A 55024-nucleotide genomic window follows, 5' to 3' on the forward strand; every position below is an offset into this window, starting at 1 on the left:
GCGTCTCCGCGGCGAGATCCACTACTCGGGCCGCGAGGTCGCCCTCTCGGTGGCGATCGCCGTGGTCGCCGCGACGGTCGCGCTCTGGCTGACGCTCGTCGTCAAGACCCCGGTCGTCATCTTCATCTCGGCGCTGGTGATGGGCGTCGCGGTCAACGGCATGCACTTCACCGGCATGGCCGCGATGTCCGTGCTGCCCGAGCAGTCGTTCGGCTCGGTGGCCGGCGCGACCGCGAGCGGCCTGCTCGTCCCGATCGGCGCGGCAGTGGTCTTCGCCGTGCTCGGCATGGTGTACGCGCTGGCCGCCGCGCCGAGCGAGGAGGACCGGGAGGCCGCCGCGTACCTGGCGTCCCGGCTCGAGTCGCGTCCCGGGCCCGCCGCCGGCACCCCGCCCGGCCAGCTCTGGGGCCAGCAGCCACCGGCGCGGCAGGGGCAGCCCGGCCAGGCCGCCGGTCGCTCCACGCTTGGCGGCGGCAACTGGACCTACCGCGACCGCGACCGCGCACAGTAGACACTGCGAAAAAAGCCCGTTCCGGTACGCCTGGAGCGGGCTTTTCGCTATTTCGGCTGGATCAGCCAGTCCCAGGCCTTGCGGAGCGCCGTCGCCCGGTTCTCGGCCAGGCCGGCCGGCGCGTCGGCGCTCGGCTCGGCCAGCCGGGCGGCCGGTTCGCTGACGATCACGCCGCGCTCGAAGAGCCCGTCGACCTGGTCACCGCCGGCGAAGCGGTGGCCGGCGGCGGTCTTGAGCAGCAGCCCGTGGAAGACGTCCTGGCGCTCGTCCGCGAGGACGTGCTCGACCGTGCCGACGCTGTCGCCGGATCGGTCGTAGACCGGGATGCCCTCCTTCAGGACCAGGTAGGACACCGGGGCGCCGAGGTCTTCACCGTTCTCGCTCATGCCGAGCCTTTTACCCGGAAACCGATCGTTCCAGCATCCGTTTCCAACATCATCTTTTCGGCTGAGTCGCTCTAAACGTTTTGTACATAAAAAGACCTTATGCCCGAAACGCCGATCGGATCGCCGCGCTATGTCCGGAATTCCCTTAGTGTCCGCTTGTCGCCGGATCCCCACGGCGGACAACAGAGGCACTGGAGGAACTCATGCAGAAGACTCGGCGATTCGGGGCGATGATTGCCCTGTCCACCGCTGCTGCCGGCATGGCGGCGGTGTCCGCGGCGGCGCCGGCGGCCGCGGCCGGCCGTGGTCCCGAGCCGGTTTCCCCCTGGCTCCAGGCGGTACGGGCGAACGCCGCCAGCTGGGTCCTCGTCCACTGGCGGACCGACCGGACGATCTGTGACGCGCGCATCCGGGTCCGTGGTGAGCGGGTCCGGGTCGAGTACCCCGGCTCGTGGCGGTTCACCACGTTCTCCCGGGGCGACATGCTGCGTCCCGGCCGGTCCGACTACATCCAGCTCCGGGTCACCCCGATCGCGCGGCGCAACAGCGTCGCGACGCTGGTGGCCACGATCTCGTACGACGAGTGCGGACGTAAGGCCCGCACCCAGACGCGCACCTCGGTTCTCTCGATGCCGGTGGTGATGCGCGGCAACGTGCCGGGTGGCATCGGCGGTCCGGGCGCCCCCGGACACGGCCACCCGGACGGGCCCGGCCACGACGGCCCCGGCGCTCCGGGGCACGACGGTCCGGGCCACGGCCACAGCGGTGGCCAGGGCGGCCCCGGCGGCCAGGGCCAGAACGGCCAGGGCCAGGGCCAGAACGGCCAGGGCCAGGGCCAGGGCCAGAACGGCCAGGGCGGCCCGAACGGCCAGTACGGCCAGGGCGGTCCGGGTCAGGGCGGCCAAGGCCAGGGCCAGGGCGGTCCCGGCCAGAACGGTCAGGGCCAGGGTCAGTACGGCCAGGGCCAGGGCCAGGGCCAGGGCGGTCAGGGCGGCCAGAACGGCCACGGCGGTGGTCAAGGCGGTAACGGGCACAGTGGCGGCGGCCACTGATCCCGGGACCGGGAAATGAGCGACGCGCGGCCGGGAGTCATTCCCGGTCGCGCGTTGTCATCCCCGCGCAGCCGCCCGCCTCAGCGATTCGCCATGATCAGACCGGCCGGGTCGGTGCAGGTCAGCTCGACCGCCCGGGCGATCACGTCCGGGTCGTAACTGGTGGCGTGGAACGTCGCCTCCAGATGCAGGACGCCCGTCATCTCGCTGCTCGTCACGGTGATCGTCCGTGGCCCGCTGACCGTCGGCACGCTCAGGTTGATCCGGCTGGCCGGAACCACCGCCCAGGGCAGATCACTCAGCAGGTCGTGCCGGCCCCGATCGCTGAACGCCAGGCCGGGCGGGGACTCGACCGGCGCGCCGGTCAGCACGGCCCGGCCGGCCCGCAGCATCTTGCGGGTCAGCGGCCGGCCGGAGGCCAGCTCGTCGGCGAGCGTCCGGTGGATCGCGACCGGGTCGGTGAGCGCGTCCGGCGGCAGGTGCGCGGGACCCAGGTCGAGCAGGAACGTGCCACCGTGCGTGTCGGGTTCGACACCGAGTTCGATCAGGGCGGCGGTGAACGCGGCGAACGTGATCGCGGCGGTGCTGACGCCCGGCGCGTACCGGTCCCGCCAGGCGGCCATCTCGTCCAGCACGCGGGCGGACCGCGCCGAACGCATGGTCAGACTGGGATGCCAGGCCGTCGACGGGCCGGCCGCCGGTCGTCCGCTCTCCGGCGACTGCGGCTGTTGCTGCTTGGGCAGCATCCAGCGCCCGGGGTGCCGGCCGACCTGTTTCCACCAGGCCTTCGGCAGCGCCGCCTGCTGCCGGGCCGGCGCGGTGGGAATGCCGGCGGCGCGCATCTCGTACGCGGCCAGGGCGAGCTCGCGCAGCAGCGGGTTCGTGGCCCCCGCGTACGCCGACGACACACGCACCGCGAGATAGCCCCCACCGGCCAGGATCCGTACCGGGTGCTGGCCGGGCGGTTCGAACTGCAGCTGCCGTGTCAGGGCCTCGAAGTTCACCGGGTCGTGCCCGAGATCGGTCACCGCGCCCTCGGCGAACCGGGCGAACTCCGGGCCGTCCAGGTGTTCCCACCTGTTCGCGGAGCGGCTGAGCCGGGAGACGATCGGGTGCGCCGGATGCGCGGCGTGCAGGCCGATCATCGCGTCGCGGATGCGGCCGGCGGTGACGCCGACGAGTGGGCCGACCGTGCGGACGTATTCGAGCGGTAGCGAGGCGCGCTCGCGCAGGGTCAAGCTCGTGGTGGACATGACGTGCTGCTTTCCCCCGGGAATCCGGTGGAGATCATAGCCAGCCGTACTTCTTCAGACTGCGATGTACGCCACCGCCGATCAGGACCATGGCGAGCATCGCGCCCCAGAAGCCGTATGGGGAGTCGAGACCCGGCATCACCTCGAAGTTCATGCCGAAGATGCCGGCGATCACGGTGGGCACTGCGGCGATCGCGGCCCACGCGGCGATCTTGCGCATGTCGTGGTTCTGATCGACCGAGACCTGCGCGAGGCGGGCCTGCAGGATCGAGTTGAGCAGCTCGTCGAAGCCGCCGACCCGGTCCGCCGCGCGGGCCAGCCGGCCACGCACGTCCACAAGGTACGGACGCAGAGCGGCCGGCACGTCGCGCAGCTCCAGCAGCCGGGTCATCGGCTCGCCGAGCGGCAGAACCGCCCGCTTGAACTCGACCATCTCCCGCTTCAACTGGTAGATGTGGGCGAACTCGGAGGAGCGGACAGTGGCGAACGTCTCCTCCTCGATCCGGTCCAGGTCGTGTTCCACATGTTCGGCCACGTCCAGGTAACTGTCGACCATCCGGCTGCCCACCGCGTACGCCACCGACCACGGGCCCTGCCGCAGCACCTCGGGGCGGGACTCCAGTTCACGGCGTACCAGGGCGAGCGGGCCGACCGGGCCCTGCCGCACGGTGATCGCGAACGCGGGTCCGACGAGGATCGTCACATCGCCGGTCTCCACCACCTCGGAGGTGGCCGTCAGCTCGTCGTGCTCGACGTATCGGGCGGTGCGGAGCACCAGCCGGGTCACGTCGCCGAGCACCTCGACGCCGGGCCGGTGACCGCCCGACACCGCCTGCTCGACGTGCAGCTCGTGCAGGCCGAAGACCTCGGCGACGGCGGTCATCGTGGACCGGCTCGGCTCGTGCAGCCCGAGCCAGACGAAGCTGCCGCGCCGGCCGGCCAGGCGAGCCGCCTCCGCGTACGGAATCTGTCGTGGGCCGGACCGGCGCGCCCCGCCGGCGTAGACCGCGCAGTCCACGACCGCGTCCGGATCGCCGTGCGGGACCTGCACGGCCGGCTTCGGGGTACGGACGATGTTCTCCAGCAGCCGGCCGAGCGCGCCTCTCATGGGGGAGAAGGTATCGCTCAATCCGAGCGCTGCATGGCCCGCACGCCGACGAGCAACCCCAGCGCCGCGACAAGCACCGCGGCGATCAGTCCCTCGGCCGTGTGGCGGCCCCAGATGTCGCCGGCGAACAGGGCGCGTTCGGCGTCCACCACGTACGTCATCGGGTTGGCCCGGGAGAGCGCCTGGAGCCAGCCCGGCCCGTTGTCGATCGGCAGCAGCACCCCGGCGAGCAGCAACAGCGGGAAGAGCAGCGTCTGCTGGACCGTCCAGAAGAGCCACTCCTTGTTCTTCGCGGCGAGCGCCAGCGTGTAGGAGAGCGCGCCGAGCCCGATGCAGAAGCCGGCCAGGATGCCGAGCCCGATGAGGGTGCCCGGCAGGTGCAGCTCGAAGCCGAACGGGATGCAGACGGCCACGATCAGGGCGGCCTGCGCGATCATCGGGACGATCTCCTTGAGCGCCCGGCCGATCAGCAGGGCGGGCCGGCGCAGCGGGGTGACCAGCATCCGCTCGTGCGAGCCGGTCTGCATCTCGAAGAGCAGGTTGGACCCGGTCATCGAGGAGCCGAAGAGGCAGGACATCACGATGATGCCGGGGACGAACCACTGCAGCGACTCCTCGCCCGGGAGCAGCGGCGCGAAGAGCGCGAGGAAGAAGAGCGGCTGAACCATCGAGAAGATCACCGAGAACGGGTCGCGGATGACCGGTCGCAGTTCGCGGCTGAAGACGACGCGGGTGTCGGTGACGAGCGATGACATGATCAGGCCTCCACGAGTTCGGGCTCGGTGTCCGCCGCGCCGCCTTCGCGCAGGCTGCGGCCGGTCAGGGTGAGGAAGACGTCGTCCAGGGTGGGGCGCTTCACCTCGATCGAGTCCGGGGCGAGGCCGGCGGAGCGCAGACTGTCGAGGATCCGCGGCGCCTCGCGCGGGCCGTCCTCGGCGACGAGCCGGACGCAGCCGTCAGCCACCGGCGCCCCCAGCGCCTTCGCCGCCTGCGCGGCATCCACGGGAGAACCGAAACCCAGGATCACCCGGTCACCCACGTGCTTCGCCTTGAGCTGCTGCGGGGTGTCGTCCGCGATGATCCGGCCGTGGTCGATCACGATCACCCGCTCGGCCATCGAGTCCGCCTCGTCGAGATAGTGCGTGGTCAGCACGATGGTGGTCCCGTGCTCGGCGCGTAGCCGCACGATGTGCTCCTGCAGGTTGGCCCGGTTCTGCGGGTCCAGCCCGGTCGACGGCTCGTCGAGGAAGAGCAGCTCCGGGGCGTGGATCAGGCCCATCGCGATGTCCAGGCGGCGACGCTGGCCGCCGGAGAGGGTGGAGACGGTGCGGTCGGCGACGTCGCTCAGCCCCAGCGAGTCGATCAGCTCGCCGGCCCGGGTCCGGGCAGCGCGCACCGGCATCCCGTACGCCCGGCCCTGGCTGATCAGCTCGTCGCGTCCGCGCTGGCTGTGCCCGGCGCCGTTGCCCTGTCCGATGTATCCGATCCGCAGACGCACGTCGCGCTGCCGGCGGACCACGTCGAAGCCGGCGACCTGCGCGCTGCCCGAGGTGGGCGGGATCAGCGTGGTGAGCATCCGCAGCGTGGTGGATTTGCCGGCGCCGTTCGGCCCGAGCAGGGCGACGAGCTCGCCGCGAGCCACCGTCAGATTGATGCCGTCGACCGCGCGGACGTCCTTGAACATCTTCGTCAGCTCTCGCGTCTCAATCATCATGGTGTCGACGCTAGAGTTCGAAGCGGCCAGTTTCTGACCGCAATGTGATGGAGTCTGAGGACATGGCGAACACGAGTGCCCGGATGCTGCGGCTCCTGTCGCTGCTGCAGACCCATCGTTACTGGCCCGGCTCGGAGCTGGCGGACCGCCTCGAGGTCAGCCCGCGGACCCTGCGCCGCGACGTCGACCGGCTGCGTGAGCTGGGCTATCCGGTTGACGCCAGCCGTGGCGTGGCAGGCGGTTACCAGTTGCAGGCCGGCGCGGCGATGCCGCCGCTGCTGCTCGACGACGAGGAGGCGGTCGCCATCGCGGTCGGGCTGCGTAGCGCCGCCGCCGGCGCGGTGGCCGGTTTCGAGGAGACTTCGGTACGAGCCCTCGCCAAGGTGATCCAGCTGCTCCCGCCCCGGCTACGCCGCCGTATCGACGCGCTCCAGGCGGTCACCGCGCCCGGCGTGCTCGGTGGCGGACCGGTGCTCGACGCGGTGACGCTGACGACGATCGCGATGGCGTGCCGGGGTGAGGAACGGCTGCGGTTCGACTACGCGCCGCGCGACGGCGAGGCGATGCGCCGGCACGTGGAGCCGCACCGGCTGGTCTCGCTCGGCCGCCGGTGGTACCTGGTGGCGTGGGACCTGGACCGCGGCGACTGGCGGAGTTTCCGGGTGGACCGGCTCAGCGGCCCGTCGCTCACCGGCGCGCGGTTCCGGCCGCGCGAGCTGCCGGGCGGCGATCCGGTGGTCTGGTTGCGCTCACGGCTGGCCACCATCCCGAGCCGTTACGAGGTGTCGGTGCTGATCGAGGCGCCGGAGGATACGGTCCGGTCCTTCATCGGCCACTGGGGCGCGGTGACGCCGGTGACCGCGTCGTCCTGCCGGCTCACCATGAGCGTGGACGACCTGGGCTGGCCGATCATGGTGCTCGGGGTGCTGTCGGCGCCGTTCGTCATCGAGTCACCGGCCGAGCTGCGCGATCGCGCCCGCCGGGCGGGGGAGACGCTGATCAGGAACACCACGGTGTCGTGATGGGACGGTTCGGCGCCCCCGTGGCGCCGAACCGCACGGTCAACGTATCGACGGGGTACGACATTTCTTCGTCACGGCCGTGCGCCGGCTCACAGGGATCTCCGCAGCAGCCACGACCAGACGTCCTCGGCGTCCGTGGAGCCGTAGGCCCGGCGCTTGCTCTGGATCGTGAAGCCGCGCGCCTCGTAGAAGGGCACCCCGAGGTCGTTGCCGACCACCGCGGCCACCCAGAGCTCGGTCGCGCCCAGCTCGCGGACCTGCTCGGTGACCCGGTTCAGGAGCAGGGTGCCTAGGCCGCGGCCGCGTTCCGACGGCTCCAGATACATCATGAAGAGCTCCGCCGCGCTCGCCGCGGTGAGACCGCCCGCGGCGACGCCGAGCACCCGGCCGCCCTCCTCGACGACCTGGTAACCGAGCCAGCCCGGTGAGTCCGGCGCGATCCGCCCGGCGATCCGGTCCGGCGGGTAGAACTCGGCGAGCATGCGACCGATGTAACCGGCCGGGAGAACGCCCTGGTAGGTGGCGTGGAACGCCTTGGTGCAGATGTCGTGGATCGCCGCGACGTCGGTGGCGTGCGCCGCCCGTACCTCAGCCATCCCGCGAGGATAGAGCCCGCTGCCGGATGTGGTCGTCGCACCACTCGGAGCCGACCAGGAACCGTTTCACCCCGATGATGTCGAATCCGTGCTTCGCGTAGAACTTCGCTGCTCGCACGTTCTGCTGGTTCACGCCGAGCCAGCAGGTCTCCGCGCCGGTCCGCGCCGCGGTGGCGAGCGTCGCGGTCATCAGCGCCTGCGCCGCGCCGCTGCCGTGGGCCTCGGCCAGCAGGTAGAACTTGCTCAGCTCGATGCTCGTCGCCTCGTCGACCACGGCTGCCACGTCCGGGTCGGTGATCCGGTCGCAGACCAGCATGGAGTAACCCACCGGCTGATCGTCCTCGGACACCAGCACGATGATCCGGTTCGGGTCGGACAGGTACCGGGTGAAGCTGTCGACCGAGAGGTGGGCCGCGACGAACGCGTCGATGTCCGCCTGCGCCATGCTCGGCGGGCAGGCCAGCCCGAACGTGCGGACGGCAAGGTCGTGGAGAAGCTGCTCATCGCCGAGAAGGCCATGACGCGTGGTGATCGTCATGGAGAAACAGTTTAGAGTCTTACGAGTGCGCCCTCTGACGAAGCGACTCGGCGATGTCATTCCTCACCCCGCCTCCGTGCGGCCGGCTCCGGCCGCATCGTTCACGATCACTGAGGGTACGGGTGTGACAGCCGTCCCCGAGGCCGCCGGCGTCGCCGCTCACCTGGCCGCGGAGCTCGCCCGGGTCACCGGCGGGACGATCCCGATCGGACCCGGCGGTGCGATCCGTCTCGAGCTCGACCCGTCGCTGCCCGCCGAGGGCTACACCTGCGAGATCACCGACGACGCGGTGACCCTGCGCGGTGGCACGCCGCAGGGCCTGTTCTGGGGCGTACAGACGCTGCTCCAGCTGGCGCCGGTCCTGCCCGGCGGGGTGATCGAGGATGCGCCGCGCTACGAGTACCGCGGCGCGATGCTCGACATCGCCCGGCACTTCTTCACCGCCGACGAGATCAAGGCGCACATCGACCTGCTCGTCCAGTTCAAGATCAACCATCTGCACCTGCATCTCACCGACGACCAGGGCTGGCGTCTGGAGATCCCGGGCTGGCCGAAGCTCACCGAGATCAGCGGGGGCGCGGGCACCGGGGTGGACGGCGCCGGGCCGGGCTTCCTCACGCTCGCCGAGTACACCGGGATCGTCGACTACGCGGCCGCCCGCTTCGTCACGATCGTGCCCGAGATCGACATGCCGGGACACGTGAACGCGGTGCACCACGCGTACCCGGAGCTGACCGCGGACGGGCAGCCGGTGCCGCAGCGCACCGACGCCGAGGTCGGATACAGCTCGCTGGTGGCCGGCAAGGAGGAGACGTACGCGTTCGTCGAGGACGTGATCCGGACGGTGGCCGACGTGACCCCCGGGCCGTACCTGCACATCGGCGGCGACGAGTGTCTCTCCACGCCGGCCGAGGACTACCGGGCGTTCCTGGGGCGGGTGCTGCCGTTGCCCGGCAAGTACGGCAAGCGGGCGATCGGCTGGCACGAGATCGCCGCGGTCGAGCTGCCGGAGACCGCTGTCGTGCAGTTCTGGCGGATCGAAGCCACCGACGACGACACGGCACGGGCCGCCGCGGACGGCCGGCGAGTCATCATGGCCCCGGCCGACCGGACGTATCTCGACATGAAGTACGACGCGGACACCCGGATCGGGCTGGACTGGGCCGGTCACGTCGACGTCCGCCGCTCGTACGAGTGGGACCCGGCCGACCGCCTGCCCGGTGTGCCCGAGTCGGCGCTGCTCGGTGTCGAGGCGCCGCTCTGGTCGGAGACCCTGCGCAGCGTCGCCGACGTGCAGTACCTGACGTTCCCCCGCCTCCCCGCGATCGCCGAGGTGGCCTGGTCACCCCGCAGCGTCCGGGACTGGGACTCGTTCCGCACCCGGCTGGCAGCCTTCGCCCCCCGCTGGGCAGCCGCCGGCGTCAGCTACCACCCGTCCGCGGAGATCCCCTGGCCCTGACCCGGCGGCCGGTCAGGGGACGACGAGCTTGATACGGCTGCGGGGAATCGCCGGGATTCGGGAGAGGTCGATCGTGGTGTCCTGCGGCGGCAAGTAGTAGTCGAGCCGGGCCAGGTGCTGGATCAGCGTTCCCAGCAGGGCGATCGTGATCTTCTCGCCGGGGCAGCGGTGGCCGGTGCGCGGGTCGCCGCCGCCCTGCGGGATCAGGTCGAAGTCGCCGATCTCGCGGCCCAGGAACCGTTCCGGGCGGAACGCGTACGGGTCCTCCCAGAGGTCCGGGTCGTGGTTCTGGCCGTAGACGTCGAGCAGCACCAGCGTCCCGCTCGGGATCGGCTCACCCTGGAAGTGGAGGTCACGGGCGGCACGCCCGCCGAGGAACGGCGCGAACGGGTAGAAGCGGCGCACCTCGTGCACGAACGCCGTCGTGAACTCGTCGTCGCCGGCGCGCAGCCGGGCGGCGTGCCGCGGCCAGCGGTCCAGAGCGTGGGCGGCGAACGCGACGAACCACGCCACCGCCGTCGACGGACGGATGACGTTGAGCAGTTCGACCGCTGCCGTGCGAGGATCCAGCAGGACACCGTCGTCGGTGTGGTGCGCGATCACCGAGATCGGCTCCGGCGTGGGAGCTTCCGCCCGTACCCTCGCAATTGTCTTGGAAAGAATGCGCTCCTGCCGCTCGCGTGCCGCCAAGGCCCGCGCGAAGCGCGGACCCACCGTCGCGAATCCGTCGACCATGGCGACGAGATCCCGGGCCAGGGCGGTCAGCTCACGCTCCTCTTCGGGTACGCCCACCCAGCGCGTCACCGCCTTCGCGATGATCCGGGCCGTCTCGTCGAAGAGCGAGATCTCCCGGCCGCCCCGCCATCCGGCCGCGGCCCCGTCGAACGCCTCACCGGCCAGCTTCGCCAGGGTGTCGATGCCGTCCTCACCGAGCAGCAGGCCGGAGAAGAGCGCCTTGCGGTGCCGGTGCGCCGACCCGTCCAGCGTGTGCACCGCGCCCGCGCCGAACAGCGTGTGCACGACCAGGCTCGGCAGTGCCGTGTGCCGTTCCAGGTTGCCGGCGCCGTAGAAGAACTGGGCGGCGGCGGGACCGCAGATGCCGACGGCGGGCTGTCCCATGACACGGGTCCGCACCGGCGCGCCGGAGGCACGGCGGCGCAGATCGGGCAGCCACGCGTACCCCTTGAGAGCGACGGCGAGAGTCTGATCGAGGTCGGCCATGGCGCACGTATAACCGGATGCGAGGACGTGAAACTAGGCTGGGACGGTTTCTCGGGGAGGACGACGGTTTGAGCAGGGGTGCACGATCAGCGGCGGCGCTTGCCGGATTCGTACTGGTGGCCGGGGCGCAGCTCGCCCTCGTGCTGCTGGCGCTCGGCGCGGTGCTGTGGCTGCTGCCGAGCACCGTGGCGCTGCGGGCCGGGGTGCCGCTGAGCATCGCCACGTTCGGCGCCGCCGGGTACGCGACCTGGCGCGCCCTGCACACCCGCAGGCGGCTGCCGGCCGGGGTGACGGTGACCCGGGACCGCGCGCCCCGGCTCTGGGACCTGGTCGACGCCGCGGCCGTGGCCGCCGGCGTGCCGTCCCCGGCCACCCTGGCCGTGGTCGCCGACGCGGGTGTCACGGTCGGCGAACGGACCCGTCTGCTCGGGCTCGTCGGCGGCCGCCGCGACCTGTACCTGGGACTTCCGCTGCTCCAGGCCTGGGGCCCGGATCGGTTGAGCGCCGCGGTCACCCACGAGCTGGCGCACTACTCGCCCCGGCTCAGCCGGTGGGCGCCGCTCGCCTACCGCGGGCGGGTCGCCGTCGGCCGGGTGGCGCCCCGGATCTCGCGCCGCAATCCGGCCGGGATCGCGCTGCGGGCCTGGGCCGGGCTGTACCGGCGGATCGACACGCCGTTCAGCCGTGAGCAGGAGCTGGCCGCCGACCGGATCGCGGCCGGGCACGCCGGTGCGGAGGCCGTCGCCGCCGTGCTGCGCGATCTGCCCGCGCTCGCCGGGATGCAGCGGTTGTTCCACGCGGAGTATCTGGGGCCGGGCTGGCAGGCCGGATATGTGCCGGATGACGTCTTCGGCGGGCTGCTGCGGGTGCTTGCCGCGCGGTCGGCGGAGATGGCGGTGCTGCGCGGGCAGGAGCCGGAGCCGGCCGGTCCGTGGGACACCCATCCGCCGCTGGCGGAGCGGCTCGCGTCGCTGGCGCCTCCGGAATCCTCGGACGCTGCGAAGGATTCCGATGCTCCTGGTGAGACCGTTGCTCCTGGCGAGACCGTTGCTCCTGGCGAGACCGACTCTCCTGATCAGACCGACTCTCCTGATGAGACCGTGGAGCGGGTTCCGGATCTGCCGCAGCTCGGCCGGGCGTTGCAGGACGTCGCCTATCCAGCCGGTGGGCGCACCATCGTGACCTGGGACGAGTGTCTCAGCATCGCTCGAACCGCGGAGATGGAACGGGAGGCCGAGGCCGCGCTCGCCACCATCTCCCGCGCGGTGGGCGCCGAGATCAGCGGCCCGGCGCAGGTGCTCGACCTGGCCGCCGACGGCCGGCTGCGCTCGGCGGCGGAGACGCTGTTCCCCGGCGCATCGCCCGGCGCCGCCACCGACCGGATTATCGACCTGCTCGGGCTGATGATGGCGCTCGCGGCCCTGCGCAGCGGCATCGTGCGGTGGCGGCACAGCTGGACCGGCGCGGCCGAGGTGGTCGGTGTCGACGGCGCCTACCTCAACCTCGCCGAGTTGGCGCAGGCCGCGGCCGAACCGGAGACCGTCCCGGCGGTGCGTGAGTACCTGGAGAAGATCGGTGTCGACCTCGCGGCGCCGGCCGGGGACGGCGGGCCGGCCCGTCCGGTCCTCGGCGGGCTGGTCAATCTGACCGTGGACGGCTCGCGTACCGACCTGCTGATCACGGATCTCGGGTTGTTGCTGGTGCCGGGCCTGCCCCGGGGACGCGGGCCGGAGTCGAAACGGCGGCTGGCCCGGATCGCCGCGGACGGGGTGCCGGTCACGGCGCGACCCGAACCAGCCTCCACGCCGGAGCCGGGCAGCCGGTTCCTGCCGTTCGCCGACGTGACGGGGGTGACGGCGCTGCCCGGGCGCCGGAAGGGCTGGACGATCGAGGTGCGTGACGGCGACGGGGTGACGCTGCGCCCCGCCCTGGACACGGACGAGCTGCTCGGCGGCTGGAAAGTCTGGGAGGAGACGGTGACGTTCCTCACCGGGACGCGGCCGGTGGTGCCCGCCGCGCGGCCCCCGGCGGAGGGAGTCGCTGAACCGGGAGCGGTCGATGCCCGTACCGGAGGCTAGGACAGTCTCATCCCTGACGGATGAGCAACCATTACGTCACTTTGGGTCACAATGACCTCGGAGGTTGTTCGCTTCGCCGGCACCTGAAATGGGTAGCACGACTGCCGGGGAGGCGCGACGATCGTCTCCATACCCGGGGGAGGGCGCCATGGCACGAGGTCCGTCGACGCTCTTCGGAGCCATCGTGGCGGTCGGGGTCGGACCGGCCCTCTGGCTCGGCGCTCAGCTCGGGACCGCCGACGTCGCCCCGAACGAGCGACCCTCGACCGTGGTGGGCGAGCAGGGACCGGAATCGGACATCGACTTCGGTGGTGTCGGCGCCGGTGAGACGCCGGACCAGGCCGACTGGATCCGGGTCTACCCCGATTCCGGCGACGACGGCGAGACCGCGCCGAGCCCGGCGGTGAAACGGACGTCGATGAGCCCGGCCGCGGTCGTCGTGACGCCCGGCTCTCCGTCGCCGTCACCGTCCTCGCCTGCCGTCGCGTCGTCACCGCCTCCGTCACCGCCGCCCAGTGACCCGGTGGTCCCGCCGAGCCCCAGCTTCGAGGGGGAGCCCTCGTCGGAGCCGTCCGCGGAGCCGAGCGACGAGGTCACCGAGGACCCGGAGCCGTCGGTGTCCGCGCCGCCGGAGGAGAACGAGGCGCCGGAGCCGTTGTACTCAGCGCACGAGTAAGGGGGAGCCGATCGGCTCCCCCTTTTCGGTTCTAGCGGGTCACAGGCCCAGCAGCCGGTCCAGGATGTCCCGGTAGGCGCGCAGCTCCACGCGCAGGGCCTCGGTGTCGTCGTGGCCCTTCGCCAGGGAGCCGCGCTGCTCGCGCAGTGCCGCGGTGAGCCGGTCCACCGCCTCGTCCACCAGTTGCGCCGCCTCGCCGGTGGCTGCCTTCGGGTCGTCCACGAACCGCAGCTGCACATCGCGCCAGCGGTCCTTGAGCGCCTGCACCTCGGCGGTGGGGAAGAACGGCGCCGGGCCGGCGGAGTGATCCGTCTCGGTCGTGGGGATGGGCGCGGTGACCACCTGCGGGTCCTCGAAGGTGCCCTTGTCGTCGACGGCCGCGTCGACCGGGTCGGTCCGCTCGGCCTCGTCCAGAACCTTCGGGTCCTCGAAGGTGCCGCGGTCCTCGATCACCGAGTCGGCGGCCGCGTCGCTGTCGTCGGTGTGCCGGCCGCGCGGCGGCTCGTCCAGGTCCAGCGGCAGGTCGACGTCGTCGTGGGTGTCCGCCGGGCGCTGCCCGATCGGCACGGTCCGGTCCTGGTCGCCGGTGTCGATCCGGTTCTGGGCGGTGGTGTCGATGGTGACGGTCCGGTCGGCCTCCGACTCCCGCGGCAGGCCGTCCGCCTGGTCCCGCAGCCGGTCGTCCGCGTGGTCGTGCGTGCGGGCGTCCGCTTCCTGCGCGCGGGTGCCCGCTTCCTGCGCGCGGGTGCCCGCTTCCTGCGCGCAGGTGCCCGCTTCCTCCAGGCGGCTGTCCAGCGGGACGGTCCGGTCGTCGGCGACGCCGGACGCGGCGTCGGTGGTGCGGTCGGTGGGCCGGTCGGCGTCAGGGTTTCCGGCGGGACGCGGCTCGGCCATCGCCGACGCGGCGACCGCACCACCCACAGTGGACGCCCCGAACGCGGTGGGCTGCGGTGCCGGCTCGGCGACCGGCCGGTCCGCGTCGGCAGGCCCGTGCTGCCACGGCGATCCGGCGCGCTGCTGCGGCACCACCGGTTCGGCCTGCTGCGTACGCTCGTCGTCCCGCGTACGGACGTCGTCGTGGTCCTCGGCGTTGTCCTTGGCCTCGTTGGAGAAGAAGCGCATCGTCGGGTGCTCCTCAGCGGCTGGTGGCGTCGGGGCGGGAACGCGCGACGCCGGGTTCGGTGGCGGTGTCCTCAGTGTCGTTCACGGTACGAGCAGGCGCATCGCCGGAGATCGCGGTGTGGTCGTCGGCGGCCGGGCGGGGCGCCGGGGTGCTCGCGTGTCCGACCGGGTCCTCGCCGAGCAGGTCGGCGAAGAGAGCGCGGTAGTGGACCAGGGCCTGACGCAGGTCCTCGGTCTCGGTCTCGCCGTTCCTGCTGCGCCGGCTGATCTCGTGTGCGGCGCGGTAGTGCTCCAGAGTGGCGGCGTGCTCGACGGAGAGGTTGGCGAGCCGCTCGTCGTAGTCGCCGGTCGGGTACCCGCGCTCGGCGATCAGGGCGGTGACCAGCTCGTCGGCGGTGGAGACGGCTTCCTTGGGGTTGTCGACGAACCGGATCTGGACCTCTTCCCAGGCGGTGGCGTACTTGGCACGCGACTCGCCGGACAGCGGACGCAGTTCGAGCTGGGCGTGCCGCTTGGTGCGTTCGTGCAGCTCACGCTCGGCCTCGGTGCGGTTTCCGGTATCGGCGACCACGCGGTCGTACTCGGGTCCGAAGGTCTGCTGGAGCTTGCGGCGCCGCATGGCACGGACACCCAGCACGATCGCGGCCAGCACGAGTAGGACGACGACGATCAGGACGATGGTGGCGGTGGCGGACATCAGGTTCCTCCTTCTTCCACGGGAGGTATGCCCAACTCGTACCGGCCGCCAATCCTCGTGTTCACCCACTGCGCGGTGCGGCGGACTGTCGTGCACCCGACGATCTCTCAAAAAAGATCGCACGCCGATCTGGCTGGACAAACAGGACGGATGCACCACATCCGGGAGATCGGGGAGCTAGCTGAGACGCACGTCATTACGTATTCTTCGCCGAGCGCATGACTCGGGCGTGGTGGCCGTCCCATTCTGATCGGTCGCCGGGCGGGCCGGCGTATAGATCGTTTCCTACCGAACCCCTCGGGCGGAGCCTGATGAGAAGCCGCAACTGGTCGATCCGTTCGAAGATCACCGCGATGGTCGCGGTGCCGCTCGCGGCACTGCTCGCCCTCTGGATCTTCGCGACGGTGGTCACCGCCGGTCCGGCGCTCAATCTGATCGAGGCCCGCGACGCCGTGCACAAGCTCGGCAACCCGGGACTGCAACTGATCGCTCAGCTGCAGCGCGAGCGGCACTTCTCGGCGATCTACGTCTCCGCCGCCAAACCGACAGCCACCGATCTGAACCGCGAGCGGGCCGCGACCGACGAGGCGGCCACCACCTTCCGCCGGGCCGTCGCCGAGGCCGACCTCACCGAGTCGGTGCGGACCCGCGTCGACGAGATGCTCGCCCTGCTCGACGAGCTGCCGGAGACCCGCGCGGGCATCGACGACCGGCTGATCAAGGACGTCCTGCCGGTGGTGCGGGACTTCAGCGCGGTGATCGACGCCGCGTTCGAGGTCTCCGCCACCGCGGCCATCTTCTTCCACGAGCGGGTCGACCGCGAGGTCCGCGGGCTGATCGACGCGCTCAAAGGGCTGGAGCACCTGAGCCGGGTCGACGCGATGCTGGCCGGCGCGAACGCCGCGGGTTACATCCACGCGATCAACCGCGGCATCCTGATCGAGGACATCGCCAACTCGCGTTACCTGCTCAAGTCCGGTGTGGAGGACATGCCGGAGAGCGCGCGCGGCGACTACTCGCGGGTGATCACCAGCCCGGCCTTCGTCGACCTCGACATCATGCAGAACTCGCTCATCGGCGACAGCTACGCGGGCGGGCCGCCGCCGGTCAGCGGCGAGAGCTGGCAGCCGACGTACGACCGGACGAACGCCGAGCTCAGCGACTTCGTGCTGCGGTCGGTCGACGAGGTGGCCGAGGACGCCGTCCCGCTGGCCGCGAGCGTTCTGCTCCGGCTCGGCATCGCCGGCCTGCTCGGCCTGGTCGCGTTCGTGCTATCGATCTTCGTGGCGGTCCGGTTCGGCCGATCGATCGTGGGGCGCCTGATCCGGCTGCGGCGCGAGGCCCTCGAGATGGCGTCCGAGCGCCTGCCCGCGGTGGTCCGGCGGCTGCAGCGCGGCGAGGCCGTCGACGTCGAGGTGGAGACACCCCCGCTGGAGTACGGCGGTGACGAGATCGGTCAGCTCGGTCACGCGTTCAACGCGGTGCAGCGTACGGCCGTGCAGTCCGCGGTCGACGAGGCGAACGTCCGGCGCGGCATCAACGAGGTTTTCCTCAACATCGCCCGGCGCAGCCAGACCCTGCTGCACCGGCAGCTCTCGCTGCTGGACAAGATGGAGCGCCGGGAGACCGAGCCGCAGGAGCTGGAGGACCTCTACCGGGTCGACCACCTCGCCACCCGGATGCGGCGGCACGCCGAGGACCTGGTCATCCTGGCCGGCGCGGCGCCCGGGCGCGGCTGGCGCAACCCGGTGCCGATCATCGACGTGGTCCGCGGCGCGATCAGTGAGGTGGAGGACTACAAGCGGATCGACATCCGCACGATCACCTCGTCGGCGGTGCTCGGCCGGGCGGTCGGTGACGTGATCCACCTGCTCGCCGAGCTGATCGAGAACGCGGCGTCGTACTCGCCGCCGCACGCGCGCGTCCAGGTGGTCGGTCAGGTGCTGCCGAACGGCTACGCCATCGAGATCGAGGACCGCGGCCTCGGGATGGCCCCGGAGGCGATCGAGGAGACCAACCGCCGGCTCGCCGAGCCGCCGGACTTCGACCCCACCGACAGCGCCCGGCTCGGCCTGTTCGTGGTTGCTCAGCTGGCGAACCGGCACCAGATCCGGGTCTCGCTGCGGGCCTCCGCGTACGGTGGCATCACCGCGATCGTGCTGCTCCCCGGTGACCTGGTGACGAGCGTCCCCGGGCCGGCGCTGCCGATCGGACCCGCCTCCGGCGGGCTCGACACGCCGCTCGTCGGCTCCGGCAGCGAGGACCCGCTGCGGCAGTCGCTGGCGTCGCTGCAGTGGCAGGGCACCGGTGAGCTGCGCGAGGTGACCGTGCCGGGCCGTCGCGGGGCGGCCGAGGAGACGCCTGCCGACGCCGTCACGGATCCGGGTGGCCCGGCACCGAGCCTGATCGCCGATGAACTGAGCGCCGAGGGCCTGGTGCAGCGGCGCCGGGTCCGCCGCAAGCCGAACCCGCCGATCGAGATGCCGGGTGAGAGCACGGGCGGGATCCGGGCCGTACCCAGAAATTCCGGTCCTTCCGCGCCGCCGCCGGAAACGCCCGTCGTGCCGGCGCAACGCCGGCCCTCCGCGGCGGAGACCACGGACGACGACGGCCTGCCGAAACGGGTACGCCAGGCGAGTCTCGCCCCGCAGCTGCGCCAGCCGGCCGTGGAGCAGGAGTCCACCGCCCCGGCGCGCAGCCCGGAGCAGGTTCGCACGCTGATGAGCGCCCTGCAACTCGGCACCAACCGCGGCCGCGTCGACGCCGCTCGCACAGAAACGGCCGCGGCGGAGACCGAGCGCGCGGACGATACGGTCAGTTTCCCGACCCTCGTGGACGTCACGGCGGCCCGGGACAACGCACCATCCGGGACCGACGCGGCGGACGGCGACCGCGCGTACGGCACCGGAGAGAACCTCAGGCTGGAGAAGGACGCATAGTGGCACAGACGAAGCAGAGCGCGAACCTCACCTGGCTCCTCGACGATCTCGTCGAACGGGTGCCAACCGCGCAGCAGGCCGTGGTGCTCTCGGCCGACGGGCTCATGCTCGGCGCCTCGGCGGCGATGAGCCGGGAGGACGCCGAACATCTCTCCGCCATGGCAGCCGGTTTCCAGAGCCTCGCCAAGGGCGCGAGCCGGCACTTCCAGGCGGGCCAGGTCCGGCAGACCGTGGTGGAGATGGAGGAGGCCTTCCTCTTCGTGACCGCTGCCGGTCAGGGCGCCTGTCTGGCCGTGCTGGCCTCCGCCGACGCCGACCTGGGCCTGATCGCCTACGAGATGGCGATGCTCGTCACCCGGGTGGGTCAGATCATGAGCGCGCCGGAGCGGTCGGTGCTCGCGCCGTCCGATGCCCTCTGAGCAGCCGCGTGTGACACACGACTGGCTGGACTCCGACGCGGGACCGGTGGTCCGGCCGTACGCGATGACCGGAGGCCGGGTCGCCCCCTCGGACGGCGACTTCGACCTGGTCGCGTTCGTGGTCGCCACCGTTCCCGATCTGCCGATCGGTCCACAGCTGCAACCCGAGCACCACGCCATCGTCGCGGCGGCGTGGGAGCCGATCTCGGTGGTGGAGCTGGCGTCCCAATTGGACCTCTCCATCGGCGTGGTCCGGGTCTTTCTCGGTGATCTACGCTCAGCGGGGCTCATCTCGCTGTACGAACCTCCGGCGGCCACACAGCCGCACGACGTCGACGTTCTCAAGGCGGTTGTCAATGGACTCCGTGCGCTCTGACCGCAACGGCGGCTCGTCGCGCATCCCGGTCGCGCTCAAGATCCTGATAGCCGGTGGTTTCGGCGCGGGCAAGACCACGATGGTGGGGTCGGTCAGCGAGATCCGGCCCCTGCAGACCGAAGAAGTGCTCACCGGGGCCGAGGGCGCCGACGACGTCTCGGGCGTGGAGGGCAAGACCACCACCACGGTGACCATGGACTTCGGCCGGATCACGATCACCGAGGACCTGCAGCTGTACCTCTTCGGCACGCCCGGGCAGGACCGTTTCTGGTTCCTCTGGGACGAGCTGTCGCAGGGTGCGCTGGGCGCCGTGGTGCTGGCCGACACCCGGCGGCTGGCCGACTGCTTCCCGTCGATCGACTACTTCGAGCAGCGGGGCACGCCGTTCGTGGTGGCGGTGAACTGTTTCGACACCCAGCAGCGCTTCGCGCCGGAAGCGGTGAGCCGGGCGCTCGACCTGGACCCGGGCGTCCCGGTCGTGCTCTTCGACGCCCGTGACCAGGTGGCCGCCCGCAACGTGCTGATCGAGCTGGTGGAGTACGTGGCGCGCCGCCAGCTGGCCGCCGCCGGAAGCCGCTGACCCCTGCCCTGGCCGGGCGGGACGGCGCGGATCAGACGGGGGTCCGCGGCGCCGGCCCGCTGCTGTCCCGGATCACCAGCTCGGTCGGCAGCATGATGTGCGGCACCGGACCGGCCGGGCCGCCCCGGGAACGCCGGATCGCCTCGGTCAGCGCGGCCGCGGCGGCCTGCCCCTTCGCCACCACGTCCTGGCGCACGGTGGTCAGCGCCGGTTGCATCCGCACGGCATCCGGCCCGTCGTCGAATCCGACGATCGACAGGTCCTCCGGGACTCGCAGGCGCAGGTCCTCGGCGGCCTGGCGGACGCCCACCGCAGTGGTGTCGGAGAAGCACAGGAACGCGGTCGGCCGGTCCTCCGCGGCGAGCAGGACGCGGGCGTCACGGCGTACGTCCTCGGTCTTCTCCAGAGGGTGACGGAGGAACGCGGGCTTGACCCCCGCGGGTTCCAGGACGTCGGACCAGCCGAGCCGCCGCTGGTGGGAGGCGTGACCCTCGATCAGCGTGGACGGGTCGGTGATGAAGCCGTGCCGGCCGTTCTCCCCGTTCATCGCGATGGCGAATCGCCGGTGACCGAGGTCGATGAGGTGCTGGGCGGCGGCCCGGGCGCCCGCGCGGTCGGCGATGTTGACGCTCGCCACGTCGTCCACCTGGTCCTGGTCGACGAAGACCATCGGCAGGTTGCGCCGCCGCAGCCAGGAGACGGCCGGCGAGGTGGGGTCGCAGGAGTAGACCACCGCGCCGTCGATCGCGACGTCGCGCGCGGGCACGACGTCTCCGGCGGCCGCGGACGTGAGCAGCGTGATCGCCAGCCCGGTCGGCGCGAGCTCCCCGGCGATGGCGGCCAGGAACCCACCGGCGACCAGGTCGGTGAAGGCGTAGCGCAGCGAGTCGGTGAGCAGGATGCCGACCGCGCCGGTGGTGCCCTTGGCGAGGGCGCGGGCGGTCGGGTCCGGACCGACGTATCCGAGGTCCTGCGCGGCGGCGAGGATCCGCTCACGCAGGGCGGGGGAGAGCTGGTCGGGGCGGGAGAACGCGTTGGACACCGTCATCCGGCTCACGCCGACCCGGTCGGCGATGGTCTGCAGCGTCACCCTGGGCATGTCCACACGGTATCCCCGGGAGCCGGGATCGCCTTTCATCGGAACCGGGATCGCCTTTCATCGGACGGTGACGGAAGACGATCCCGGTCCCGGACCGAGGAAAGCTCAGGCCGGGCGGTGGCCGGCGGGGGCCACCGCGCACGACGCACGGTAGAGGGCGTTGGCGAGCGAGGCGCGCAACCACGGCGTACGGGCCACGGGCTCGGCCTCCGCCACGACTGGCGCGTCCGGCCGGGCGCTCAGGACCTCACGGGTCACGTCCTGGACGCCACGGAGGTACGCGGCTGGTAGTTCCATGACTTGCCTCCTGTTTCGGTCTGTACCGGTACAGTAACCGTCGCTTCTGTACCGGTCAAGAAGGCGAGGCAAACGTGCGGAATCCGTCCGGTGTGGTGGGATCGAACCATGGTCTCCAGCGCGGAATACGTCTTCGTCGGCTGCTACACCGGTGACAAGGGGGGTGAGGGCGACGGCATCACGCTGCTCCGCCGCGATCCGGCCACCGGTGATCTCACCCGGCTCGGGCTGGCGGCGCGCACCCCGTCGCCGTCCTTCCTCGCGCAGCACCCGACGCTGCCGGTCCTCTACGCGGTGAACGAGCTGGACCAGGGCACGATCACCGCGTTCTCGGTCGCGCCGGACTGCTCGCTGATCCCGCTCGGGACGCAGAGCACCGGCGGGGCCGACCCCTGTCACCTCGCGGTGACGGGTGACGGGCGGCACCTGGTGGTGGCGAACTACGGCGGCGGATCGGTCGCGGTCTTCCCGCTGGACGCCGACGGCGTCCCGGCCGGGCGCAGCGACCTGCTCCAGCTCCAGGGTTCCGGCCCGAACGCGGAGCGTCAGTCCTCGCCGCACGCGCACCAGGTGGTCCCGGACCCGAACGGCGCCGACGTGCTCATCTCCGACCTCGGCTCGGACCGGGTGTGGCGCTCACGGCTGGACCCGGTGTCCGGGCGCCTTTCGCTGCCCGACCCCGCGGTCGAGGCGAAACCCGGCACCGGCCCGCGTCACCTGGTGCGCTCGACCGGCGGCACGGTGCTGCTCGCCGGCGAGCTGACCGGCGACGTGAGCTGGTACCGGCCGGCGGGCGGACCGACCCTCACGCCGGCCGGCACGGTCGCCGCCAGCCAGTCGTCAGGCGCGGTCCACCCGTCGGAGATCGCCATTCGCAACGATGGCAGGCACGTCTATGTGGCTAACCGGGGACCGGACACCGTTTCGGCTTTCTCCTGGGACGGCGAGTCGCTCACCCTGATCGCCGAGGTGCCCGCCGGCGGGGTGTGGCCGAGGCACATGGTTCTGCTCGGGGATCACCTCTACGTAGCCAATCAGCGTTCACACAACGTGACCGTTTTTCGCGTCGACCCGGACACCGGAATTCCCGGGTCGCAAGGGGAGCCGACCGGAGAGCCCAGCCCCACCTGTCTTCTGCGCTGGAATCCTCCGATGATCAGGCCATAGGCGAGATCGGTCAGGCGGGCACGTCTGTGATCTTCTGAGGCAAATCCGGCGTGCCTGCCGCAAAAGTCGATACTGATCGACACCGAGTCGTCACTCAGGGTGTTTCTTGGATAGGGAAACGCCAATCTGAGTAATTTTCGTCCGAACGTATATGGCATTCAGCTTCCGGGCTCGACACTATGGAGCGCGTGTCTGGCCGCCATCGTAGAAACTTCAACGCAAAGGGAGCGGGCGTCGTCGGAGGTGCGATGGCGATAGTCGTCGTAATTGCGGGGACGTGGCTCGGTTATCAGCAGTTAGCGGACTCCGGGTGTACCGGATCCGTGCGACTGTCCGTTGCCGCCGCTCCCGAAATCGCGCCCGCCGTCCAGCAGATCGCTCAGCAGTGGACGGCCGGCGGAGCCGAGGTCTCCGGGACGTGCGTCGCTGTCGACGTCGCCGACGAGAACCCCGCCGACATCGCCGGCGCGGTCTCCCGCGACCACGACGTCGCGCTCGCCGGCCTGGGTACCGCGCCGGAGTCGGTCGTGGTCCCCGACGTGTGGCTCCCGGACTCGTCGACCTGGCTGCTGCGCCTGCAGCAGGAGGCCCCCGGCTTCAAGCCGACGAAGATCGCCTCGGTCGCGCAGAGCCCCCTCGTCCTCGCGATGCCGGAGCCGGTGGCGAAGAACTTCGGCTGGCCGGACAAGAAGATGGCGTGGCGGGACCTGCTGGCCCAGTTCGGCACGGAGAGCACGCTCCAGGTCGGCATCGTCGACCCGACGCGTGACGCGGCCGGCCTGACCAGCCTCCTCGCGGTCGGCGCCAACGCCGGCACCACGCAGGAGGGCAAGCTCAAGAAGGTGCAGGTGCTGACCGCGCTCGCCGAGAACCGTTCCGCGCTGCGTGAGGAACTGCTCCAGCAGTTCCCGAAATCCACCGACGCGAACGATCTGGGCAACAGCCTGCAGGCCGCCCCGCTCTCCGAGGAGGACGTGGTGGCGTTCAACGCGCAGCGTCCCGCGGTCCAGCTCAGCGCCCTCTACATGGAACCGGCGCCGCAGCCCCTCGACTACCCGTACGCGGTGATGCCGCAGGTGGTGGACACCCAGAAGGCGGCCGCCGCCGACGCGCTGCTCGCCCAGCTGGCCGGCGCCGGCTTCAAGGAGAACCTGGCCACCGTCGGCCTGCGCGCTCCGGACGGCACCTACGGCTCGGGCTTCCAGGCCCCGGTCGGCGCCCCGGCCGCCTCACCCGCGGTGAAATCGTCGAGCGGCTCCGAGGGCGGTGGCAAGGCCGCGTCCGGCGTGAGCGGCAAGGAGCTGAGCCAGGCAGTCGGCTCCTGGGTGGCGACCACCCTGCCCGGCCGGGTGCTGGCCGTCTTCGACGTGTCCGGCTCGATGGACAAGGCCGTGCCGACTGCCGGTGGCGCAACCCGGGCCCAGGTGACCCAGGATGCGGCGCGCGGCGGTCTGGCCCTGTTCAACAACAAGTGGGCGGTCGGCGTCTGGCGCTTCTCCACGAAACTGGACGGCAACCTCCCCTACAAGGAGCTCGTCCCGATCACCCCGCTCACCTCGGGCCGCCAGCGGCTCCAGGAGTCGATCTCCGACCTGGACCCGGTTCCGGCGGGCAACACCGGCCTCTACGACACGGTTCTCGCGGCGTACAAGGAAGTCCAGAAAAACTGGAAGGCCGGCCGCAGCAACTCGGTCATCCTCTTCACCGACGGTGAGAACCTCAATGAGGACGGCCTGGAACGGGGCGAGTTCCTCGACCAGCTGAAGAAGGCCGTCGACCCGAAGAGGCCGGTCCGCCTCGTGCTGATCGGTATCGGTAACGAGGTCAACAAGGCTGAGCTCGACGAGATCTCCGCAACGGTGAAGGGCAGCGGCGTCTTCATCGCCCAGGACCCGGCCCGCATCAGCGACATCTTCCTCGAGGCGATCGGAACCCGAACCGGCGCCAACTGAGCCCCACGCATTCCGAGCGACCGCCGTCCAGCTGGGCGGCGGTCGTTCTTTTCCCCGAGGTACGGAGATAGCCGCCCCTGCCGGGCCGGCCCCGTCCCCGTGAGGACAACGCGACCTCCCTGCCGTCCCCAGGCCGTCCGGCGCCTTTCACTACCGGTGCAACGCAGGCCGGGGCGCCGCTCGCGGTCAGCGCAGGTCGGCCACGCCCGCCCGCGTGACCAAAGCCGCGCCGACACTGCGCACCAGCCGGGCCAGCCGGACAGCGCTGAAAGCCAGTCGGACCGGCTGGACCAGCCCTGAAAGCCAGCCGGACCGGCTGGACCAGCACGGAGCGCCAGCCGGACCAGCCGGCGCTCAGTGCTGTCTGAGCACCCGCCGACAGCGCTGGAAGCCAGCTCGGCGCGCCCGGCTGGTTGCCAGTGCTGTCAGCTGCCCGTTTTGTCCGCGCTGAGCGCCAGCCGGCACCGGCGTTTCCAAGATCTGCGAGTGCTGCTCTGCGAGTGCTGCTCTGCGAGTGCTGCTCTGCGAGTGCTGCTCTGCGATTGCTGCTCTGCGAGCGCGCTCATCGCCCTCAGCGCGGGAGCAAGGAAGCGCGGTCAGCGGCGTAGCCAGGCCGCCGGGTCGTCCCGGACCGCCCGGATCACCGTGTCGGCGGCTCCTCGCATCGCGGCGTCGGCGCCCAGTGCGGCCGGGCGCAGCGCCACCGGAGCGAGACCCGAGGTCAGCACCCGGCGGGTGAGCTCCTCCTCGATTCCGGCGCGCAGTTCGGTGAAGAGCGGCGCGTAGGCGCCCCCGAGCACGATCACCGGCACGTCCAGCAAATTGACCACGGCGGCCAGCGCGATGCCGAGGGCGGCCGCGGCCAGGGGCTCGTCGCCGGTCAGGGCTTCCTGGCCGGCGTACTGCTCCAGGCAGCCACGGGCGCCGCACCGGCACGGCCGGCCGTCGGGGTAGACCGTGACGTGCCCGATCTCGCCGCTCCAGCCTCGCACGCCCCGGTAGAGCTCGCCGTCGAGGACCAGCCCGGCGCCGATGCCGACCTCGCCGGAGACGTACAGGAACGTCGGGCGGCCGCCGCCGCTGAGGAATGCCGGGTCGACGAGTAGTTCGCCGAGCGCCGCCAGGTTCGCCTCGTTGTCCACGCCGATCGGCAGGTCGGCCAACTCGGGGACGGCGCGCAGCAGCGCCGGGGCGTCGACGTCCTGCCAGCCGAGGTTGGGCGCGACCCGGACGACTCCGTCGCCGGTGACCAGGCCGGGCACGGCGAGGGCGGCCCCGGCCACGGTCAGCCCTTCGGCCTCGGCGGCGAGCCGGGCCCGCGCGGCGAGGCGGCCGAGGGCCTCCAGCGAGCCGGCGGCGTCGGAGGCGCGCTGGTCGGCGTGCTCGACGAACCGCTGGCGGACGGCGCCGGTGAGGTCGACCACGCAGGCCGCCAGGTAGTCGACGTTGATCTCGCAGCCGAGCCCGGCCGGACCGGCGGCGCTGAGCGCGAGGCCGACGGCGGGACGGCCGGCACCGGTACGCGGTGGCGGGTCGAGTTCGGTGAGCAGCCCACCGGCGATCAGGTCGTCGACGAGCGCGGAGACGGTGGCCCGGGTGAGCCCGGTGACGGCGGCAACTCCCGCGCGGGAGAGCCGATCTGTGCTGTTTGCCACGGTATGCAGCACCAGCGCGAGATTATGGGCTCGCACGCTCGACTGTCGGACGGGGGCACTGGAACGAGAAGTCAGGCGAGCCGTCACGCCCTTGACAATGCCACATCCTGAGCAAATAATTCAACCACTAAACAAATCAACCGCGTTTCCCGGAGGTAACCGTGTCTGTCCAGGCCACACGCGAAGACAAGTTCTCCTTCGGTCTCTGGACCGTTGGATGGCAGGCTCGTGACGCGTTCGGTGACGCCACGCGTACGGCACTCGACCCGGTCGAGGCCGTGCACAAGCTCGCTGAGATCGGCGCCTACGGCATCACGTTCCACGACGACGACCTGGTGCCCTTCGGCTCGGACGCCCAGACCCGCGACGGCATCATCGCGGGCTTCAAGAAGGCGCTCGACGAGACCGGCCTGATCGTCCCGATGGTGACCACCAACCTCTTCACCCACCCGGTGTTCAAGGACGGCGGCTTCACCAGCAACGACCGTTCCGTGCGGCGCTACGCGATCCGCAAGGTGCTGCGCCAGATGGACCTCGGCGCCGAGCTGGGCGCGAAGACGCTCGTCCTCTGGGGCGGCCGCGAGGGCGCCGAGTACGACTCGGCCAAGGACGTCAGCGCCGCCCTCGACCGCTACCGCGAGGCGCTCAACCTGCTCGCGCAGTACTCCGAGGACCGCGGTTACGGCCTGCGCTTCGCCATCGAGCCGAAGCCGAACGAGCCCCGCGGCGACATCCTGCTCCCGACCGCCGGCCACGCCATCGCGTTCGTGCAGGAGCTGGAGCGTCCCGAGCTCTTCGGCATCAACCCGGAGACCGGGCACGAGCAGATGTCGAACCTCAACTTCACCCAGGGCATCGCCCAGGCGCTGTGGCACAAGAAGCTGTTCCACATCGACCTGAACGGTCAGCACGGCCCGAAGTTCGACCAGGACCTGGTCTTCGGCCACGGTGACCTGCTCAACGCGTTCTCGCTGGTCGACCTCCTGGAGAACGGCCCGGACGGCGCCCCGGCGTACGACGGACCCCGTCACTTCGACTACAAGCCGTCCCGTACCGAGGACTACGACGGCGTCTGGGAGTCGGCGAAGGCCAACATCCGGATGTACCTGCTGCTCAAGGAGCGGGCCAAGGCGTTCCGCGCCGACCCCGAGGTGCAGGAGGCGCTCGCCGCCAGCAAGGTCGCGGAGCTGAAGACCCCGACCCTGAACCCGGGCGAGGGATACGCCGAGCTGCTCGCCGACCGCAGCGCGTTCGAGGACTACGACGCCGACGCCGTGGGCGCCAAGGGCTTCGGCTTCGTCAAGCTGAACCAGCTCGCGATCGAGCACCTGCTCGGAGCCCGCTGACCATGGCGTTGGTAGCCGGGATCGACAGCTCGACCCAGTCCTGCAAGGTCGTGATCCGCGACGCCGAGACAGGCGCGCTGGTCCGGCAGGGCCGGGCGAGCCATCCGGACGGCACCGAGGTGCATCCGGACGCCTGGTGGTCGGCGCTGCAGTCCGCGATCGAGGAGGCGGGCGGTCTCGACGACGTCGCCGCCGCCTCGGTCGCCGGGCAGCAGCACGGCATGGTCGCACTGGACGAGAACGGTGAGGTGGTCCGCCCGGCGCTGCTGTGGAACGACACACGCAGCGCCGGCGCGGCCGCTGACCTGATCGCCGAGCTGGGCGGCGGCGAGAAGTGGGCGGAAGCGGTCGGCATCGTGCCGGTCGCCAGCTTCACCCTCACCAAGCTGCGCTGGCTGGCCCGCAATGAGCCGGCAAACGCCGCGAAGGTCGCCGCGGTCTGCCTGCCGCACGATTGGCTGACCTGGAAGCTGTCCGGGTCCACCGACATCGCGGACATCAAGACCGACCGCAGCGACGCCAGCGGCACGCTCTACTGGTCCGCCAAGACCAACGAGTACCGGCGAGACCTGCTGGAGCTCGGCTTCGGGCGGGACCTGGTCCTGCCCGAAGTGCTGGGTCCGACCGGGATCGCCGGTCATCTGCCGAACGGCGCCCCTCTGGGACCCGGCGCCGGTGACAACGCGGCGGCCGCCCTCGGCACCGGCGCGCTGCCCGGCGACGTGATCGTGTCGATCGGCACGTCCGGCACGGTCTTCGTCTCCTCGGACGTCGCGCCGGTCGACGGACGCGGCACGGTGGCCGGCTTCGCCGACACCACCGGGCGGTTCCTGCCGATCGTGGTGACGCTCAACGCGGCCCGGGTGCTCGACGCGGCGGCCAAGCTGCTCGGCGTGGACCACGACGAGCTGTCCCGGCTCGCGCTCTCCGCCCCGGCGGGCGCCGACGGGATGGTCCTGGTGCCGTACCTGGAGGGGGAGCGGACCCCGAACCGGCCGGACGCCACCGGCGCGATCCACGGGCTCACGCTCAAGACCTCGGATCCGGCGCACCTGGCCCGGGCCGCCGTCGAGGGGATGCTCTGCGCCCTCGCCGACGGTCTGGACGCGCTCGTCGCGCACGGCGCCGAGGCGAACCGGATCGTGCTTGTCGGTGGCGGCGCGCGCAGTGAGGCGGTCCGCCGCATCGCGCCCGCGCTGTTCGGCAAGCCGGTGCTGGTCCCGCCGCCGGGTGAGTACGTCGCCGACGGCGCGGCCCGCCAGGCCGCCTGGGTCGCTCGCGGCGGGGACACCCCGCCGGCGTGGTCGGCGGCCAGCCCCGAGGTGTACGAGGACGACCCCGTCCCGTTGATCCGCGAGCAGTACGCGGCAGCTCAGAACGCCGTGATCGACCGTACCCGCTGAAGGTTTTCGGCCGGCTCTTCTCCGGCGAGGAAAAGAGCCGGCCGAAAACTTGTTGTCCCCTCGCCACCCGCGGCATCTACATGTCATCCCCGCATGTAGGAAGGACCCGCAGTGGCAGAGAGAAGATCTCGAAAGCGGACCGCGATCGCCCTCGCGGCCGCACTGCTCGTGCCCGCCGGCCTGATCGGCTGGGCCGTGCTGCCCTCGAACGCCGCGGCCACCCCCGCCGCCGGTGTCACGTACCAGTTGGTGGTGAAGAAGAGCGGCAAGTGCATCGATGTGCCGGCCGCGTCGAAGGACAACGGCGCCCTGCTTCAGCAGTGGGGTTGTACGGCGAACTCGGCGTGGCAGCAGTTCAAGCTGGTCGCGTCGGGAAGCAACTTCCTGATCCAGAACGTGAACAGTGGTAAGTGTGTCGATGTGCCGTCGGGGTCGAAGACCTCGGGTGCGCGGTTGCAGCAGTGGGGTTGTGTCGGTTCGCAGACCAACCAGCAGTTCAGGCTGACGGCGTCGGGCACGGACACGTTCCAGATCATCAACGTGAACAGCGGCCTGTGCGTCTCCGATCAGGGGGCGTCGACGGCCAACGGCGCGTCGATCATCCAGGAGACGTGCACGGCGAACTCGAACAAGCAGTGGGCGTTCACCCCGGTCAGCGGTTCGAGCACCGGAAGCTTCACGGTCGCCGCCGACGGCTCGGGTAGGTACAAGACGGTGCAGGCCGCGATCGACGCCGTCGCCGCGAACAACACCGCCCGGCAGACGATCACCATCAAGCCCGGCACGTACCGGGAGATCGTCACGATCCCGTCGAACAAGCCGTTCATCACGCTCAAGGGGGGCGGTGACTCGTCGGACGACGTGGTGATCGTCAACAACCGCAGCAACGCCGGTGGTTACGGCACGTCGGGCAGCGCCACGCTCTTCGCCAACGGCAAGGAGTTCAACGCCGCCAACCTGACGATCTCGAACGACTACGGCGAGGGCAGCCAGGCGGTCGCGGCCAACCTGAACGCCGACAAGCTGATCTTCGACAGCGTCCGGTTCCTCGGCGCCCAGGACACGCTGCTGGTCAACAGCGGCCGGTCCTACGTCAAGAACTCGTACGTCGAGGGCACCGTCGACTTCATCTTCGGCGGCGGAACCGCGGTGTTCAACAACGCCAAGATCTACCAGAAGCGCAGCACCGGTGGACCGATCACGGCGGCCCGCACCGACCCGGGCAACGCGTACGGCTTCCTGATCTACAAGTCGACGGTGACCGGCGCGACGAACAACACCACGCAGCTCGGCCGCCCGTGGGGTCCCGACGCGCAGGTGCTGTTCCGTGAGACCAGCCTCAGCGCCACGATCAAGACCGCGCAGCCGTGGATCGACATGTCGTCGAACTCGTGGAAGAACGCCCGGTTCTTCGAGTACGCGAACACCGGCTCGGGCGCGACGACGAACGGCAACCGCCCGCAGATGAGCGCGTCGACCGCTGCCAACTACACCCCGCAGAAGTACCTCGCGGGCTCGGACAACTGGAACCCGGTGGGTTGATCATGAAGATTTCCAAGAGGCGTGCCGCTCTGACGGCCGTGGTGCTCGCCGTCCCCGCCGCGCTCGTCGGCTGGGCCGTGCTGCCCTCCAACGCGGCGGCCGCGCCGGCCGCCGGCAGCACCTATCAGCTGGTGGTGAAGAAGAGCGGCAAGTGCATCGACGTGCCGGCCGCCTCGGCGGACAACGGGGCGCTGCTGCAGCAGTGGGGCTGCACCTCCGGCGCCGCGTGGCAGCAGTTCAAGCTGGTCGCGTCGGGAAGCAACTTCCTGATCCAGAACGTGAGCAGCGGCAAGTGCATCGACGTGCCGTCCGGTTCGAAGACCTCCGGTCAGCGGTTGCAGCAGTGGGGTTGTGTCGGTTCGCAGACCAACCAGCAGTGGAAGGTCACCGCGTCGGGCACCGACACGTTCCAGATCGTCAACGTGAACAGCGGCCTCTGCATCTCCGACCAGGGTGCGTCGACCGCGAACGGCGCGTCGATCATCCAGGAGACGTGCACGGCGAACTCGAACAAGCAGTGGGCGTTCACCCCGGTCACCGGCGCGACGACGTCGCCCACCGCGTCGTCGAGCGGCCGCACCTGGGCGTCCACTCCGGACGGCTTCGCGTCGACCGGCGGCGGCACCACGGGCGGCGCGGCCGGCACGACGGTCACCGTGAAGACCCTCGCCGACCTGACCAAGTACGTGACCGCCACCGAGCCGTACGTGATCAAGGTGGCCGGCGCCATCACGATCACCCCGAAGGGCACCGAGCTCAAGGTCAAGTCGAACAAGACGATCGTCGGTGTCGGCACCAAGGGTGAGATCGTCGGCGGCGGCTTCTTCCTGGGTACGGGCGTGAAGAACGTCATCATCCGGAACCTCACCATCCGCGACACCCAGATGACCGAGGACGACCCGGACGACAAGGACTTCGACTACGACGGCATCCAGATGGACACGGCCGACCACATCTGGATCGACCACAACAAGATCACGCGGATGAACGACGGCATGATCGACAGCCGCAAGGACACCACGTACCTCACCGTGTCCTGGAACGTGCTGGACACCGGAAACAAGGCGTTCGGCATCGGCTGGACCGAGAATGTGACATCGCGGATGACGATCCACCACAACTGGATCAAGAACACCAACCAGCGGAACCCCAGCGTCGACAACGTGGCGCTCGCCCACCTCTACAACAACTACCTGCAGAACGTCACCTCGTACGGCAACCTGTCGCGCGGCAGTACCAAGCTGGTTCTGGAGAACAGCTACTTCGACAAGGTCGCGAACCCGTGGAACGTCAACGACCTGACGAAGGGCCAGCTCAAGCAGAGCGGCAGCATCGTGAAGAACTCCACCGGCAAGCAGGTGACCAACGGGTCCGCCTTCGACCCGAAGAGCTACTACTCGTACACCTTGGACGCGGCAGCGGACGTCCCCGCGCTCCTCGCCAAGTACGCCGGCCCGCAGGCCAACATCGGCAACTGATCCGGGGACAGGGAAGGAGAGCGGCGCCGCCCGAGCCGGGGCGGCGCCGCTCTCGCCGTACCTGAATGCGAAGCCGTACCTATACCGAAAGATGGAGAGGGAACCCGACCGCGGGCAGATCCGGCGGAACCGGGTGGGCCGACAGAATCTCCGAGTCGGAAGATCAACCACCTTCGGAGGTACCCCACTCATGCGCCGCTGGATCAAAGCGCTCGCCGTCGCCGGAGCCTCGGCCACGGCGGTCGTCGCCACCATGTCGACCGCCCAGGCGGCCACGGCGCGCGACTACGAGGCCATCGGCGACTCGTACGCGTCCGGTCTCGGCTCCGGCAACGTCGTCGACAGCGCCTGCCTGCGCACCGACGCGTCGTACTCGCATTTCTGGTTGAACCGCAAGGGGCGCGCCTCCTTCGGCTCGGTCGCGAACCGGGCGTGCAGCGGCGCGACCACGGCCGCCGTGCGTACCAGGCAGCTCGGCGATCTGGACGCGAACACCGGATGGGTCACGATCAGCGCCGGCGGCAACGACGTCGGGTTCACCTCAGCCATCTCCACCTGTGTGATCTCCTCGGAGGCGGCCTGCACCACCGCGGTCCAGTCCGCGATCACCAAGGCGAACACGCAGCTCCCGGCCTCGTTCAGCCAGCTCTTCACGTCGGTGCGGGCAAAGGCGCCGAACGCCCGGGTGTACGTGCTCGGCTACCCGCGCCTGCTCGCCGCCGCCACCTCGACGGTGAACTGCGGCACGCTGACCCCGGCCAAGCGCGCCGTGATCAATCACGCGGCCGACGTCCTGGCCGACGTGACCCGCAACAGCACCACGGGCCGTACCGGCTTCACCTTCGTCGACAGCCGCGCCCGGTTCGCCGGCCACGAGGCGTGCACCGCGACTCCCTGGATGCAGGGCCTGCGGATGGACGAGCCGGCGAAGTCCTTCCACCCCAACGTCTCCGGCCACAAGCAGTACGCGGATCTGCTCTTCTCGGTGACCGGCTAACGGCGGCCGGACGGCGATCTCGCCGGGGAGTGCGCCGCCAGGAAGCCGTCGACCGCTGCTGACCAGGGGAATCGCTCCGCCTGGGCGCGGGCGGCGGCACGGCGTCCGGTCTCCGGCCGGGCGAGCAGCTCACGCACCGAGGCCGCGAAGCCGGTCGCGTCGCCCGGCCCGGCCACCCCGGCCGGGCCGACCACCTCGGGCAGCGCGCTCTCCGTGCGCACCACGACCGGCGTGCCACTGGCCAGGGCCTCCAGCGCGGCCAGCCCGAACGTCTCGATCGGCCCCGGCGCCAGCACCACGTCGGCGGTGGCGAGCAGGGCACGCGGGTCCGGGACGTGCCCGAGGAACCGGGCCGGCAACCCGCGTGCGGCCGCCTCGGTGGTCAGCGCCGCCCGCAGCGGACCGTCGCCGGCCACCACCAGCTCCGCGTCGATCCCGGTTCCGCGCAGCTCGGCGAGGGTGTCGAGGGAGAGTCGCGGATGCTTCTCAGCGGAGAGCCGCCCGCAGTGCAGCAGCATGACGTCGTGCGCCCGGGCAGCCCCGGCATCCCGATGCGCGGGCGAGAACCTTTCAAGATCAACTCCCAGGGGTACGCGTACCGGTGTCACCCCGAGCCGCTGAAACTCCCGTTGCGCCCACGCGGTCGTGCAGACCACCGTGTCGAAGGCCGCAGCGGTCCGCGCGTTCAGCGCGTCAGCGCTCCACCGGCCGAGCGCCCGCCCCGGCACGAAGAGCCGCACCAGCCCGTCCAGGCTCTCGTGCGAGACCATCAGCGACGGCACGCCGGCACGCCGCGCCCACCGGCCCAGCCAGCGCAGCGTGGAGCGGTCGTGCACCTCGATCCGGTCCGGCTCCAGACGGTCCAGGGCGGCGGCCACCGACCGCCGGTTGATCAGGACCCGGTAACCGCCGAGCCCGGGCGCCATCGGGCCGGGCAGCGTGACGATCCGGCCGTACCCGGTCCGCTCCTCCCCGGCCCGCGCCCCCGGCACCACCAGGACCGGCTCGTGTCCCGCCTCGGCGTAGCCACGGCCCAGCTCGCGCAGGGCGGTTCGCAGGCCGCCGGAGGTGGCGTGCACGAAGTTGGCGACCCGGACGATGCGCATGACCTCAGACCAACGCCGGCCGGGGACGGGCGGGCAACGCGGCCCTGGCCGCCCGCGAAACGATCAACGACAACTGGGTTGGCGTGACCGGGCAGCGGATACCCTCTACCGCGTGATGGGCAGGGGTGGGACCGTGCACCGCGTCTACAGCGTGGTGGTGTTCGTGATCCTGGCCGCCCTCGACAACGTCGCCATCGGCATCGTCCCCCCGCTCTACGGCAGCATCGGCACCGACCTCGGCGTGGGTGAGGGGCACATCGCGCTGGCGACCACCGTCATGTTCCTGATCAGCGCGGTGGCGGCGATCGGTTTCGCGTACGTGGGGGACCGCACCGACCGCAAACCGGTGCTCGTGGCCGGCACCGCGATCTGGGTGCTCGGCACCGCCTGGTCCGGCCTGGCCGGCGGCTACCCGTCGTTCCTCACCGCCCAGGTGGTCGCGGCGTTCGGTCTCGGCGGCGTGGCGTCGGTCAGCTTCGCCGTGGTCAGCGACCTGATCTCACCGCGCCGGCGCGGGCTGGTGATGAGTTTCTGGGGCCTGTCGCAGGGCGTCGGCACCCTCGCGGGCACCCTCGTCGGGGGCATTCTCGGCCGCGACGACTGGCGGGCGCCGTTCCTGGTCACGGCGGCGGCCGGCGTGGTCGCCACGGTGGCTTACCTGTTCACCTACAACGTGCCCCGCGGCGACAGCCAGCCCGAGCTGGCGGGCGTCGACTACGACGAGCGGATCCACCACGAGGATCTCCCGGTGATCCTGCGACGGCGTACCAATGTGTGGTTGATCCTGCAGGGTGGCACCGCGCAGATAGCGTTCGGCTCGCTGGTCTGGCTGCCGATCCTGTTCCGGGCGCGGGCCGAGGACCAGGGGTACTCGGCGGGCACGGCGGTGCTGGTCGGCAGCGTCTTCGCGACCATCTTCCAGCTCGGCGCGGCGCTGTCGATCCTCGGCGGGCTGGCCGGTGACCGGTTGCAGCGGCGTACCCCGCGCGGCCGGGCCCTGGTCGCCTCGGTCGGCGTGCTCGCCGCGGTGCCCTTCTACGTGGTGCTCTTCTTCGTCCCGATGGAGATCACCGTGACCGACGGCGCGGCCACCGGCACGCTGATCCGCGAGGTGCTGGCGAACGTGGTGACCGAGCCGACCGTCGCGGCCTGCCTCGCCATCGCCGTGTTCGCGCTGATGCTGACGTCGGCGAACTCGCCGAACTGGTTCGCGATGATCGCCGACGTGAACCCGCCGCAGCACCGCGGCACCGTCTACAGCCTCGGCAACCTGATCAACGGCGTCGGCCGGGCCGGTGGCAACGCGCTGGTCGGGGTGGCGTTCCGGGGACTGGCCGGGGCGTTCCCGCCGCCGCTGAACTACGCGGTGGGGCTGGCCGCCTTCCAGTTCTTCTTCATCCCGACCGGGATCATGTACTGGCTGGCCAGCAGGACGGTGGCGGCGGACATGGCCGACACGCACAACGCCCTGCTGGCCGCGGCGGCCGAGTCAGACGAGCGCCCAGACGGTGACGTCGAGCGGGACCCGGCCGTCGGCGTCCAGGGGTTCGCTGGACAGCAGGACCCGGGCGCCGGCCGGTAGAGCGACCGGCTCGGCGCCGAAGTTGGTGACCACGAGCAGCCCGCCGTTGCGGAACGCGAGCGCGCTCTCCCCGGTGTCCGCCCAGTCCAGCGAGCCGGAACCGAGCGCGTGCTCACGCCGGGTGGCCAGTGCCGACCGGTACAGCTCGTACGTCGACCCGGGCACGTCGGCCTGCCGGTCCAGCGCGTACTCCGCCCAGACCGACGGCTGCGGCAGCCAGCTCGCGTCCGAGGGGCCGAACCCGTAGGACGGGGCGTCCGCCTCCCACGGGATCGGGACCCGGCAGCCGTCCCGGCCCTTCTCGGCGTGACCCGACCGCTCCCAGGCCGGGTCCTCGCGGACCTCGTCGGGCAGCGTGGTGTGCTCCGGGAGACCGAGCTCCTCACCCTGGTACAGGTAGGCCGAGCCGGGCAGGCCCAGCATCAGCAGCGTGGCGGCGCGGGCCCGGCGCAGGCCGAGGGCGACGTCCGGCTGCGGGTCGTCGGCGCCGATGCCGGGCTTGCGCGGCTCACCGGCCGGGAAGCCGAGCCGGGAGGCGTGCCGCACCACGTCATGGTTCGACAGCACCCAGGTCGTGGTCGCGCCGACCGTGGCGTTGGCGGCGAGCGACGAGTCGATGATCGCGCGCAGCTCGGCCGGCTTCCAGGGCGCCTCCAGGTACGGGAAGTTGAACGCCTGGTGCATCTCGTCGGGACGCACGTACCGCGCCAGGCGCTCCTCGGGCTGCACCCAGGCCTCGGCGACCAGGATCCGGCCGCCCGGGTACTCGTCGAGGACGGCACGCCACTGCCGGTAAATCTCGTGCACGCCCTCCTGGTCCCACATGGGTGGCGGCGGGCCGACCGGCTCCAGGCCGCCGAGCACCGTCGCCGGGCTGGTCCAGTCGGTCAGCTCGGCGTCCTTGATCAGGCCGTGCGCCACGTCCACCCGGAAACCGTCGACGCCCCGGTCCAGCCAGAACCGCAGGATGTCGATGAACTCGGCGCGGACCTCCGGGTGGTCCCAGTTCAGGTCGGGCTGCGAGACGTCGAACAGGTGCAGGTACCACTGGCCGTCGTCCAGGCGCTGCCACGCGGAGCCACCGAACACGCTCTGCCACGAGTTGGGCGGCTCGCTGCCGTCCGGGCCCTTGCCGTCGCGGAAGATGTAACGCTCCCGTTCCGGGCTGCCCGGCGCCGAGCGCAGCGCGGCCTGGAACCAGACGTGGTCGCTGGAGGTGTGGTTCGGCACCAGGTCCACGATGATCTTGAGGCCGAGCTCGTGCGCGGTGGTGATCAGCTTGTCGGCGTCGCCGAGCGAGCCGAACCGCGGGTCCACGCCCCGGTAGTCGGCGACGTCGTACCCGGCGTCGTGCTGCGGGCTCGGGTAGAACGGCGAGAGCCAGACGGCGTCGACGCCGAGCCGGCGGAGCTGGGGCAGGCGCGCGGTGATACCGGGCAGGTCGCCCATGCCGTCGCCGTTCGCGTCGGCGAACGAGCGTGGGTAGATCTGGTAAATGACGGCGTCACGCCACCAGGCTTCTGTGGAGGGCATGCGCCCAGGTTAGGCGGCGCCCCCGGTCAGGCGTCCAGAATGGCGGCGAATCGCTCCTCGGCCAGGTCGAGCTGATCGAGGATGTGCTCCTTCGCGCTCGTGGAGAGCGGAGTGTCCGGCCGGCCGACGAGTTCTCGCAGCGTAGGCACGAGAGGGCGGTACTTCGTCGCGGCCCGGAACGCCTTCTCCAGGGTGGTGTGGATGACGCCGACCCCGTTGTCGGTGAAGTCCGAGATCTTGATCACCCGGGCCCACGGATCCCGATCCAGGTTCTCCGCGACGTGCTCCCGGTACTGCTCGTGGCGGTCCCGTGCCGGGTCGTACTCCGGGTTGGTGACCGAGCGGACCAGGTCGGCGACCCGGCAGTTGAACCGGTGGGCCAGCACGGCGAGCGCCGCCTCGGTGGCCTCCGGGTACGGGGTGTCCGCCGGCACGCCGCCCAGCTCGTCCGGGTGGTCCTCGACCGCGTCGTGCAGCAGCGCCGCGACAAGCACGTCGGTGTCCCGCACCCCGTAGTACTTGATGATCCGGATGGCGACCCGGAGCAGATGGTTCAGGTACGGCTCGCGGACCCGCCGGTCACCGGAATGCAGCGTGGCGGCCAGGTCCAGCGCCTCGGTCAGCGTCTCCCGGTCGGCATCGGGGAAGGACTCCAGTTCGAGAGCGAATCGGTCGCGTAACCCGGCCTCGCCGTACACCTCCGTGATCGCGTGCAGTGGCATCGAGAGCAGCATCCGTGGTGCCATGCCGATCAGATATACCCGATCAAGGCCGTCCGCGGGTTTCGCTCAGCCCCCGGAGGGAGCGGGTGGCGTGGTCGCCGGCGCGACGGGCGCCGCCGGAGTGGGGCGTGGCGAGGGGCGCGGGCCCGGTGACGGCCGGGTGCCGGGAGCAGCGCGGCCAGACACCACGGCCCGGGCCGCAGGGGAGAGCCGCACGGCCCCCATCGGCGTTCCCTTGAGGGACCAGGGCTGCGGGTTCTCCGCGTGGACGCCGCGTTTCGGTGTGCCGGCGCCGTCGGTGAACTCCTCCTCGGTCATCGCCTGCAGGGCGCTCAGCGCGACTCCCACGATCGTGGCGGCGGTGATCACGGTGATGGGGACGAGCATGGTGAGCGGCCGGATGCCGCCGGGCGCGGTGCCGACCGGGTCCAGCTCGATCGACATGGCGGCCATCCCGGTGTAGTGCATGCCACAGACCGCCACGGCCATCACCGCGGCCGCGCCGGTGATCCGGCTCCAGCCGCGGACCGAGACGGCGAACCAGAGCGCCACCGTGCTGGCCGCCAGCGCGATCGCCGCCGACGCGATCACCAGCGCGGGGGAGTAGTGGATGGTGGCCGCGATCCGCATGCCCTCCATCCCGGTGTAGTGCATCGCGATCACACCGCTGCCGGTCAGGGCGCCGGCCGTGAGGATCCGGCTGGTGCTGCGCTTGCCGTGTCCGACCACGATCAGCCCGACCCCGACCGTCAGCACCGAGAAGACCAGGCTGAGCAGGGTGAGCGTGAGGTCGTACCGGACCGGGCTGTCCGGGACGTCGAAGCCCAGCATCGCGGAGAAGTGCATCAACCAGATGCCGCCGCCACCGATCGCGAAGGCCGCGATCACCAGCCAGCGGTTGCGCCGGCCGGGGCTGTGCGCGTCACGCGCCCGCCCGGTGCAGAGCAGGCCGAGGAACGAGCCGAGAAACGCCAGGAGATAGGCGGCTATCGGGTTGAACGCCCCATAGGTGAAGTGATGCACGTGAGCCACTGGTTACCTCGCGGAAGTCGGCGATCGTCCGCGGGGGATTCAGTCAGAAATCAGCGACCGTTCATCGCACCTCATGTGCGTCGGCAAACCAAAGAGAACCGGGATCACCGTCGTCCCGTCCAGGCTGGACGGGTCAACGGCGACCCCGGTTCACGGGCCGGGCCGTGGATCAACCCACGGCGTCATACATTGAAGATGCTGACACCGCCGGGACCGACGAGCAGACCGACGATGATCAGCACAACACCCCAGAGGATCTGCCGCCGGAACAGCGCGAGGATGCCGGCGACCACGAGAATAACGGCGAGAATCCACAGAAGAAGAGCCATGACCATCCGATACCCGATCCGCGGAAATCGAAAACCTGTGATCAATCAGGCATGCGCGAGTTCGGTGTCCACCGACTCGGACAGCAGCTGGTACACGTTGTACGCCTGCTTGATCACCGGGTGTGCCACGTTGCGGACGGGCACGCCGCCGGGCGTGCGGCCGCGTTCCGAGCCGTGGTGCGCGTGCCCGTGCAGGGCCAGCGCGGTCGGCGCCGAGTCGATCGCCTGCCCGAGCTGGTAACAGCCGAGGAAGGGGTAGATCTCCAGCGGCTCGCCGACCAGCGTCTCCGGCACCGGCGCGTAATGGGTGAGCGCGACGAGCGCGTCACAGTGGACCGAGCGCAGCGCCTCGCCGAGCCGATTCGCCAGGTCCTCGGTGGTGCCGACGAAATCCTTCATCTCCCGCTCGCCGAAGTTGCTCGCGCACGCCCCGGCGAAGCCGCCGCCGAAACCCTTGGTGCCGGCGATGCCGAGCCGGTGCCCGCGGATCTCCAGTACGGTCGCCGAGCACTCCAGCACGGTGATGCCGGCGTCGGTGAGCGTCGCGGTGACGTCGTCCTGCAGGTCGCTCTGGTGGTCGTGGTTGCCGAGCACCACCACGACCGGCACGGCGAGGCCGCCGAACTCCTTGGCGAAGCAGCGGGCCTCCTCCACGGTGCCGTGCCGGGTGAGGTCACCGGCGATGAGCAGCGCGTCGGCCCGCTCGGGAAGCTCCTCGAGAGCGGGCCGGTACCGGCCGACCACGTCCTTGTCCACGTGGACGTCGCCCACGGCAGCGATCCGGATCATGAAATCTCCTCCACCTCGCTGGGCGCCTGGGCCCGGGTGATGCCGATGTCACAGGTGATGTCGATGTCCGGGAAGTGGTCGTTGATCTGCCGGCAGATCTCGTCGCGGCGCTGTGCGCTCTCCACCTCCCCACCGAGGACGATCTCGTGCTCCCGGCGCTGGACCGTGATGCCCTGCTCGGCGATCCGGTCATGCTCGGTGAGCAGTCGCTGGATCTCGGCTTCCAGGTCGATCTGATGGGTCATCTCATCCCCCTACCCCAAGCTCGTGTGCCGGGAACGAGACGACGTCGAGCCGGTCGAGGAGCACGAAGAACGCGTCCGCGTACGGCGATTTGGCGGTCTCCCGGCGTACCCGGTCCCAATCGATCTGCTCGCGCAGCGAGCGGGCCACCGGAAGCCCGGTGGCGAAATCGCAGTAGTGCTGGCTGTAGCTGAGCAGCTTGTGGATCATCAGCTGGGTGGCGGAGAGCACCGGCATGTAGATCGCCTCGACCGAGATCTGATCGGTGTCCTGCAGCGTCTCGTCGGTCACCGGCGACTCCACCGGGCGATAGATCAGGTCGGCCATCCGGCCCTCGTCATACACCTTGACCAGCCAGTCCTCGGGCGGCTGTTCGGTCTCGAATCCCACACTCGAGAGCTCTTGCAGCGCCCTGTCCTTGTCCTGCTCGCGGATCAGAAAGTCCACGTCGTGATCGCTGGAGTAACCCCCGCGCGCGTAGACCGCGAAGCTCCCGCCGAGCGCGAACGGGATGTCCGCGCCTTTGAGCGTGGACGCGACGCGCTTCAAGGTGACGGCCAATCCTTCGTCCACACGGTGTGGCATGGCGACCTCCTGGTCCCGTGTCCGGTCCGTGAACGACTACCCGGAGTCGCCCCGCCTTGAACCCCCGAGGCCATTCTGGCCCGGCCGGGGTGTTCCGCGATGCGAAACGGAACGTGCAGGCCGGCGCTACCGTAAGTTGGTATGGCCCTCCGCGCGAAGCACACCGGCGTCCGGACCGTCGCCCTCATCGGCATCGACGGCTCCGGCAAGACGACTCAGGCGCACCGGCTGGCCGACGAACTGACCGAGGCCGGGATCCCCGCCGGTTACCGCCGTAACGCCGGCGGCCGGCACTGGGTGGGCCGGGTCGCGGCTCTGTTCGGCTGCGACGACGCGGAGGCCCTGGTCGGCCGCCGGGGGATGCTGGCGATCGAGTCGGTGCTGCGCTGGCTGGCGATCCTGCGCACGATGCTGCGCCGCACGGTCTCCCACGAGATCTCGGTGATGGACCGGTACGCGTTCTGCCAGTACGCGAGCCTGCGGGCCCGGGGCGCGCGACCGGCCGCCGAGCGCCGGGCCCGGCTGGCCTATCGGCTCTTCCCCGCGCCCGACGTCACGTTCCTGCTAGCGGTCGACCCGGCGGTCGCCCAGCAGCGGATCGACCGCCGCGGTTACGACCACGAGTCGATGGATTACCTGAACGCGGCGGATCGGGCCTACCGCTCACTGCCCGAGTTCCCGACGTTCGTGGTGATCGACGCGAACGGCACCCCGGACCAGGTCGCCGCCGAGATCCAGGCCGACCTCGCCGCGCGCCGGGCGGCGCTTGCCGCGCCGGTCCCGGCGCCCCGGCGGCGGCCGGTCGTGCGCGCCCTGATGCTGGCGGCGGGGCCGCTGCTGGCCGCGTTCGCGGTGCTGGGCTTCCAGTTGGCCGAGTCCCTGTGAACGCGAGTCCCTGTGAACCCGAGTACCTGTGAGCGGGGTCCCGAGCGGGGTCCCGGTAGAAGCGGCGATCCGGTAGGAGCGGCGATCCGGTCAGGCCTGGCCGTAGACCGGGATCCGGGCGCCGCTGGTCGGGGCGGAGGCGTCCGACGCCAGGAAGAGGGTGACCGCGGCGATCTCCGCGGGCGCCACCCAGCGGCTCACGTCGGCGGTGGGCTGAGCGGCCCGGTTCGCCGGGGTGTCGATCACGCTGGGGAGCACCGTGTTGGAGCGCACGCGCTGCTTGCGGTACTCCACCGCGACCGTCTCGGCCAGGGCCAGGACGGCAGCCTTGGAGGCGACGTAACCGGCGGCGCCCGGGAACGGCGAGACCGCCGCCCGCGACGACACGAAGATCACCGAACCACCTCCGGCGGCCACCAGGTACGGCAGGGCGGCCGACGTGGTGAGGTAGGCGGGCCGCAGGTTGGCGGCGAACATCGCCTCGAAGTCCTCGACCGGGGTGTCGGCGATCAGGCCGCTTCCCCCGTACCCACCGGCGAGATTGACCACCGCCTTGAGCGGGGCGCGCTGATCGCCCGCCGCCCGGGCGGCCGCGGCGGTGACCTGTTCCGCGTTCGTCAGGTCCGCGTCCACGGCGATCACGCCGGCCGGGAGCCGTCCCGCCGTCCCCGGCCGGACCGGCGCCACCACCTGCCACCCCGCCTGAAGAAACGCGGAGACGGTCGCGGCGCCGAGTGCGCCCGTCCCGCCCGTGATCAGAGCCGTACGCGTGTCCGTCATACGGCGAAGCTTGTCACACGACCGTGGCTGTGCTTTTGCTCACGGAACCGGCCATCCTGGCTGTCACCTGGGAATGTTCCGGGCTCGTGCGGCGTCACCCGTGCGGGCGAGTGAACTGTGACGCGGCGTGGCGCATTGTGACCGATGGTCCCGCACGGTCGGCGATACGGACTTCGCGGTGGCGTTTGTTTCAGGCCCGGCGTCGGCCGGCCGATGCTGCACATGAACCCGGCGAGTGCGATTCCCGTACTCAGGGGTGACGAGCATCGCGCAGCCCAAGGTGATGCCCGTCGCTGTGATCGATGAGAGGCCGATGGTGTTATGAGACGCGCGACGGGTATCCGGCTGTCTACGAGACGAGCCGCCAGAGAACGTACTCAGCTACCCCGCACTGGGCTCTCAGGTATCACCCAGGCATTCGTGACACTTTCGATCTGCCGGTCGGAATCAGCGCTGGCAGCAATTTGTTGTTCTGAAGGAATCAAGGCAGCAGGCATCAACCGCAATGCACGAGCTGCGGACGTTACGGGAGAGGGCTGATGGACGCAGGTAATGCCCGTAACAGGGTTAGTGACGGCAATGAGGGGACCGTGGGCAACGTGGAGAAGAGCACCGTGATGCGTACCGATCAGGTCGCCGAGGAGCGCGACCTCGTCGGAGTCTACCTGCACGAGATCTCCCGGACGCCGCTGTTGGACGCCGAGCGAGAGGTCGAGCTCTCCCGGACGATCGAGGCGGGCCTCTACGCCGAGCACCTGCTCGAGCAGGGCGAGGAACGGCGCGGCGTGAGCCGGGAGGAGCTGGAGCGGCTCGTCACCGAGGGCCAGCGTGCCAAGGACCTGTTCATCCGCGCGAACCTGCGGCTGGTCGTCTCGATCGCCCGGCGTTACGTGCGGTCCGGCATGCCGATGCTCGACCTGATCCAGGAGGGCAACACCGGCCTGGTCCGCGCCGTGGAGAAGTTCGACTACGAAAAGGGCTTCAAGTTCTCGACCTACGCCACCTGGTGGGTGCGTCAGGCGATCAGCCGGGCCATCGCCCAGCAGGAGCGCACCGTGCGCCTCCCCGTGCACCTGGTCGAGGACGTCAACCGGATGCGCAACGTCACCCGCCAGCTCGTCCGTGAGCTGGGCGGCGACCCCGAGCCCGAGCAGATCGCGGCGGCGCTCGGCGTGACCGTCGAGCGGGTCAACGAGCTCACCCGCTGGGCGCAGGACACCGTCTCGCTCGACACCCCCGTCGGCGACGACGGCGACACCAACCTCGGCGACCTGGTCGCCGACAGCGACGCGCCGTCCCCCGAGGACATCGTGCTCAGCGCCCTGGAGCGGCAGCGCATCGAGGGCCTGCTGAACCACCTGGACGACCGGTCGGCCGGCATCATGCGGGCGCGGTACGGCCTGGAGGACGGCCGCGAGCACTCGCTGACCGAGGTGGCCTCGCGCTTCTCGCTGAGCCGCGAGCGGATCCGCCAGCTGGAGATCCAGGCGCTCGGCCGGCTGCGTGAGCTGGCCCGGGCCGAGGGACTGCAGGCCGCCTGACCTCTCGGCTGATCACAGCCTCCCCCGGTGACAAGACAGCAAAAGGCCGGTGCCCCGACGGGGCACCGGCCTTTTCGTGCTGGTGGTTACTTGACCCGGCCGTAGCCGTTGGGGGTCATGATGTTGATCGTCCGGTGGAGCACGTCGCGCCCCGCGGAGGGCGCGTCGATTATCTTGCCGTCGCCGACGTAGAGGGCGACGTGGCCGTTCGATCGATAGAAGACCAGGTCGCCCGGCCTGAGGTCGGACTTGCTGATCCGCGCGGTGGCGCTGTACTGCGCGGCAGCGTTGTGTGGCAGCGACTTGCCCGCTGCCGCCCACGCCGCCGAGGTGAGGCCGGAGCAGTCGTAGGAGTTCGGGCCGTCGTCGCCGTAGCCGTACGGCTTGCCGATGGCGCCGAAGGCGTAGGAGACCGCCTTGCCCGCCGAGCCGGCGATGCTCGGGACCTTGCCGGTGTACGACCCGGTGTCCTCGGTGGGGCTGCCGAACGCGGTCTCCCGCATGTCGTACAGCTTCTTGAGGTCCGCCTCGATCTTCTTCTTCCGGTCGCCGAGTTCCTTGACCTGAGCGGACTGCTTGGCCTGAGTGGTCTTCAGGGCGGCCTTGCGCTCCGCGAACGTCTGCGTGGTCTCGGTGAACTCGTCGATGTCCTGCTGGTTCTCCCGGGCGATCTGCTCCAGGAAGGTGAGCCGCTCCAGCAGCTCACCCTGCTGGCCGGAGACCAGGACGGTGACGCCGCCGGTCCGGCCCTGCATGTAGGTGGTGGTCGCGATCGTCTCCACCTTGGCGGTGGCCGCGGCGAGAGCGATCTTGGTCGGCTTCAGCGACTCTTCGAGTTGCTTCACGTCGGCCTTCGTCGCCTTCACGTCGAGCCGCATCTTGTTGTACGACTCGGTGACGTCTTCCAGCTTCTCCTCGGCCGCCTTGATCTTCTTCTTGAGCTCAGCGGCGGACGGGGCCGCGTGAGCGGCGGGTGCTCCCGACAGGGTGATCGCGAACGCGGTCAGTGCGACCACGACTGCCCGGAACCTGGTACGGGGGTGTGGCACTGGTCAGAGGGCCTTTCTTCCGCTGCGCCGCCTACCGGGAGTCAGCCGACGGCGGTGGGCGGGAAGAAGGCCCAGTCGTCCCCGGTTCGGATCGCGGCGGCCGGCGCCGTAGGGGGAAAGGCGCCGGATGGCCGCGATTGATTCGGCGGCGTTGGCCGGCGCCACCCGAGGGTTTGTGGCTGCGGACCGGACCAACCGCATCAACTTATCGGGGCGACAAAAGAAATCAAGGCCCGACCGAGTGATTTATGCCAATAGACCTAGTTGCGAGGTTAATCCCGATAACGGGCTGTCATTTGATCGCAGCTAAGCGTGAATTCGATGCCGGATCCGGACTAATTGCTCAGTGCCGGTTCGGGCGAGACACCCGGAACCCAGCGCCGGGTCACCTGTCGTTCGGCCCAGAACGAGAAGAACGGAATGGTGCCGGCCAGCATGACGATCACCATTCGGCCGAACGGCCACTTCGCCCGGCGCGCCAGGTCGAAGGTGAGCACCAGATAGACCATGTAGAGGAAGCCGTGCAGCGGGCCGATCATCGCGACCACCGTGTCGTTGTCCGCCAGGTACTTCAGCGGCATGCCGATGAGGACCAGGGCGATGAGGAACACGCCGACGATCCAGGCGATGGTGCGGTATCGGGTCAGGGCTCCCTGCACGGCTTGCTTCTCCTTGCTGAACGGTTTACCGGGCGTGGCGCTCGGCTGAGGCTTGGCGGGGATAGTCGGCCGGGCGGGCGCCCGGGTGGGCGGCCATCCAGGCCAGATAGTCGTTGTAGGCGGCCAGCTCCGGGTCGTCGGCCTCGGTGGCGGCCGGGCGGTTACCGACACGGACCGGGCGGCTGAACGTGATCGGGGCGCCCGGCGTGCGCGGCGCGGGCTCCTCGGCCGGCGCGGGCTCCTCGACCGGCTCGCCCGCGGCCCGGCGGCGGGCCAGCTGCACCTCGCGGAACCAGACGAAGACCACGAAGCCACCGAAGACCGGCCACTGGAACATGTAGCCCCAGCTGATCGAGTTGCCGTCGGCGGCGCGGCTGTACTGCCACCAGCCCAGGCCGAGGCAGCCCAGGGTCAGCACCAGGGCGAGCAGATGAGCGGCCATCCACCTCGGAGTCCACAGCCCTCTCATGCCCACGAGCGTACCGGCGCGGGTTTGGCAGCCGCAGGGTCGGGCAACCGTGGTCTCGGAGCGAAGCCGAAAGATCGGAGGTACGCGATGACTGATGCGCGATTCGAGGACGGTGCGGCGGTGGTGTTCGACACCGGCATCGACCCGGCCGGACTGGCCGACGACGATCTGTTCCGGGAACTCGGCAGTCTGTACCGGACCCGGCTGCAGACGCTGCGGCACGGACCGGACGCCGCGCTGGAGAACCACTTCAAGCGCACGGCCGAGCTGGAGACCGAGTACATGGCCCGGTACCCGGGGCGTGAGGTCGACCCGAGCCGCCTCACCCAGGACTTCTGACATGGCCCTGCCGCGACCCACGCTCACCCGGATCGCCCGGGAGTACGCGCCGCACGAGCACCGGCCCCTGGACGGTTACCTGGTGGCGATGGGCGCCTTCGGCACGCTCTCCGCGGCCCTCGTGGCCGCCGCCAAGTTGTCCGGCCGCCCGGTGCCGGACCGGCCCTCACTGGGGGACGTCGCGCTGCTGTCGATCGCCACCCACAAGCTCAGCCGGCTGGTCGCCAAGGACTCGGTGACCAGTCCGCTGCGTGCCCCGTTCACCCGGTACACCGAGCCGGCCGGCGCCGCGGAGCTCAACGAGGAGGTCCGGGACGAGGGCAGCAGCGTCCGGCACGGCATCGGCGAGCTGATCACCTGCCCGTTCTGCCTGGCGGTCTGGGTGGCGACCGGGCTGACCGGCGGTCTCGTGCTCGCCCCGCGGTTCACCCGGCTCGCGGCGACGGTGCTCACCGCCACCGCGGTCTCCGACTTCCTGCAGATGGCGTACTCGATCGCGAAGGAGAAGGCCGAGGGCTGACGCTCGGCGTCACAGGGAGCGCAGGGCCTCGGTCGCCTCGTCCTGTGCGTACTCGCCCTCGGGCAGCGCGTCGATGCGGGTCAGCGCCTCGGCGGGCAGGTCCGCTGCGATCGCCCGGCGCTGCAGGTCGCCGCTGGACAGGCGCTCCTGGGCGTCGTAGGCGGCGTCCAGGAACTCGGTCAGCTCACGCAAGTCGTCAGTCACGGCCACCGACTACCCACGGCGGATCCGGGCAAACACGCGACAGTGATCCAGGTCACAATCGCTGCAGGAATCGGCCGGGGCGACCGACAGTTGATAACGAATGCCGGTGTGCCCAGTGTCCCCGGGCCTCACCCTTTGCCTGCACGGAATACCAGTTCGGCTGGAGCCGTGTTGAGCCGCTCGCCGCGAGGCGACCTGCACACCGGCATTCGCGCCGCCCCTCGGTTCGCCGGGGGGCGGCGTTCTACTGTCTCGGGACTTTTCCAACTTTCCGGTCTTCCTCGGCGAGTCCGACTTTTCACATCGCCCGGACGAGAAGGTTTATCCGGGCGAGAGCCCCCGAACGGGGCACCTCCCCGCCCACGATCCTCGATCGACGTGGCAGTATCCCTGGCGTGTCCGTACCGCAACGTCGCGTCCCGGCCGTGCCCTCGGGCACGCGCTCGCTCCGGCGTACCCTCACCTCCCGCAGAAACCGGCGATCGGCGTCCGCGCTGGTCACGGTGGCCGGCGGGCCCCACCCGGTGGAACTCGCCGGGCTCCTGCACGAACTGACCGTCCGGCTTCTCTCGGCGGACACGCTGCCGCGTGCCCTGGACCGCCTCACCGCTCTCGCCGTGGGCTCGCTGCCGGGCGCGGTGCGCTGCTCGGTCGCGCTGATCGGTGAGGGCGGCCCCCTCATGGAGGCCACGTCCGGCTCGGCGGGGGAGACCTTCGACCGTCAGCAGTACGAGGTGAGCCTCGGACCGGGTCTCGAAGCGGCCCGGACCCGATCCCTGGTGACCGCCGCGGACCTCTGCGAGGACGATCGCTGGCCGCAGTTGCGCGAGGCGGCGGCCGCGAGCGGGGTGCGTGCCGTGGCGGCGGTCCCGCTCGACGTGCGGCGCACCGCCGTCGGGGCGCTCAGCGTCTACCTGGCGAACCCCGGTGAGCCCGCGCCGGAACTGCTGGTCACCGCGATGGCGCTGGCCGGGCAGGCGGAAGTGCTGCTCGGCGAGCTGGGCCGGCGTGCGGCGCTCACCGAGGGCGCCGAGGTCGACCGGGCGGTCGGAGTGATCATCGCGCAGCGCGGGTGCGGGGTCCAGGAGGCCTACGCGGTGCTGCAGGAGAGCGCTCAGCGGCTCGGCCTGGACCGCCGGGTGGTCGCCGAGCGACTGGTCGCCGCGGCGGCTCGCAAATCCAGCAGCTGACCGTCGCGTGCTGACTTCAGGCCCGAGCCCGAAGTCAGCACGCGGGTGGGGTCAGCTCGCAGGCTTCTGGACCTGCTGGACGACCTCGAACTCCAGCAGGCTCGCGCCGGACGCCACCGGGCGGCTGCGCTCACCGGCGTGCGCCTCCTTGGCGCTGCCGTTCGCCCAGTTCTGGAAGTCCTCCTCGGACTCCCAGCGGGTGTAGACGAAGTACCGGTTGTCGCCGGCCACCGGGCGCAGCAGCTCGAACCCGAGGAAGCCGGGGGAGTTCTCCACGGCGCCGTGCCGGGCCGCGAACCGCTTCTCCAGCTCGGGGCCGGCGCCCTCGGGGACCTCAATCGCGTTGATCTTCACAACAGCCATGGGGTCACGCTACGCGGAGCCGGCCGGTTCGGCGCGGGCGCTCTGCTCACCCGTACCCGATGAAGGGGTTTGGTTCTCTGCCTTCAGGGCGTCCTCGGCGCGGGCCTGCTGGGCCGAACGCTGCTGCAGCGGCAGCTCCGGCAGGAACAGGACCACCACGAGGCCGACGAGCATGATGCAGAGCGCGATCAGGTAGACCACGTGCACGCTGTCCGAGAAGCCCACCTTGAACGGGTGCGCCACCACGTCGGTCAGCTTGCTCACGAACGACGTGTCGCTCAGCGCGTCACCGCCCTGTGCCTGCGCGAGCAGCGCCTGCTGCCCGGGGTCCGCCGCGGCCTGCTGGAACGCCGGGTCCTTCGCGGCGTCCTGGTACGCGCTGCTGATGTTGCCGGGCAGCAGGTTGAAGAGGATCGAGAGGAAGACCGCGGTGCCGAGCGTGCCGCCCATCGAGCGGAAGAACGTGACGGCGCCGGTCGCCACGCCGATCTCCCGGGGCGACACCGCGTTCTGCACGGCGGTGATCATCGGCTGCATGTTGCTGCCCAGGCCCAGGCCCATCAGCACCATGACCAGCATGGTCCGCCAGAGCGGGGTGTCCGCGCCGACCCTCGAGAAGAGGAAGAGCGCGGCCACCATGAGGGTGCTGCCGACGATCGGGAAGATTCGGTAACGGCCGGTCCGGGAGATCAGCTGACCGGAGACGATCGAGCCGGTCATGATGCCCACCACGAAGGGGATCATCTGGAGGCCGGCCATCGTGGCGGTGGAGCCCTTCACGATCTGCAGGTACAGCGGGACGGTCATCAGGCCGCCGAACATCGCCATGCCGAGGATCGTGCTGGACGCGGAGCCGACCGCGACCGTGCGGTTGCCGAAGAGCCGCAGCGGCAGCAGGGCCTCGTCCTTGTACGCCCGCTCGGCCAGGACGAACCCGATGATGCCGAGCACGCCGATCACGTAACAGGCGATCGCCCGGCCGGAGCTCCAGCCCCAGTCGCGGCCCTGCTCGGCGACGGTCAGCAGCGGGACCAGGCCGATGATCAGGGTGAGCGCGCCGGGCCAGTCGATCCGGTGCGGGATCCGGTGGTGCGGAAGGTGCAGGACCTTCGCGACGACGGCCATCGCGGCGATGCCGATCGGCACGTTGATGAAGAACACCCAGCGCCAGCCGGAGACCCCGAGGATCTCGTCGGCGCCGGCGAAGAAACCGCCGAGGATCGGGCCGAGGACGCTCGCAGTGCCGAAGACGGCCAGGAAGAAGCCCTGGTACTTGGCGCGCTCGCGAGGCGGCACGATGTCGCCGATGATCGCCAGCGCGAGCGACATCAGGCCGCCCGCGCCGATGCCCTGGATCGCCCGGAAACCGGCCAGCTGCCACATGTCGGTGGAGAGGCCGCAGAGGAACGAGCCGACGATGAAGATCCCGATGGCGAAGAGGAAGAACGGGCGCCGGCCGTAGATGTCGGACAGCTTCCCGTACAGCGGCGTGGAGATCGTCGAGGTGATCAGGAACGCCGTGGTGGCCCAGGCCTGCAGGTCGAAGCCGTGCAGGTCGTCGGCGATGGTCCGGGTCGCGGTCGCCATGATCGTCTGATCCAGCGCGGCCAGGAACATGCCCATCATCAGGCCGCCCAGGATCGTGAGGATCTGGCGGTGCGTGAATTCCACCGGTTTGGCTGCCGGTGGGCTGGGGTGACTCACGGATTCTCCCGTGGGGACGCGGTGGGATCGAGTCGCAGATGCGCCTCGATCAGATTGTTGAACTCCTCGAACATGTCGGTGAAGACGGCGACGCGGTCGGCCGGCCACCCGTCCAGCGCCTGGGCGAGCAGAGCCACCCGGGCCTCCCGGAGCCGGTCGCAGGCGGCCTCGCCGGCCTCGGTGACCGCGAGCCGGGAGGCCCGGCCGTCCACCGGGTCGGCCTCACGGCGAGCCAGGCCGGCCTTGACCAGCTGCGCGACCTGGCGGCTGATCGTCGACGGGTCGGCCTGCTTGATCTCGGCGAGGTCGGTGACCCGCATCGGGCCCTGTGCCCGCAACGGAAGCAGCAGCATCAGCGCGGAGAACTCGGCGCCGAGGTCTCCGACCTTGAGCATGCCCCGGAAACGGGCGCCCGATCGGACGAACCGAGCGATCTCGTCAGCCAGCCGGGCCGTGTCCTGTTCCACCGTCGTGCCGTCTTCCTCGAGGTTTGCTTGCAGCCTACAAGTGCTTGCGTGATGAACGCATTTCATTTGAGGCGCCAGACGCCGGTCACCAGGGACTCGGTCTCCTCCAGCGCCGCGGGCACCGGAACGGTGTACTCGGTGACCAGCTCGAAGAGGCGCTCCGGGAAGTACCCGCGACCCGGGTCGCCAACCAGAACCGTGGCGCCCGCCTTGCGGGCCGCGCGCAGGAACGACGTCATCTGCGGGGCGACCGCGGGGCTGTAGAAGACGTCACCGGCCAGGACCAGCTCGGGGTCCGGCTCGTCGTCGGCGACCGTCACGCCGTTCGCGGCGGCATTGCGACGGGCGGCGGCCACGGCGGCCGGGTCGATGTCGGTGACGGCCACCGACGCGGCGCCGCACAGCCCGGCGGCTATCCCGGCCACCCCGGAACCGGTCGCCACGTCCAGGACGCGCTTGCCGGTCGCCTCGGCGGGGTGGTCGAGCAGATAGCGGGCCAGTGACTGGCCGCCGGCCCAGACGAACGCCCAGAACGGCAGCGGCTGGTCGCTGTGGAACTCGCCGCCGAAGAGGCGCTGCTCACGGTCCGCCAGGTGCAGGCGGATCTCCGGCGCGAGGGGTACGGGTCGTAGTTCGGTGGTGGGGAGCACCCCCGGAGTTTGTCAGCTCCGGATCGGCTGAGCGCTCATGATCAGCTTGGCGCGGTACTCCGCGCGTGCCTCGGCGGCCCACGGCGTGTCGACGTCCTCGAGCAGGGGGCGGGTCGCCAGGTACGCCGCGGCGGTCAGCGGCCGGGCGGCGCGCTCGGCGGTCCGGCCGGAGGCAGCCCTGATCAGCTCGTCGAACGTCGCGACGTCGACACGAACCCGGTCCGGCGCCAGAGACAGCCGGTTGCGGCGCGCGGTGATCACCGAGTCACGGGTACGCACACCCGGCTCCAGCCTGTCCCGCAGCACGGCGAGGTCGTCCCGGACCGTCGTGGCCGGCACGGCCATCAGGTCCGACAACTCCACAAGCGACCGCTCACCACGCAGCGCCAGCAGCGCGAGGAGGTGCCGGGCGCGGTCGCCGCCGAAGTCGGCGCCGGCGAGGCGGATGCCCCGGGTGCGAACCTCGAGACGACCGAAGAGCTGGATGTCGAACATGATCACAAACTCTGCGCCGGGGGGCCGGGGCAGACAAGGCCCCAAAGCGAGGGGGAGACTCGGCCGAAAGACTGGTTATCGCGTCCAGTCGGTGGCAACCCGGCGTCGGGTGTACCGGCTGTGTCAGGCTCGGTGCCGCAACGCCCGCCTGTTGGTAGGGCGGGCATCGAGCCGGGTACTCCTTAGACTGCGCGGAGCCCGGGTGGGCGGACAGAGGAAGGTGGCGCATGGACAACGGCGAGACGATTCGGGTCCTCGTCGTCGATGGTCACCAGACCTTCGCGGAGCTGCTCGGACACGCTCTTGCAGGCCAGGACGACCTCCAGTGGGTGGGTCACGCGCGGACCGGGCAGGAAGCGCTGAACCTCGCCGCCGAGCTGACGCCCGACGTGATCCTGCTCGATCCGGAACTGTCCGATGCCGACGGCATCGCGATCGCCGAGCTGATCCGGGTCCGCCAGCCGGACTCGCGTGTGGTGATCCTCACTGCCAGCGAGGAGCAGGCTCTCGTGCACCGGGCGACGGCCGCCGGATTCGCCGGGTTCCTCTCCAAGAACGGCGCGCTCGGTGACGTGCTGAACGCGCTGCGCACCGCCCACGGCGGCGGGATGACCGTCTCCACCGACATCCTGGCCCGCCTGCTGCGCAGCACCTCGCCGGTCACCGTGCCCCGGGCCAGCGGGCTGACCGCCCGTGAGGACGAGGTGTTGCAGCTGATGGCAGCCGGTCTGGACGCCCGGGCGGTGGCCCGGCGGCTGGGCATCAGCGTGCACACCTGCCGGGGATATCAGAAGGCGGTGCTCGCCAAGCTGGGCGCGCACAGCCAGCTCGAGGCGGTGGCGATCGCCACGCGGCGCGGGCTCGTTCGACCTGACCCGCGGTAAACCGTCTCGTCACTCATCCGAGAAGCGATTCCTTCCGTACTCCATTCGGGGGCCTTACCCGAGAGGCGTTGCAGGGAGGAACCGCAGTGGACCGTACCGCTGTCGGCACGTCGTCCGAGACGGGCGTGACCGACACCGATCTGCCTCAGCGTCGTCCGGGTGCGACGATGCCGGAGGCCAAGCAGTCCGAAGCACCAGCAGGGGGTTGGTTCGGCGCGGGGGCGCCCGGATCAGCGGATTCCGCGCCCGCCGGGGCGGATGACGAATCCTTGCTTCCGAAGCCGTTCGTGCCGGCCACGAAGGCCGCCGAGTCGCCGGGCCTGCCCACCCGGACCTCGGCCCGGTCCGCCGCGGCCCGGCCCGCTACGACCGGGTCTGCCCCGGCCCGGTCGGCCTCGGCCCGGCCTGTCACGCGCACGACGATCCCGCCGCGGCATCCGACCAGCCCGGCCGCGCCGTCCAGCTCCGGGACGGCGGGCTCCTCGGCGTTGTCCGCTTCGGCTGCTTCCTCTTCCTCGGCCGCTGCGTCTTCCTTGGCTGCTTCGTCTTCTCCGGCTGCTGCGTCTTCTCCGGCTGCTGCGTCTTCTCCGGCTGCTGCGTCTTCTCCGGCTGCTGCGTCTTCTCCGGCTGCTGCGTCTTCTCCGGCTGCTGCGTCTTCTCCGGCTGCTGCGTCTTCTCCGGCCGTTTCGTCCTCTCCGGCTGCTTCGGCCTCTTCGGTCGCCAGGTCGGCTTCGGCGGGGCGGGCCTCGTTCGGGTTCGGGGACGGGCCGATCGGCGGCAGCCGCCGGACCGGCGCCGCCGGCGCCGCCGATGCGCCGGAGGCCGGGCCGTCCGGGGCGCTGCCCGTGGTCCGGAAGGGAGGGTCCGCGGCCGGGAACGCCGAAGTCCCCTGGTCACCGGCGCTGGTCAGCGGTCCGGGGTCGACGCTCGACCCGCCGGCTGAGCACTGGGCCAGCGGCAGCTCCTGGGCGCCGATCTCCTTCGACAGCGGCGACCGCCAACCCTCCTCGGCGGACGCGCTCGAACAGCCGCCGTCCTGGTCGGCCGGAGACCCCCGCCGGCAGGCCCGCACCGAGCCGGCCGGCTGGAACGAGTCATCGGGCTGGAACGAGTCACCGGGGCGGGGCGAGTCACCGAGCTGGAACGAGTCGCCGGGGCGGGGCGAGTCATCGGGGCGGGGCGAGCCGGCGGGCCGCGGCGACGCCGGCTTCTGGAACGAGCCGGTCGTGTGGGGGGAGTTCGCCCCCGCGAACGCCGGATCGGCGGCCACCGGCCAGGGCACCGCAGTGCGGGAACGGCCCCGGCAGTCCCGGGTGGTGACCTTCGGGATGATCGTGCTCGGCGTGGTGGCGCTGGCGGCGATCACGCTCACCGGAATCATCTACTACTCCGGCCCGGACTCGCGGATCCCCGAGATGCTCCAGCTCGGGACCGGTGGCGTGAGTGGCAACGAGCAGACGGTCAGCGCGCCGCTGGACGGGCGGACGATCGGGTCGTTCGAGCTGCTGGCGGCGACCGACCGGGTACGGGTGCGGATCGCCGACCTCGGCACCGACCTGTACCGGATCAGCGCGGCCGGCGACTCCGGCATCTACCCCAATCCGGAGCTGCGCGACGACGCGGTACGCCTCGACGTGTCCCGTGACGGTGACAACGCCGGCGGGGAGATCGAGGTGCTGCTCTCCGCCGAGGTGCGGTGGACACTGCGCTTCTCCGGGTACGCCGCCGAGCGGGTCCTCGATCTGAGTGAGGGCCGGGTCAGCAGGATCGAAGTGGTGGGCGGGACCCGCCGGGCCGAGGTGACTCTCGCGAAGGCGTCCGGGACCGTACCCATGAAGATCACTGGTGGGATGGAGGAGCTGCTCCTGCGTGCTCCGGTGACCAGTCCGGTGCGGGTCAAGGTGGGTGGCGGGGCGGCCACGGTGACGGCCGGCGCCCGTACCCTCAAGGATGTTGCTCCCGGGTCGACGCTGACGCCGAAGGACTGGCAGAACGCCGACCGGTACGACGTCGACGCGGCGGCGCCGATCACGCTGCTGACGGTCGAGAACGCGAAATAGCGGAAAGCGCCGCCCTCGCACACGGGGGCGGCGCTTTCCGCGAGATCAGAGGATCAGGACAGGACGCGCAGGCGAACCGTCTGCTCCATGGCGCGGAGCTGGTCGAGCACGTCGTCGCTGTAACCGGCGGCGATGTCGGTGATCAGGTATCCGTACTCGCC

Annotated in this window: 58 protein-coding genes (2 of these 58 only partly in view); 25 read left to right on the plus strand and 33 right to left on the minus strand. The window is 70.8% G+C overall.

The window, feature by feature from the left end; genetic code table 11:
- Nucleotides 1–511, plus strand: the 3' portion of a protein-coding gene (locus AMIS_RS05095) for an MHYT domain-containing protein (RefSeq protein WP_014441127.1). Its footprint begins 407 nt before the window's first position; only the last 511 of its 918 coding nucleotides appear in the window; the start codon falls outside the window, past its left edge; it ends in the stop codon at nt 509–511.
- A gap of 47 nt (nt 512–558) precedes the next feature.
- Here the strand turns inward: AMIS_RS05095 and AMIS_RS05100 are convergent, their stop codons facing one another.
- Nucleotides 559–897 carry a PRC-barrel domain-containing protein gene (locus tag AMIS_RS05100; RefSeq protein WP_014441128.1) on the minus strand — a complete coding sequence of 113 codons (339 nt, stop codon included), beginning with the start codon at nt 895–897 and terminating at the stop codon, nt 559–561.
- 203 nt (nt 898–1100) lie between these two features.
- Between AMIS_RS05100 and AMIS_RS42275 the strand changes: the two genes are divergently transcribed.
- Nucleotides 1101–1949 carry a hypothetical protein gene (locus AMIS_RS42275; protein ID WP_014441129.1) on the plus strand — a complete coding sequence of 283 codons (849 nt, stop codon included), beginning with the start codon at nt 1101–1103 and terminating at the stop codon, nt 1947–1949.
- An 80-nt stretch (nt 1950–2029) separates the two neighbouring features.
- On the opposite strand, the gene AMIS_RS05110 is transcribed toward AMIS_RS42275, so the two are convergent.
- From AMIS_RS05110 to AMIS_RS05125, 4 genes are read right to left on the minus strand one after another with little or no spacing between them, the layout of a single operon-like run.
- Complete coding sequence (locus tag AMIS_RS05110; RefSeq protein WP_014441130.1) at nt 2030–3202, minus strand: hypothetical protein; 1173 nt, start codon at nt 3200–3202, stop codon at nt 2030–2032.
- Nucleotides 3203–3236: 34 nt separating this feature from the next.
- Complete coding sequence (locus AMIS_RS05115; RefSeq protein ID WP_014441131.1) at nt 3237–4310, minus strand: magnesium and cobalt transport protein CorA; 1074 nt, start codon at nt 4308–4310, stop codon at nt 3237–3239.
- A gap of 17 nt (nt 4311–4327) precedes the next feature.
- Entirely contained in the window at nt 4328–5065 is a 738-nt protein-coding gene (locus AMIS_RS05120; protein ID WP_014441132.1) for an ABC transporter permease, read from the minus strand.
- A 2-nt stretch (nt 5066–5067) separates the two neighbouring features.
- Nucleotides 5068–6021: an ABC transporter ATP-binding protein gene (locus AMIS_RS05125; protein ID WP_041830525.1), complete on the minus strand. Its 954-nt coding sequence runs from the start codon at nt 6019–6021 to the stop codon at nt 5068–5070.
- Between the two features lie 65 nt (nt 6022–6086).
- Here AMIS_RS05125 and AMIS_RS05130 point away from each other — a divergent pair, with 65 nt between their 5' ends.
- Complete coding sequence (locus tag AMIS_RS05130) at nt 6087–7046, plus strand: helix-turn-helix transcriptional regulator (RefSeq protein WP_051042387.1); 960 nt, start codon at nt 6087–6089, stop codon at nt 7044–7046.
- 89 nt (nt 7047–7135) lie between these two features.
- Here the strand turns inward: AMIS_RS05130 and AMIS_RS05135 are convergent, their stop codons facing one another.
- Both AMIS_RS05135 and AMIS_RS05140 read right to left on the minus strand, forming a co-directional pair.
- Complete coding sequence (locus AMIS_RS05135; protein ID WP_014441135.1) at nt 7136–7642, minus strand: GNAT family N-acetyltransferase; 507 nt, start codon at nt 7640–7642, stop codon at nt 7136–7138.
- Nucleotides 7635–8180, minus strand: a complete 546-nt coding sequence (locus AMIS_RS05140) for a GNAT family N-acetyltransferase (RefSeq protein ID WP_014441136.1) — start codon at nt 8178–8180, stop codon at nt 7635–7637. The genes AMIS_RS05135 and AMIS_RS05140 overlap by 8 nt, the downstream gene beginning before the upstream one ends.
- Here AMIS_RS05140 and AMIS_RS05145 point away from each other — a divergent pair.
- Nucleotides 8179–9639, plus strand: coding sequence for a family 20 glycosylhydrolase (locus AMIS_RS05145; RefSeq protein WP_014441137.1), 1461 nt, complete (start codon nt 8179–8181; stop codon nt 9637–9639). The two genes, AMIS_RS05140 and AMIS_RS05145, sit on opposite strands and share 2 nt — an antisense overlap.
- Nucleotides 9640–9651: 12 nt before the next feature.
- On the opposite strand, the gene AMIS_RS05150 is transcribed toward AMIS_RS05145, so the two are convergent.
- A complete protein-coding gene (locus AMIS_RS05150; protein WP_014441138.1) occupies nt 9652–10860 on the minus strand; it encodes a cytochrome P450 in 1209 nt (402 codons plus the stop codon).
- Nucleotides 10861–10928: 68 nt separating this feature from the next.
- Between AMIS_RS05150 and AMIS_RS05155 the strand changes: the two genes are divergently transcribed.
- Nucleotides 10929–12938 carry a M48 family metallopeptidase gene (locus tag AMIS_RS05155; protein ID WP_231859237.1) on the plus strand — a complete coding sequence of 670 codons (2010 nt, stop codon included), beginning with the start codon at nt 10929–10931 and terminating at the stop codon, nt 12936–12938.
- A gap of 148 nt (nt 12939–13086) precedes the next feature.
- Nucleotides 13087–13614: a hypothetical protein gene (locus tag AMIS_RS05160; protein WP_014441140.1), complete on the plus strand. Its 528-nt coding sequence runs from the start codon at nt 13087–13089 to the stop codon at nt 13612–13614.
- A gap of 39 nt (nt 13615–13653) precedes the next feature.
- On the opposite strand, the gene AMIS_RS40245 is transcribed toward AMIS_RS05160, so the two are convergent.
- Together AMIS_RS40245 and AMIS_RS05170 are read right to left on the minus strand one after the other, a co-directional pair.
- Nucleotides 13654–14736, minus strand: coding sequence for a hypothetical protein (locus AMIS_RS40245; RefSeq protein WP_014441141.1), 1083 nt, complete (start codon nt 14734–14736; stop codon nt 13654–13656).
- Nucleotides 14737–14749: 13 nt separating this feature from the next.
- On the minus strand, nt 14750–15433 hold the full coding sequence (locus tag AMIS_RS05170) for a hypothetical protein (protein ID WP_014441142.1): 684 nt from the start codon (nt 15431–15433) through the stop codon (nt 14750–14752).
- Between the two features lie 311 nt (nt 15434–15744).
- Here AMIS_RS05170 and AMIS_RS05175 point away from each other — a divergent pair, with 311 nt between their 5' ends.
- Genes AMIS_RS05175 through AMIS_RS05190 form a run of 4 tightly spaced genes read left to right on the plus strand, consistent with a single transcriptional unit; the run spans nt 15745 to nt 19747 of the window.
- Complete coding sequence (locus tag AMIS_RS05175) at nt 15745–18372, plus strand: sensor histidine kinase (RefSeq protein ID WP_014441143.1); 2628 nt, start codon at nt 15745–15747, stop codon at nt 18370–18372.
- A complete protein-coding gene (locus AMIS_RS05180) occupies nt 18369–18791 on the plus strand; it encodes a roadblock/LC7 domain-containing protein (protein WP_041829564.1) in 423 nt (140 codons plus the stop codon). The genes AMIS_RS05175 and AMIS_RS05180 overlap by 4 nt, the downstream gene beginning before the upstream one ends.
- On the plus strand, nt 18781–19167 hold the full coding sequence (locus tag AMIS_RS05185) for a DUF742 domain-containing protein (RefSeq protein ID WP_041829565.1): 387 nt from the start codon (nt 18781–18783) through the stop codon (nt 19165–19167). Before AMIS_RS05180 ends, AMIS_RS05185 begins: the two co-directional genes overlap by 11 nt.
- Nucleotides 19148–19747 carry a GTP-binding protein gene (locus tag AMIS_RS05190; RefSeq protein WP_014441146.1) on the plus strand — a complete coding sequence of 200 codons (600 nt, stop codon included), beginning with the start codon at nt 19148–19150 and terminating at the stop codon, nt 19745–19747. Before AMIS_RS05185 ends, AMIS_RS05190 begins: the two co-directional genes overlap by 20 nt.
- Before the next feature lie 31 nt (nt 19748–19778).
- Here AMIS_RS05190 and AMIS_RS05195 read toward each other — a convergent pair whose 3' ends face one another.
- Both AMIS_RS05195 and AMIS_RS05200 read right to left on the minus strand, forming a co-directional pair.
- Complete coding sequence (locus tag AMIS_RS05195) at nt 19779–20846, minus strand: LacI family DNA-binding transcriptional regulator (RefSeq protein WP_014441147.1); 1068 nt, start codon at nt 20844–20846, stop codon at nt 19779–19781.
- A gap of 105 nt (nt 20847–20951) precedes the next feature.
- Nucleotides 20952–21143: a hypothetical protein gene (locus AMIS_RS05200; RefSeq protein ID WP_014441148.1), complete on the minus strand. Its 192-nt coding sequence runs from the start codon at nt 21141–21143 to the stop codon at nt 20952–20954.
- A 108-nt stretch (nt 21144–21251) separates the two neighbouring features.
- Here AMIS_RS05200 and AMIS_RS05205 point away from each other — a divergent pair, with 108 nt between their 5' ends.
- Both AMIS_RS05205 and AMIS_RS05210 read left to right on the plus strand, forming a co-directional pair.
- The gene (locus tag AMIS_RS05205; RefSeq protein WP_014441149.1) at nt 21252–22310 is read left to right on the plus strand and encodes a lactonase family protein; all 1059 of its coding nucleotides are present in this window, start codon (nt 21252–21254) and stop codon (nt 22308–22310) included.
- Nucleotides 22311–22633: 323 nt separating this feature from the next.
- Nucleotides 22634–24262 (plus strand): substrate-binding domain-containing protein, encoded by a 1629-nt coding sequence (locus AMIS_RS05210; RefSeq protein WP_331429000.1) that lies wholly within the window; start codon nt 22634–22636, stop codon nt 24260–24262.
- A gap of 596 nt (nt 24263–24858) precedes the next feature.
- On the opposite strand, the gene AMIS_RS05215 is transcribed toward AMIS_RS05210, so the two are convergent.
- Nucleotides 24859–26004 carry an ROK family protein gene (locus AMIS_RS05215; RefSeq protein WP_041829566.1) on the minus strand — a complete coding sequence of 382 codons (1146 nt, stop codon included), beginning with the start codon at nt 26002–26004 and terminating at the stop codon, nt 24859–24861.
- A gap of 74 nt (nt 26005–26078) precedes the next feature.
- Between AMIS_RS05215 and xylA the strand changes: the two genes are divergently transcribed.
- The 5 genes from xylA to AMIS_RS05240 all read left to right on the plus strand — a co-directional run bounded on the left by xylA (nt 26079) and on the right by AMIS_RS05240 (nt 32683).
- Nucleotides 26079–27263: a xylose isomerase gene (gene xylA / locus AMIS_RS05220; protein ID WP_014441152.1), complete on the plus strand. Its 1185-nt coding sequence runs from the start codon at nt 26079–26081 to the stop codon at nt 27261–27263.
- Nucleotides 27264–27265: 2 nt separating this feature from the next.
- Nucleotides 27266–28666, plus strand: a complete 1401-nt coding sequence (xylB, locus tag AMIS_RS05225) for a xylulokinase (protein WP_014441153.1) — start codon at nt 27266–27268, stop codon at nt 28664–28666.
- 111 nt (nt 28667–28777) lie between these two features.
- Nucleotides 28778–30208: a pectinesterase family protein gene (locus tag AMIS_RS05230; RefSeq protein ID WP_014441154.1), complete on the plus strand. Its 1431-nt coding sequence runs from the start codon at nt 28778–28780 to the stop codon at nt 30206–30208.
- A gap of 2 nt (nt 30209–30210) precedes the next feature.
- Nucleotides 30211–31686: an RICIN domain-containing protein gene (locus AMIS_RS05235; RefSeq protein ID WP_014441155.1), complete on the plus strand. Its 1476-nt coding sequence runs from the start codon at nt 30211–30213 to the stop codon at nt 31684–31686.
- A gap of 190 nt (nt 31687–31876) precedes the next feature.
- Entirely contained in the window at nt 31877–32683 is an 807-nt protein-coding gene (locus AMIS_RS05240; RefSeq protein WP_014441156.1) for an SGNH/GDSL hydrolase family protein, read from the plus strand.
- On the opposite strand, the gene AMIS_RS05245 is transcribed toward AMIS_RS05240, so the two are convergent.
- Nucleotides 32680–33789, minus strand: coding sequence for a glycosyltransferase (locus AMIS_RS05245; protein ID WP_014441157.1), 1110 nt, complete (start codon nt 33787–33789; stop codon nt 32680–32682). The genes AMIS_RS05240 and AMIS_RS05245 overlap by 4 nt on opposite strands.
- 115 nt (nt 33790–33904) lie before the next feature.
- On the opposite strand from AMIS_RS05245, the gene AMIS_RS05250 reads away from it, so the two are divergent.
- Nucleotides 33905–35371, plus strand: coding sequence for an MFS transporter (locus tag AMIS_RS05250; protein ID WP_014441158.1), 1467 nt, complete (start codon nt 33905–33907; stop codon nt 35369–35371).
- Here AMIS_RS05250 and AMIS_RS05255 read toward each other — a convergent pair.
- The 7 genes from AMIS_RS05255 to AMIS_RS05280 all read right to left on the minus strand — a co-directional run bounded on the left by AMIS_RS05255 (nt 35279) and on the right by AMIS_RS05280 (nt 40604).
- Nucleotides 35279–36904 carry a glycoside hydrolase family 13 protein gene (locus AMIS_RS05255; RefSeq protein WP_014441159.1) on the minus strand — a complete coding sequence of 542 codons (1626 nt, stop codon included), beginning with the start codon at nt 36902–36904 and terminating at the stop codon, nt 35279–35281. The two genes, AMIS_RS05250 and AMIS_RS05255, sit on opposite strands and share 93 nt — an antisense overlap.
- A gap of 26 nt (nt 36905–36930) precedes the next feature.
- The gene (locus tag AMIS_RS05260) at nt 36931–37650 is read right to left on the minus strand and encodes an HD domain-containing protein (RefSeq protein WP_014441160.1); all 720 of its coding nucleotides are present in this window, start codon (nt 37648–37650) and stop codon (nt 36931–36933) included.
- A gap of 42 nt (nt 37651–37692) precedes the next feature.
- On the minus strand, nt 37693–38658 hold the full coding sequence (locus tag AMIS_RS05265) for an MHYT domain-containing protein (protein WP_014441161.1): 966 nt from the start codon (nt 38656–38658) through the stop codon (nt 37693–37695).
- A 182-nt stretch (nt 38659–38840) separates the two neighbouring features.
- Nucleotides 38841–38987, minus strand: a complete 147-nt coding sequence (locus AMIS_RS43265) for a GPGG-motif small membrane protein (RefSeq protein ID WP_172666564.1) — start codon at nt 38985–38987, stop codon at nt 38841–38843.
- A 45-nt stretch (nt 38988–39032) separates the two neighbouring features.
- Nucleotides 39033–39776, minus strand: coding sequence for a metallophosphoesterase family protein (locus AMIS_RS05270; RefSeq protein WP_014441163.1), 744 nt, complete (start codon nt 39774–39776; stop codon nt 39033–39035).
- Entirely contained in the window at nt 39773–40021 is a 249-nt protein-coding gene (locus AMIS_RS05275; RefSeq protein WP_014441164.1) for a hypothetical protein, read from the minus strand. The genes AMIS_RS05270 and AMIS_RS05275 overlap by 4 nt, the downstream gene beginning before the upstream one ends.
- Nucleotide 40022: 1 nt before the next feature.
- Nucleotides 40023–40604, minus strand: coding sequence for a nucleotidyltransferase family protein (locus AMIS_RS05280; RefSeq protein ID WP_014441165.1), 582 nt, complete (start codon nt 40602–40604; stop codon nt 40023–40025).
- Nucleotides 40605–40745: 141 nt separating this feature from the next.
- On the opposite strand from AMIS_RS05280, the gene AMIS_RS05285 reads away from it, so the two are divergent.
- Nucleotides 40746–41489 (plus strand): dTMP kinase, encoded by a 744-nt coding sequence (locus AMIS_RS05285; RefSeq protein ID WP_014441166.1) that lies wholly within the window; start codon nt 40746–40748, stop codon nt 41487–41489.
- Between the two features lie 90 nt (nt 41490–41579).
- On the opposite strand, the gene AMIS_RS05290 is transcribed toward AMIS_RS05285, so the two are convergent.
- Nucleotides 41580–42269: an SDR family NAD(P)-dependent oxidoreductase gene (locus AMIS_RS05290; RefSeq protein ID WP_014441167.1), complete on the minus strand. Its 690-nt coding sequence runs from the start codon at nt 42267–42269 to the stop codon at nt 41580–41582.
- Between the two features lie 539 nt (nt 42270–42808).
- Between AMIS_RS05290 and AMIS_RS05295 the strand changes: the two genes are divergently transcribed.
- Nucleotides 42809–43810 (plus strand): sigma-70 family RNA polymerase sigma factor, encoded by a 1002-nt coding sequence (locus tag AMIS_RS05295; protein ID WP_014441168.1) that lies wholly within the window; start codon nt 42809–42811, stop codon nt 43808–43810.
- An 86-nt stretch (nt 43811–43896) separates the two neighbouring features.
- Here the strand turns inward: AMIS_RS05295 and AMIS_RS05300 are convergent, their stop codons facing one another.
- The 3 genes from AMIS_RS05300 to AMIS_RS05310 all read right to left on the minus strand — a co-directional run bounded on the left by AMIS_RS05300 (nt 43897) and on the right by AMIS_RS05310 (nt 45987).
- On the minus strand, nt 43897–44826 hold the full coding sequence (locus AMIS_RS05300) for a C40 family peptidase (protein ID WP_014441169.1): 930 nt from the start codon (nt 44824–44826) through the stop codon (nt 43897–43899).
- Nucleotides 44827–45194: 368 nt separating this feature from the next.
- The gene (locus AMIS_RS05305) at nt 45195–45518 is read right to left on the minus strand and encodes a DUF3817 domain-containing protein (protein ID WP_014441170.1); all 324 of its coding nucleotides are present in this window, start codon (nt 45516–45518) and stop codon (nt 45195–45197) included.
- Between the two features lie 25 nt (nt 45519–45543).
- Nucleotides 45544–45987 (minus strand): hypothetical protein, encoded by a 444-nt coding sequence (locus AMIS_RS05310; protein WP_041830531.1) that lies wholly within the window; start codon nt 45985–45987, stop codon nt 45544–45546.
- An 87-nt stretch (nt 45988–46074) separates the two neighbouring features.
- Between AMIS_RS05310 and AMIS_RS05315 the strand changes: the two genes are divergently transcribed.
- Entirely contained in the window at nt 46075–46326 is a 252-nt protein-coding gene (locus AMIS_RS05315) for a DUF6158 family protein (protein WP_014441172.1), read from the plus strand.
- Between the two features lies 1 nt (nt 46327).
- Nucleotides 46328–46846, plus strand: a complete 519-nt coding sequence (locus AMIS_RS05320; RefSeq protein ID WP_014441173.1) for a DUF1360 domain-containing protein — start codon at nt 46328–46330, stop codon at nt 46844–46846.
- Between the two features lie 9 nt (nt 46847–46855).
- Here the strand turns inward: AMIS_RS05320 and AMIS_RS05325 are convergent, their stop codons facing one another.
- Nucleotides 46856–47056, minus strand: coding sequence for a hypothetical protein (locus AMIS_RS05325; protein WP_014441174.1), 201 nt, complete (start codon nt 47054–47056; stop codon nt 46856–46858).
- Between the two features lie 389 nt (nt 47057–47445).
- Here AMIS_RS05325 and AMIS_RS05330 point away from each other — a divergent pair, with 389 nt between their 5' ends.
- Nucleotides 47446–48240 (plus strand): GAF and ANTAR domain-containing protein, encoded by a 795-nt coding sequence (locus AMIS_RS05330; protein WP_231859238.1) that lies wholly within the window; start codon nt 47446–47448, stop codon nt 48238–48240.
- Nucleotides 48241–48291: 51 nt separating this feature from the next.
- On the opposite strand, the gene AMIS_RS05335 is transcribed toward AMIS_RS05330, so the two are convergent.
- The 5 genes from AMIS_RS05335 to AMIS_RS05355 form a co-directional block, all read right to left on the minus strand.
- Nucleotides 48292–48603 carry an antibiotic biosynthesis monooxygenase family protein gene (locus AMIS_RS05335; protein ID WP_014441176.1) on the minus strand — a complete coding sequence of 104 codons (312 nt, stop codon included), beginning with the start codon at nt 48601–48603 and terminating at the stop codon, nt 48292–48294.
- 9 nt (nt 48604–48612) lie between these two features.
- The gene (locus tag AMIS_RS05340) at nt 48613–50307 is read right to left on the minus strand and encodes an MDR family MFS transporter (protein ID WP_014441177.1); all 1695 of its coding nucleotides are present in this window, start codon (nt 50305–50307) and stop codon (nt 48613–48615) included.
- The gene (locus AMIS_RS05345) at nt 50304–50774 is read right to left on the minus strand and encodes a MarR family winged helix-turn-helix transcriptional regulator (RefSeq protein ID WP_014441178.1); all 471 of its coding nucleotides are present in this window, start codon (nt 50772–50774) and stop codon (nt 50304–50306) included. Before AMIS_RS05345 ends, AMIS_RS05340 begins: the two co-directional genes overlap by 4 nt.
- Nucleotides 50775–50836: 62 nt before the next feature.
- A complete protein-coding gene (locus tag AMIS_RS05350) occupies nt 50837–51424 on the minus strand; it encodes a class I SAM-dependent methyltransferase (protein ID WP_014441179.1) in 588 nt (195 codons plus the stop codon).
- A gap of 12 nt (nt 51425–51436) precedes the next feature.
- Complete coding sequence (locus AMIS_RS05355) at nt 51437–51919, minus strand: hypothetical protein (RefSeq protein WP_014441180.1); 483 nt, start codon at nt 51917–51919, stop codon at nt 51437–51439.
- Between the two features lie 227 nt (nt 51920–52146).
- Here AMIS_RS05355 and AMIS_RS05360 point away from each other — a divergent pair, with 227 nt between their 5' ends.
- The gene (locus AMIS_RS05360) at nt 52147–52803 is read left to right on the plus strand and encodes a response regulator (protein ID WP_014441181.1); all 657 of its coding nucleotides are present in this window, start codon (nt 52147–52149) and stop codon (nt 52801–52803) included.
- Nucleotides 52804–52948: 145 nt separating this feature from the next.
- Here AMIS_RS05360 and AMIS_RS42280 read toward each other — a convergent pair whose 3' ends face one another.
- Complete coding sequence (locus AMIS_RS42280; RefSeq protein WP_157434740.1) at nt 52949–54175, minus strand: hypothetical protein; 1227 nt, start codon at nt 54173–54175, stop codon at nt 52949–52951.
- Between AMIS_RS42280 and AMIS_RS42285 the strand changes: the two genes are divergently transcribed.
- The gene (locus AMIS_RS42285; protein ID WP_157434741.1) at nt 54132–54863 is read left to right on the plus strand and encodes a hypothetical protein; all 732 of its coding nucleotides are present in this window, start codon (nt 54132–54134) and stop codon (nt 54861–54863) included. The two genes, AMIS_RS42280 and AMIS_RS42285, sit on opposite strands and share 44 nt — an antisense overlap.
- 53 nt (nt 54864–54916) lie before the next feature.
- On the opposite strand, the gene serA is transcribed toward AMIS_RS42285, so the two are convergent.
- Nucleotides 54917–55024: the 3' portion of a phosphoglycerate dehydrogenase gene (gene serA / locus AMIS_RS05370; protein ID WP_014441184.1), read on the minus strand. It continues 1122 nt past the right edge of the window; 108 of the gene's 1230 nt are visible here — the last part of the coding sequence; its start codon lies beyond the right edge, outside the window; it ends in the stop codon at nt 54917–54919.

The sequence above is a fragment of the Actinoplanes missouriensis 431 genome (genome assembly GCF_000284295.1).
GTDB lineage: Bacteria > Actinomycetota > Actinomycetes > Mycobacteriales > Micromonosporaceae > Actinoplanes > Actinoplanes missouriensis.

Bases quoted from the DNA above. Each gene is read 5' to 3' on its own strand.
- AMIS_RS05145 (WP_014441137.1), top strand. From the start codon at position 8,179: ATGGAGAAACAGTTTAGAGTCTTACGAGTGCGCCCTCTGACGAAGCGA.
- AMIS_RS05280 (WP_014441165.1), bottom strand. From the start codon at position 40,604: ATGCCACACCGTGTGGACGAAGGATTGGCCGTCACCTTGAAGCGCGTC.
- AMIS_RS05170 (WP_014441142.1), bottom strand. From the start codon at position 15,433: ATGTCCGCCACCGCCACCATCGTCCTGATCGTCGTCGTCCTACTCGTG.
- AMIS_RS05245 (WP_014441157.1), bottom strand. From the start codon at position 33,789: ATGCGCATCGTCCGGGTCGCCAACTTCGTGCACGCCACCTCCGGCGGC.
- AMIS_RS42275 (WP_014441129.1), top strand. From the start codon at position 1,101: ATGCAGAAGACTCGGCGATTCGGGGCGATGATTGCCCTGTCCACCGCT.
- AMIS_RS05140 (WP_014441136.1), bottom strand. From the start codon at position 8,180: ATGACGATCACCACGCGTCATGGCCTTCTCGGCGATGAGCAGCTTCTC.
- AMIS_RS05205 (WP_014441149.1), top strand. From the start codon at position 21,252: ATGGTCTCCAGCGCGGAATACGTCTTCGTCGGCTGCTACACCGGTGAC.
- AMIS_RS05160 (WP_014441140.1), top strand. From the start codon at position 13,087: ATGGCACGAGGTCCGTCGACGCTCTTCGGAGCCATCGTGGCGGTCGGG.
- xylB (WP_014441153.1), top strand. From the start codon at position 27,266: ATGGCGTTGGTAGCCGGGATCGACAGCTCGACCCAGTCCTGCAAGGTC.
- AMIS_RS05360 (WP_014441181.1), top strand. From the start codon at position 52,147: ATGGACAACGGCGAGACGATTCGGGTCCTCGTCGTCGATGGTCACCAG.
- AMIS_RS05290 (WP_014441167.1), bottom strand. From the start codon at position 42,269: ATGACGGACACGCGTACGGCTCTGATCACGGGCGGGACGGGCGCACTC.
- AMIS_RS05285 (WP_014441166.1), top strand. From the start codon at position 40,746: ATGGCCCTCCGCGCGAAGCACACCGGCGTCCGGACCGTCGCCCTCATC.
- AMIS_RS42285 (WP_157434741.1), top strand. From the start codon at position 54,132: ATGATCGTGCTCGGCGTGGTGGCGCTGGCGGCGATCACGCTCACCGGA.
- AMIS_RS05250 (WP_014441158.1), top strand. From the start codon at position 33,905: ATGGGCAGGGGTGGGACCGTGCACCGCGTCTACAGCGTGGTGGTGTTC.
- AMIS_RS05115 (WP_014441131.1), bottom strand. From the start codon at position 4,310: ATGAGAGGCGCGCTCGGCCGGCTGCTGGAGAACATCGTCCGTACCCCG.
- AMIS_RS05125 (WP_041830525.1), bottom strand. From the start codon at position 6,021: ATGATTGAGACGCGAGAGCTGACGAAGATGTTCAAGGACGTCCGCGCG.
- AMIS_RS05130 (WP_051042387.1), top strand. From the start codon at position 6,087: ATGGCGAACACGAGTGCCCGGATGCTGCGGCTCCTGTCGCTGCTGCAG.
- AMIS_RS05315 (WP_014441172.1), top strand. From the start codon at position 46,075: ATGACTGATGCGCGATTCGAGGACGGTGCGGCGGTGGTGTTCGACACC.
- AMIS_RS05185 (WP_041829565.1), top strand. From the start codon at position 18,781: ATGCCCTCTGAGCAGCCGCGTGTGACACACGACTGGCTGGACTCCGAC.
- AMIS_RS05320 (WP_014441173.1), top strand. From the start codon at position 46,328: ATGGCCCTGCCGCGACCCACGCTCACCCGGATCGCCCGGGAGTACGCG.
- AMIS_RS05255 (WP_014441159.1), bottom strand. From the start codon at position 36,904: ATGCCCTCCACAGAAGCCTGGTGGCGTGACGCCGTCATTTACCAGATC.
- AMIS_RS05150 (WP_014441138.1), bottom strand. From the start codon at position 10,860: ATGGCCGACCTCGATCAGACTCTCGCCGTCGCTCTCAAGGGGTACGCG.
- AMIS_RS05120 (WP_014441132.1), bottom strand. From the start codon at position 5,065: ATGTCATCGCTCGTCACCGACACCCGCGTCGTCTTCAGCCGCGAACTG.
- AMIS_RS05195 (WP_014441147.1), bottom strand. From the start codon at position 20,846: ATGCCCAGGGTGACGCTGCAGACCATCGCCGACCGGGTCGGCGTGAGC.
- AMIS_RS05335 (WP_014441176.1), bottom strand. From the start codon at position 48,603: ATGGCTGTTGTGAAGATCAACGCGATTGAGGTCCCCGAGGGCGCCGGC.
- AMIS_RS05260 (WP_014441160.1), bottom strand. From the start codon at position 37,650: ATGGCACCACGGATGCTGCTCTCGATGCCACTGCACGCGATCACGGAG.
- AMIS_RS05100 (WP_014441128.1), bottom strand. From the start codon at position 897: ATGAGCGAGAACGGTGAAGACCTCGGCGCCCCGGTGTCCTACCTGGTC.
- AMIS_RS05135 (WP_014441135.1), bottom strand. From the start codon at position 7,642: ATGGCTGAGGTACGGGCGGCGCACGCCACCGACGTCGCGGCGATCCAC.
- AMIS_RS05235 (WP_014441155.1), top strand. From the start codon at position 30,211: ATGAAGATTTCCAAGAGGCGTGCCGCTCTGACGGCCGTGGTGCTCGCC.
- AMIS_RS40245 (WP_014441141.1), bottom strand. From the start codon at position 14,736: ATGCGCTTCTTCTCCAACGAGGCCAAGGACAACGCCGAGGACCACGAC.
- AMIS_RS05190 (WP_014441146.1), top strand. From the start codon at position 19,148: ATGGACTCCGTGCGCTCTGACCGCAACGGCGGCTCGTCGCGCATCCCG.
- AMIS_RS05295 (WP_014441168.1), top strand. From the start codon at position 42,809: ATGGACGCAGGTAATGCCCGTAACAGGGTTAGTGACGGCAATGAGGGG.
- AMIS_RS05175 (WP_014441143.1), top strand. From the start codon at position 15,745: ATGAGAAGCCGCAACTGGTCGATCCGTTCGAAGATCACCGCGATGGTC.
- AMIS_RS05355 (WP_014441180.1), bottom strand. From the start codon at position 51,919: ATGTTCGACATCCAGCTCTTCGGTCGTCTCGAGGTTCGCACCCGGGGC.
- AMIS_RS05275 (WP_014441164.1), bottom strand. From the start codon at position 40,021: ATGACCCATCAGATCGACCTGGAAGCCGAGATCCAGCGACTGCTCACC.
- AMIS_RS05110 (WP_014441130.1), bottom strand. From the start codon at position 3,202: ATGTCCACCACGAGCTTGACCCTGCGCGAGCGCGCCTCGCTACCGCTC.
- AMIS_RS05270 (WP_014441163.1), bottom strand. From the start codon at position 39,776: ATGATCCGGATCGCTGCCGTGGGCGACGTCCACGTGGACAAGGACGTG.
- AMIS_RS43265 (WP_172666564.1), bottom strand. From the start codon at position 38,987: ATGGCTCTTCTTCTGTGGATTCTCGCCGTTATTCTCGTGGTCGCCGGC.
- AMIS_RS05200 (WP_014441148.1), bottom strand. From the start codon at position 21,143: ATGGAACTACCAGCCGCGTACCTCCGTGGCGTCCAGGACGTGACCCGT.
- AMIS_RS05310 (WP_041830531.1), bottom strand. From the start codon at position 45,987: ATGAGAGGGCTGTGGACTCCGAGGTGGATGGCCGCTCATCTGCTCGCC.
- AMIS_RS05240 (WP_014441156.1), top strand. From the start codon at position 31,877: ATGCGCCGCTGGATCAAAGCGCTCGCCGTCGCCGGAGCCTCGGCCACG.